This window comes from Corallococcus carmarthensis, from assembly GCF_003611695.1.
Lineage (GTDB): Bacteria > Myxococcota > Myxococcia > Myxococcales > Myxococcaceae > Corallococcus > Corallococcus carmarthensis.
The window spans coordinates 1-55,350 of record NZ_RAWE01000022.1; the positions used below are offsets into that span (position 1 = coordinate 1).

55 protein-coding genes and 2 pseudogenes (1 of these 57 only partly in view) are annotated in these 55,350 nt (G+C 66.6%); 24 read left to right on the forward strand and 33 right to left on the reverse strand.

Annotation, left to right across the window (positions count from 1 at the left end; genetic code table 11):
• Positions 1–121 (forward strand): transposase domain-containing protein (locus D7X32_RS08900; RefSeq protein ID WP_147450079.1); only part of this gene is annotated, 121 nt, incomplete at its 5' end.
• An 839-nt stretch (positions 122–960) separates the two neighbouring features.
• On the opposite strand, the gene D7X32_RS08905 is transcribed toward D7X32_RS08900, so the two are convergent.
• Positions 961–3,207, reverse strand: a complete 2,247-nt coding sequence (locus tag D7X32_RS08905; protein WP_120602086.1) for a helicase domain-containing protein — start codon at positions 3,205–3,207, stop codon at positions 961–963.
• Between the two features lie 692 nt (positions 3,208–3,899).
• Here D7X32_RS08905 and D7X32_RS08915 point away from each other — a divergent pair.
• Together D7X32_RS08915 and D7X32_RS08920 are read left to right on the forward strand one after the other, a co-directional pair.
• Positions 3,900–4,544, forward strand: coding sequence for a hypothetical protein (locus D7X32_RS08915; protein WP_120602149.1), 645 nt, complete (start codon positions 3,900–3,902; stop codon positions 4,542–4,544).
• 10 nt (positions 4,545–4,554) lie between these two features.
• Positions 4,555–5,031 (forward strand): SMI1/KNR4 family protein, encoded by a 477-nt coding sequence (locus tag D7X32_RS08920; protein ID WP_120602088.1) that lies wholly within the window; start codon positions 4,555–4,557, stop codon positions 5,029–5,031.
• 138 nt (positions 5,032–5,169) lie between these two features.
• On the opposite strand, the gene D7X32_RS08925 is transcribed toward D7X32_RS08920, so the two are convergent.
• The 5 genes from D7X32_RS08925 to D7X32_RS08945 form a co-directional block, all read right to left on the reverse strand.
• Complete coding sequence (locus D7X32_RS08925; protein WP_147450080.1) at positions 5,170–7,788, reverse strand: hypothetical protein; 2,619 nt, start codon at positions 7,786–7,788, stop codon at positions 5,170–5,172.
• Positions 7,789–7,846: 58 nt separating this feature from the next.
• Positions 7,847–9,139 carry a tyrosine-type recombinase/integrase gene (locus D7X32_RS08930; RefSeq protein WP_158625635.1) on the reverse strand — a complete coding sequence of 431 codons (1,293 nt, stop codon included), beginning with the start codon at positions 9,137–9,139 and terminating at the stop codon, positions 7,847–7,849.
• A 275-nt stretch (positions 9,140–9,414) separates the two neighbouring features.
• On the reverse strand, positions 9,415–9,618 hold the full coding sequence (locus D7X32_RS08935; protein WP_208752365.1) for a helix-turn-helix domain-containing protein: 204 nt from the start codon (positions 9,616–9,618) through the stop codon (positions 9,415–9,417).
• Positions 9,619–10,193: 575 nt separating this feature from the next.
• The gene (locus D7X32_RS08940; protein ID WP_120602091.1) at positions 10,194–11,054 is read right to left on the reverse strand and encodes a hypothetical protein; all 861 of its coding nucleotides are present in this window, start codon (positions 11,052–11,054) and stop codon (positions 10,194–10,196) included.
• 184 nt (positions 11,055–11,238) lie between these two features.
• Entirely contained in the window at positions 11,239–11,502 is a 264-nt protein-coding gene (locus D7X32_RS08945) for a hypothetical protein (RefSeq protein WP_120602092.1), read from the reverse strand.
• A 205-nt stretch (positions 11,503–11,707) separates the two neighbouring features.
• Between D7X32_RS08945 and D7X32_RS47495 the strand changes: the two genes are divergently transcribed.
• The 16 genes from D7X32_RS47495 to D7X32_RS09010 all read left to right on the forward strand — a co-directional run bounded on the left by D7X32_RS47495 (position 11,708) and on the right by D7X32_RS09010 (position 25,770).
• Positions 11,708–11,836: a hypothetical protein gene (locus D7X32_RS47495; protein WP_279635569.1), complete on the forward strand. Its 129-nt coding sequence runs from the start codon at positions 11,708–11,710 to the stop codon at positions 11,834–11,836.
• The gene (locus tag D7X32_RS45375) at positions 11,829–11,999 is read left to right on the forward strand and encodes a hypothetical protein (RefSeq protein ID WP_158625636.1); all 171 of its coding nucleotides are present in this window, start codon (positions 11,829–11,831) and stop codon (positions 11,997–11,999) included. Before D7X32_RS47495 ends, D7X32_RS45375 begins: the two co-directional genes overlap by 8 nt.
• Entirely contained in the window at positions 11,999–12,352 is a 354-nt protein-coding gene (locus tag D7X32_RS08950; RefSeq protein WP_120602093.1) for a hypothetical protein, read from the forward strand. The genes D7X32_RS45375 and D7X32_RS08950 overlap by 1 nt, the downstream gene beginning before the upstream one ends.
• Positions 12,353–12,624: 272 nt before the next feature.
• Entirely contained in the window at positions 12,625–13,422 is a 798-nt protein-coding gene (locus D7X32_RS08955; RefSeq protein WP_120602094.1) for an ERF family protein, read from the forward strand.
• Between the two features lie 2 nt (positions 13,423–13,424).
• Positions 13,425–13,670 (forward strand): hypothetical protein, encoded by a 246-nt coding sequence (locus D7X32_RS44895; protein WP_147450081.1) that lies wholly within the window; start codon positions 13,425–13,427, stop codon positions 13,668–13,670.
• A gap of 279 nt (positions 13,671–13,949) precedes the next feature.
• Entirely contained in the window at positions 13,950–14,330 is a 381-nt protein-coding gene (locus tag D7X32_RS08960; protein WP_120602095.1) for a hypothetical protein, read from the forward strand.
• Between the two features lie 156 nt (positions 14,331–14,486).
• The gene (locus tag D7X32_RS08965) at positions 14,487–15,620 is read left to right on the forward strand and encodes a hypothetical protein (RefSeq protein WP_120602096.1); all 1,134 of its coding nucleotides are present in this window, start codon (positions 14,487–14,489) and stop codon (positions 15,618–15,620) included.
• 6 nt (positions 15,621–15,626) lie between these two features.
• Positions 15,627–16,178 carry a cell wall protein gene (locus D7X32_RS46630; protein WP_244238922.1) on the forward strand — a complete coding sequence of 184 codons (552 nt, stop codon included), beginning with the start codon at positions 15,627–15,629 and terminating at the stop codon, positions 16,176–16,178.
• Positions 16,175–17,053: a hypothetical protein gene (locus tag D7X32_RS08975; protein ID WP_120602097.1), complete on the forward strand. Its 879-nt coding sequence runs from the start codon at positions 16,175–16,177 to the stop codon at positions 17,051–17,053. The genes D7X32_RS46630 and D7X32_RS08975 overlap by 4 nt, the downstream gene beginning before the upstream one ends.
• A gap of 780 nt (positions 17,054–17,833) precedes the next feature.
• Positions 17,834–21,295 (forward strand): HEAT repeat domain-containing protein, encoded by a 3,462-nt coding sequence (locus tag D7X32_RS08985; protein WP_158625637.1) that lies wholly within the window; start codon positions 17,834–17,836, stop codon positions 21,293–21,295.
• 458 nt (positions 21,296–21,753) lie between these two features.
• Positions 21,754–22,794: a hypothetical protein gene (locus D7X32_RS08990; protein WP_120602100.1), complete on the forward strand. Its 1,041-nt coding sequence runs from the start codon at positions 21,754–21,756 to the stop codon at positions 22,792–22,794.
• Positions 22,795–22,796: 2 nt separating this feature from the next.
• Positions 22,797–23,204, forward strand: coding sequence for a hypothetical protein (locus D7X32_RS08995; RefSeq protein WP_120602101.1), 408 nt, complete (start codon positions 22,797–22,799; stop codon positions 23,202–23,204).
• A 239-nt stretch (positions 23,205–23,443) separates the two neighbouring features.
• Positions 23,444–24,154: a hypothetical protein gene (locus tag D7X32_RS44900; protein WP_147450082.1), complete on the forward strand. Its 711-nt coding sequence runs from the start codon at positions 23,444–23,446 to the stop codon at positions 24,152–24,154.
• Positions 24,155–24,388: 234 nt separating this feature from the next.
• Complete coding sequence (locus D7X32_RS09000; RefSeq protein ID WP_120602102.1) at positions 24,389–24,568, forward strand: hypothetical protein; 180 nt, start codon at positions 24,389–24,391, stop codon at positions 24,566–24,568.
• A 92-nt stretch (positions 24,569–24,660) separates the two neighbouring features.
• Positions 24,661–25,302 (forward strand): hypothetical protein, encoded by a 642-nt coding sequence (locus D7X32_RS09005; RefSeq protein WP_120602103.1) that lies wholly within the window; start codon positions 24,661–24,663, stop codon positions 25,300–25,302.
• 9 nt (positions 25,303–25,311) lie between these two features.
• Entirely contained in the window at positions 25,312–25,770 is a 459-nt protein-coding gene (locus tag D7X32_RS09010; protein WP_120602104.1) for an SMI1/KNR4 family protein, read from the forward strand.
• 75 nt (positions 25,771–25,845) lie between these two features.
• On the opposite strand, the gene D7X32_RS09015 is transcribed toward D7X32_RS09010, so the two are convergent.
• From D7X32_RS09015 to D7X32_RS09025, 3 genes are read right to left on the reverse strand one after another with little or no spacing between them, the layout of a single operon-like run.
• Positions 25,846–26,424: a transposase gene (locus D7X32_RS09015; RefSeq protein ID WP_439328993.1), complete on the reverse strand. Its 579-nt coding sequence runs from the start codon at positions 26,422–26,424 to the stop codon at positions 25,846–25,848.
• Positions 26,421–26,957 (reverse strand): helix-turn-helix domain-containing protein, encoded by a 537-nt coding sequence (locus D7X32_RS09020; protein ID WP_120602106.1) that lies wholly within the window; start codon positions 26,955–26,957, stop codon positions 26,421–26,423. The genes D7X32_RS09015 and D7X32_RS09020 overlap by 4 nt, the downstream gene beginning before the upstream one ends.
• 45 nt (positions 26,958–27,002) lie before the next feature.
• Positions 27,003–27,710 carry a DNA-methyltransferase gene (locus D7X32_RS09025; protein WP_120602151.1) on the reverse strand — a complete coding sequence of 236 codons (708 nt, stop codon included), beginning with the start codon at positions 27,708–27,710 and terminating at the stop codon, positions 27,003–27,005.
• Between the two features lie 212 nt (positions 27,711–27,922).
• Between D7X32_RS09025 and D7X32_RS09030 the strand changes: the two genes are divergently transcribed.
• Positions 27,923–28,246, forward strand: a complete 324-nt coding sequence (locus D7X32_RS09030; protein WP_120602107.1) for a hypothetical protein — start codon at positions 27,923–27,925, stop codon at positions 28,244–28,246.
• A 256-nt stretch (positions 28,247–28,502) separates the two neighbouring features.
• Positions 28,503–28,769 (forward strand): annotated as a pseudogene (locus tag D7X32_RS47810) (HNH endonuclease signature motif containing protein); the annotation flags it as partial.
• 24 nt (positions 28,770–28,793) lie between these two features.
• Here D7X32_RS47810 and D7X32_RS46635 read toward each other — a convergent pair.
• The 5 genes from D7X32_RS46635 to D7X32_RS09060 form a co-directional block, all read right to left on the reverse strand.
• Positions 28,794–29,054 carry a hypothetical protein gene (locus D7X32_RS46635; RefSeq protein ID WP_244238923.1) on the reverse strand — a complete coding sequence of 87 codons (261 nt, stop codon included), beginning with the start codon at positions 29,052–29,054 and terminating at the stop codon, positions 28,794–28,796.
• Between the two features lie 254 nt (positions 29,055–29,308).
• Positions 29,309–29,839, reverse strand: coding sequence for a hypothetical protein (locus D7X32_RS09045; RefSeq protein ID WP_120602110.1), 531 nt, complete (start codon positions 29,837–29,839; stop codon positions 29,309–29,311).
• 76 nt (positions 29,840–29,915) lie between these two features.
• Positions 29,916–30,410: a hypothetical protein gene (locus D7X32_RS09050; protein ID WP_120602111.1), complete on the reverse strand. Its 495-nt coding sequence runs from the start codon at positions 30,408–30,410 to the stop codon at positions 29,916–29,918.
• Between the two features lie 99 nt (positions 30,411–30,509).
• Positions 30,510–30,962 (reverse strand): C40 family peptidase, encoded by a 453-nt coding sequence (locus D7X32_RS09055; RefSeq protein WP_120602112.1) that lies wholly within the window; start codon positions 30,960–30,962, stop codon positions 30,510–30,512.
• Between the two features lie 112 nt (positions 30,963–31,074).
• Complete coding sequence (locus D7X32_RS09060) at positions 31,075–31,632, reverse strand: hypothetical protein (RefSeq protein ID WP_147450083.1); 558 nt, start codon at positions 31,630–31,632, stop codon at positions 31,075–31,077.
• Between the two features lie 192 nt (positions 31,633–31,824).
• Here D7X32_RS09060 and D7X32_RS09065 point away from each other — a divergent pair, with 192 nt between their 5' ends.
• A complete protein-coding gene (locus D7X32_RS09065) occupies positions 31,825–33,108 on the forward strand; it encodes a serine/threonine protein kinase (RefSeq protein ID WP_120602114.1) in 1,284 nt (427 codons plus the stop codon).
• Between the two features lie 21 nt (positions 33,109–33,129).
• Here the strand turns inward: D7X32_RS09065 and D7X32_RS09070 are convergent, their stop codons facing one another.
• The 11 genes from D7X32_RS09070 to D7X32_RS09120 form a co-directional block, all read right to left on the reverse strand.
• The gene (locus tag D7X32_RS09070) at positions 33,130–33,669 is read right to left on the reverse strand and encodes a hypothetical protein (RefSeq protein ID WP_120602115.1); all 540 of its coding nucleotides are present in this window, start codon (positions 33,667–33,669) and stop codon (positions 33,130–33,132) included.
• A 9-nt stretch (positions 33,670–33,678) separates the two neighbouring features.
• Complete coding sequence (locus tag D7X32_RS09075; RefSeq protein WP_120602116.1) at positions 33,679–35,814, reverse strand: Hint domain-containing protein; 2,136 nt, start codon at positions 35,812–35,814, stop codon at positions 33,679–33,681.
• A 10-nt stretch (positions 35,815–35,824) separates the two neighbouring features.
• The gene (locus D7X32_RS09080) at positions 35,825–38,305 is read right to left on the reverse strand and encodes a TipJ family phage tail tip protein (RefSeq protein WP_120602117.1); all 2,481 of its coding nucleotides are present in this window, start codon (positions 38,303–38,305) and stop codon (positions 35,825–35,827) included.
• Between the two features lies 1 nt (position 38,306).
• Positions 38,307–39,365: a hypothetical protein gene (locus tag D7X32_RS46190; RefSeq protein WP_208752367.1), complete on the reverse strand. Its 1,059-nt coding sequence runs from the start codon at positions 39,363–39,365 to the stop codon at positions 38,307–38,309.
• Positions 39,359–40,090, reverse strand: coding sequence for a C40 family peptidase (locus tag D7X32_RS09090; RefSeq protein ID WP_120602118.1), 732 nt, complete (start codon positions 40,088–40,090; stop codon positions 39,359–39,361). The genes D7X32_RS46190 and D7X32_RS09090 overlap by 7 nt, the downstream gene beginning before the upstream one ends.
• Before the next feature lie 56 nt (positions 40,091–40,146).
• A complete protein-coding gene (locus D7X32_RS09095) occupies positions 40,147–40,974 on the reverse strand; it encodes an OB-fold protein (protein ID WP_120602119.1) in 828 nt (275 codons plus the stop codon).
• A 93-nt stretch (positions 40,975–41,067) separates the two neighbouring features.
• Positions 41,068–41,340 carry a hypothetical protein gene (locus D7X32_RS46195; RefSeq protein ID WP_208752369.1) on the reverse strand — a complete coding sequence of 91 codons (273 nt, stop codon included), beginning with the start codon at positions 41,338–41,340 and terminating at the stop codon, positions 41,068–41,070.
• 271 nt (positions 41,341–41,611) lie between these two features.
• Positions 41,612–42,517, reverse strand: a complete 906-nt coding sequence (locus D7X32_RS09105; RefSeq protein WP_158625638.1) for a GGDEF domain-containing protein — start codon at positions 42,515–42,517, stop codon at positions 41,612–41,614.
• Positions 42,518–42,664: 147 nt separating this feature from the next.
• Positions 42,665–43,360 (reverse strand): phage minor tail protein L, encoded by a 696-nt coding sequence (locus tag D7X32_RS09110; protein WP_120602121.1) that lies wholly within the window; start codon positions 43,358–43,360, stop codon positions 42,665–42,667.
• Positions 43,357–43,944, reverse strand: coding sequence for a phage tail protein (locus tag D7X32_RS09115; protein WP_120602122.1), 588 nt, complete (start codon positions 43,942–43,944; stop codon positions 43,357–43,359). Before D7X32_RS09115 ends, D7X32_RS09110 begins: the two co-directional genes overlap by 4 nt.
• Before the next feature lie 1,542 nt (positions 43,945–45,486).
• Positions 45,487–45,804, reverse strand: coding sequence for an HNH endonuclease signature motif containing protein (locus D7X32_RS09120; protein WP_120602123.1), 318 nt, complete (start codon positions 45,802–45,804; stop codon positions 45,487–45,489).
• A 159-nt stretch (positions 45,805–45,963) separates the two neighbouring features.
• On the opposite strand from D7X32_RS09120, the pseudogene D7X32_RS09125 reads away from it, so the two are divergent.
• Positions 45,964–47,029: pseudogene (locus tag D7X32_RS09125) on the forward strand (flagellar hook-length control protein FliK); the annotation flags it as partial.
• Positions 47,030–47,072: 43 nt separating this feature from the next.
• On the opposite strand, the gene D7X32_RS45380 reads toward D7X32_RS09125, so the two are convergent.
• Together D7X32_RS45380 and D7X32_RS09130 are read right to left on the reverse strand one after the other, a co-directional pair.
• Positions 47,073–47,219 carry a hypothetical protein gene (locus tag D7X32_RS45380; RefSeq protein WP_158625639.1) on the reverse strand — a complete coding sequence of 49 codons (147 nt, stop codon included), beginning with the start codon at positions 47,217–47,219 and terminating at the stop codon, positions 47,073–47,075.
• A gap of 98 nt (positions 47,220–47,317) precedes the next feature.
• On the reverse strand, positions 47,318–51,061 hold the full coding sequence (locus tag D7X32_RS09130) for a phage tail tape measure protein (protein ID WP_120602124.1): 3,744 nt from the start codon (positions 51,059–51,061) through the stop codon (positions 47,318–47,320).
• 98 nt (positions 51,062–51,159) lie between these two features.
• On the opposite strand from D7X32_RS09130, the gene D7X32_RS44905 reads away from it, so the two are divergent.
• A complete protein-coding gene (locus tag D7X32_RS44905; protein ID WP_147450084.1) occupies positions 51,160–52,146 on the forward strand; it encodes a hypothetical protein in 987 nt (328 codons plus the stop codon).
• A 28-nt stretch (positions 52,147–52,174) separates the two neighbouring features.
• Here the strand turns inward: D7X32_RS44905 and D7X32_RS09140 are convergent, their stop codons facing one another.
• The 6 genes in view from D7X32_RS09140 to D7X32_RS09165 are tightly spaced (at most 47 nt apart) and all read right to left on the reverse strand, a layout consistent with a single transcriptional unit that may run on beyond the window.
• Positions 52,175–52,429: a phage tail assembly chaperone gene (locus D7X32_RS09140; RefSeq protein WP_158625640.1), complete on the reverse strand. Its 255-nt coding sequence runs from the start codon at positions 52,427–52,429 to the stop codon at positions 52,175–52,177.
• 47 nt (positions 52,430–52,476) lie between these two features.
• Positions 52,477–52,932, reverse strand: coding sequence for a hypothetical protein (locus tag D7X32_RS09145; RefSeq protein WP_120602127.1), 456 nt, complete (start codon positions 52,930–52,932; stop codon positions 52,477–52,479).
• Positions 52,933–52,975: 43 nt separating this feature from the next.
• Positions 52,976–54,124 carry a phage tail tube protein gene (locus D7X32_RS09150; protein WP_120602128.1) on the reverse strand — a complete coding sequence of 383 codons (1,149 nt, stop codon included), beginning with the start codon at positions 54,122–54,124 and terminating at the stop codon, positions 52,976–52,978.
• A 30-nt stretch (positions 54,125–54,154) separates the two neighbouring features.
• Complete coding sequence (locus D7X32_RS09155) at positions 54,155–54,574, reverse strand: phage tail terminator-like protein (protein ID WP_120602129.1); 420 nt, start codon at positions 54,572–54,574, stop codon at positions 54,155–54,157.
• Complete coding sequence (locus D7X32_RS09160; RefSeq protein ID WP_120602130.1) at positions 54,571–54,990, reverse strand: HK97 gp10 family phage protein; 420 nt, start codon at positions 54,988–54,990, stop codon at positions 54,571–54,573. The genes D7X32_RS09155 and D7X32_RS09160 overlap by 4 nt, the downstream gene beginning before the upstream one ends.
• A protein-coding gene (locus D7X32_RS09165; RefSeq protein ID WP_147450085.1) for a hypothetical protein crosses the window boundary here: on the reverse strand, positions 54,987–55,350 show its 3' portion. It continues 23 nt past the right edge of the window; the window shows 364 of its 387 coding nt (coding positions 24–387); its start codon lies beyond the right edge, outside the window — the gene reads right to left on this strand; it ends in the stop codon at positions 54,987–54,989. The genes D7X32_RS09160 and D7X32_RS09165 overlap by 4 nt, the downstream gene beginning before the upstream one ends.

Consider the following 55,350-nt stretch of genomic DNA (forward strand, 5'->3'; position numbering starts at 1 on the left):
CGTCAATCCCGAGGAGTACCTGGCCGACGTGCTGCTGCGCGTCCAGACGCACCCGAACGCCCGCATCGGAGAGATGCTGCCGCACGAGTGGAAGCGCCTTCGCGCCGCCGATTCGTCCTGAGCCCCCTGCTCAGGTCCGCCCCGTCAGCCCGCTCTCACACAGGCTCGCGACCACCGCCGAGCACGGTCCCCGTCCCTCTGCAATAGGCTCGGTCACGTCGCTCGCCGGACGGATACGCTGAGCTGGCGCGGATAGACGCAAGCGAGCCGATATCGAGGGTGAGGGCGGCGCCGAGGAGGGGGCGAGGAGGGCCGCTCATGGGGCCACCCGATCCGTGCGCCAGTCGGATGGAGACGCCGCACAGCTCGTTGAGAGACGCGCTGGACATGGCCGCCCTCACATCAGGGGCGAACTAGGAGACCTGGATCTCTTGACGCTGGTGAATTGAGCCTCAACACCCGCAACCTGGGGAGACCTCCGGAGCCGGGGCCCGCCGCACACCCGCCATGTGCAGGCACTGGCGCTCCTGAATCGCTCCCCCCTCCAGCTTCCTCTACGCACGCCAAACCCGCTGCCTCCACACGTCATCCAGGCGAACACATCGCGGTCAAACGTCCTCCTCTCGACTCCGTCTCGTCCACTCGCGGCGTCTCCTCCTTCGGCGACTCCTGCCCGGCCTCTACATGGGGCTCCACGCACACCTCCTCCTTTGCTTGGGGAACAGCGCCGCGAGCACCGCCTCACGAGGATCCCGTGGAGCTGCAGCGACTGCCGCGCACTTCGCGGGAGTTGGATGCCGGATGGCTGAAGGCCGTGTCGCGCGTGGTGAAGGCGATGGTGTCGGTGCGGCTCGCGCTGCATCCAGCCGCTCCGGTGCCCCGGACGAGGGCATCCGGGGCAGGGAAGAAGCGCCGAGCCCCTGGCCAGGTCTGGTTCACCGGCGGGAGCGCGGGCGTGCCCTACTCGTTCGAATCCTGTCGGACAGGCCTGAGTTCAAAGTGGGACTGCAACTCCGCCAGAGGAGTGGTGAGCTTGCGCGGTGCAGTGACCACGAGATGGCGAGCCGCACGTGTCAGAGCTACGTATGTTGAGCGCAGCAACTGGTCCTCGGTCATGTTGCGCTTCGCACGTCCCGGCTCGATGAGGCCGACGCAGTCGAACTCCAGGCCCTTGGTGTGGAGTGTCGGCGTGATGTGCACTGTGTCGCGGTTGTGTAGGTCCACCGCCTTGGATCGACGGCACGAAATATGGTGCTCTTGCAGCAGAGGCTTGACGATGTCTGCCACCTGCTCACGCAGTTCATCGTCATCGCAGATGAGAACGATGGACCACTCTGGATGCTCCCGTTTCAGCTTGATGACTCGGGACGCGAGTTCCGCGAGCCGGGCTTCAACGTTGCCTCCCTGAATCAACTCTGGCTTCTGGCCGCTCAGGTCTTCACGTGCCTCAAAGGGAGCAGTTGTGCCGAAGTGCGCCCGGTAGTAGCTCGCAGCGAGTTCCCCCAATTCGCGCGTCTGCCGGTAATTCTTGCGGAAAAGTCCCACCTGGCCGTCCCCGCCCCCTAGCGAAAATCCACCGTCAGGCCAGGAAGGGAGTCCACCCGGGAACTTCAAGCGCTGCATCAGGTCACCCACGGCGGTGACACAGCGGTACTTCGTGTCCGCCAGCTCCAAAAGCAGTCGGGACTCCACAGGGCTGAAGTCCTGAGCTTCGTCCAATACAAGGTGGCTGACTCGCTCCCAGGGCTTCACGAAGCGCACCGTCGGCGCGGAGGGCACTCCATCTGACATCCAGCGCACCATCCAGCCAATCAGAGGGCGGTCATTCTTCCGAATGCGACCTTCGGTCGCGTGTGAGCGCGCCTCGCGGAGTGCGTTCTCGGCCGCCGTGCGCGACAGCACCTTGGCTTCAACCAAGGCATTCGCATGCCCTGCGAATGCTTCTGACTGAAGAAAGCCGAGGTAGACCTCTCCATGGTTCACCACTTGAGAGGCGAATGCATTGAGGCCTTCGCGAACCGCGATGGCCTGTGCCGAATCTCGCTCGCGCGAGAAGTGCTCGTTGGCGATGCGGAATGCCGAGACAAGCTTCCCAAGTCTCAAGCTTCCTGAGCGCAGGCCCCTCTCCGCTTCCCCAATCTCCCGCAGGTATTCGGCCCTGCGTGCATCCTTCGGACCCAAGCACTGATCGAAGTGGGCCTCGAGTACCGCAAGCGCCGAAGGCCAGCGGCCGCGCAAGGACTGAACGGTCCAACTCTTCAGCGGCTCGAGAATCGCCGCATGCGTCTTGATGGCCGCGAGCGCCTTGCTGTCCTTCAGCGGGTCAGCCTTCACATTGTCGAGTGCATGTGCCCCATCCAGCAGGTTTCGGGTCCACGCATCAATCGAGATGACGGGCACCTGCGGGATGCGCAGTTCCTTGAGCAACCGCTCAAGGTAGCGCACCAGGATGTCGCTGTACGTCACAACCAGAGTTGACTCCTCGGTGAAGTGGGGGGCATCCCGAGGAATATCGAGTTCGTCGTGTTGTGCCTCCAGGGCGTATGCCACCCGCTGAAGTGCGATGGTTGTCTTACCGCTGCCGGGGGCTCCCTCGACGACAAGGTGGCCTCGCAGCGGCATCCGCAGATACGTGTCCTGGGTCCGGTCCGTCTCGAAAATGATTTCGCGCAGGCCGAATGCTGCTGCCGCCACCGGGCCCTCCGGCCGCAGGTCGGATGTAGCTGCATCTATCGTCTGCCGGGCGCTGGCAAAGTCGAATGCTCCCGACAGGGCCTCGTAGCGGCCGTTCCGAAGGTCACCTTGCTGCACTTGGAACCTACCGCGCAGGTCAACGCGGTAGGTCTGTTCTCCCTTGGGAACAACGATCTCCTCTTCCTCTCCCAGATCAAACAGTCGCAGGCGCGCGAGTGGGGAGGTCCATGAGATGATGTGAGCCCCTCCTTGAAGAGCAAGCCCCTGGCGCGCCTTCGTCAGGTAGAGGCGCTTGGCCTCCTTCCCATTGCAGATCGCGTCGATACGCACCGAGAAGGGGTCACCTGCCAGTTCGCGAAACGCCGCATACTGGATCTGCCGCTGCTGGTCCAAGGCCTGTGGACCGAAGACACTCTGCCCTGCCTGCGATGCGCGCTGATTCGCCTCGCGGATGGCGTGGGCCAATGCTGCAAGATCCTCGGTCAAGAGGGCTTTCAGGTTCGACACAGTCATGCTGTCTCTCCAGGAGCTCACAGCATAGCCTACCGTGCTGGTCGTGACGCCAGCGGCGGTGGAGTCAGTCCCCGCCAACGCAAGATTTGCTGTCGGTTTGCGGCGGAAGCATTGGACCCTTGAAATCTTCGCAGCCGCTTGTGCAGCCCGGGAGAAGAAGGCGAAGTGGTATGGCCGCCCTTGGAATGAGGGGGTGGTCGTGACCCCTCCACGAGGCTCATTGTCCCCTCACTCCAAGATGCGCCTAGACTCGCGGCCATGAGACCTCTTCTGCTCTTGTCTCTCCTGTTCATTGGTGTCTCCGCTGAAGCTCGCGGTTCTGTCCGGACCAAGGGTTACACAACGAAGCGAGGGACGTATGTGGCGCCCAGCCACCGGACGAAGGGGAACCATACGAAGGTCGACAACTACTCCACCAAGGGCAACTCCAACCCCTACACGGGCAAGAAGGGCTCGAAATAGCCTGGCCCGCGCTCTGTCTTGTGGCAATGCCACTCCGAAGGCACCTGCAGCACGTCCATGATAAGGCCCTGCCGGCCGAGGCTGCTTTCGGGGAGGAGCGCGCCAATCCACCTTCGTCCAGCGCAGCAGTTGCTGCTGGGAGTGCGCCAGGTACGGAACGCAGGGCGAGTGCCCACGACTGGAAACGACCCTGTGGCCTGTCAGCCCTGGCCGTGCTGTCATGGATTGTCATGACAACCGCTGTGGCCTTCCGCCGCGCCGCGAGCGCTGCTGCGCTCCTCGCTCTTGTCGGGTGCGGGTCCGCAACCGTCGGCGGTGGAGGAAGTCCTGCTCGCGCGAAGTGGGTCAGCCCGGTCGTCACCACGCCGGATGGCGGCCAACTCCGGACGACCATCTACTACGGGCCCTGGCAGTGCAGCGCCGCGTTCCTGACTCGCTGCGAGTCGAAGTGCGCGGCGCAGGGCTACCCCCTCATGGGATGCATGTGGCTGGCCGACATCAAGGGGGACTGGCAGGGGCGCTACCTCTTCATGCCCGCGGAGGCAGGTGGTCGCCTCGCCATCACCCACTGCTGCTGCGACTACCCCAAGGTGGCGGACCTCCAGCGGCGCCGTGACAAGTGGGACAACGCGCGCGAGCGCTTCCGGGATGAGTGGGGCTCCGAGTTCGGCGCGTGGCCGGCGACGAGCGCCGGGAAGAACTGGCCGGGACACCACATCTTTGACCTGGCCCATGGCGGGCCGCCGGTGGCGCCCGACAACGTCCTGCCTGTCCCTGGTGACGTGCACAAGCTCTTCAACGACGAGTACCCCGCCTGCTACGCGCCCGGCAGGAAGTGGCTGACGCCCGGCCCTGAGCGCCCCTACGCGGACTGAGGACGCCACCATGCCCATGGACAGCCTGCTGGCGGAGTTCTCCCGGCTCCACTTTCCCAACGCACCAGCGACACCCGCGCAGATCTCCGCTTTCGAGGCGCGCGTCGGCTGGAAGCTGGACGAGGAACTGCGCGCCTTCTACCTGCACGCGAACGGCGGCACCCTCTTCACGCCGCCGCCGAACACGAAGTACTGCTTCCTGTCGCTGGACGAAATTGTTCGGGCACGGGTCGCCATACGTGGAAGAGACCAGGACAGCGCGGGCCCCGCATCGCACTTCACCCTGGTGGACATGCAGGACACCAACTTCGTCGTCGTGGACGTAGCGAAGCGGGAGGCCGGACACTACCCTCTGCTCGACGCCTTCCACGAAACGTACCCGGACGAGGTGCCGCGCATCGCCTCGTCCTTCGAGGAGTTCTTGGAGAAGGCCCTGCGCAGTGGCAACCGCTCCTTCTGGCTGAGCAGCGAGCCGCCAGAGGAGTGAGCACGCCGGGTCCATGGTGGCCCGTCCACTCGCGTGAGCTGTCCGCGCCGTGCCCACCCACGGCAAGACGAAGACCCTCCCCGGAGCGGCGACGGAGCGTGTTCCCTCCGTCGCCTTCGCGCTTCACGGAGGGAGGCGTTACGGAGTGCGGACCAGGCGGATGCCGTACCAGCTGCCGCCCAAACGTGCGCGTCCGTAGAAGCTGCCAGCCTTCATGGAATACTTGTAGTTGACCTTGGCGGGGGGCGTTCCCGGCGGTCCGGCGACGCCTCCGTTCTTCGCGTACCGGAAGCCGGCGTTCGCGTCGAACCGCCAGGTGTTCTGGTGGCTGTAGCACTGGGGCTTTTCACCCGCCCCCATGACCCACCGGAGCCTGTTCGCGTCATCCAGGTTGGTCACCATCTTCGAGTACGCCTCGTACCGGGTCTTGAACGTGGGGTCGATGGCATCCATCACGTGCGTTTCGATCCCCTTCCAGATGTTGGTGTAGGCATTGCCAATCAGGGAGTTGATGCCACCGTTGGTCCAGCTGGCGATGTCCTGCGTGGTGATCGGATAGTAGGGGACCTTGATGTTGACGGAGATGTTCGCCGTCTTCACCAGCCAGTTTCCGATCTTGTAATCCGCCAGGGTGTTGAACTTGGGCCGGGCCAGCGTGTTGTAGTTCTGGGGATACGGGACGATGTAGTCCGTATCCAGCTTCATGTTGTCCATGCCCACGACGATTTCGTCCGCGTAGGACGGTCCCCAGTAGCCAATCCCCAGGAAGCGCTTGCGACGCTGGAGCTTGCCCTTGATGCCGATCGTGTGGAACCCCACCTCGTAGTCGCCAATGTTGAGCTGGAAGCCCGGAGACTTGGCCTTGAAGACGAAGCGGCGGTTGCCGAAGGGGATGTTCTCGGAGCGCTTGAAGTTCGAGCCCACCGGATAGGGCTGGTAGGCGATCGCGGGCGGAGTGAGGTTGCAGCTCGGTGCCGGAACGATGGTGCTGTCGCAGATGAAGTCCCGCTCGCCGTTGCCGGAATACGCCGCGGCACAGTTCTGGCTGTTCCACAGGTTGGGCGGCTTGGCGCTCGCCGCCAGCTCCACGACCGAGTTGGTCCCCGGGAAGAACTTCCGGCAGTACGCGACCGGATCCAGGTTGGCGCCCGAGACACAGTCGTTGTCCTTCAGCCACGCGCCGCCCGGCGCCTTGTGCGCGTTGACCTTGCCGTACCAGTACGAGATGCGGCCAAGCTCAGCCCCCTTGTTCCGCAGGGGAGCGCTGACGCTCGCCAGGCCCTGCTCCGTGCCGTGGGTGCCCGATCCGGCGGGGCTGCCCACATCCGGGAGCGCCTGGAGCGTGGCGGCGCCGCTGGCGTCGTCATCAAAGCCAAGCAGCTTCACGGAAGGCGTACCGAACCCTCCCACCGTGCGGATGACGCCCGGCATGACCTGGTAGGACCCATTGCCCAGCGACGACTCTCCCGCGATGGACTGGAAGTTGGGGTCGGTGTTGATGGCATAGGCGTTGGCGTTGAACCAGGCGCGGTAGGCCGCGAGCGAGGACAGGTTGACCTGGAACACGCCCATGTTGGTGAGGTGGTACAGCTTGCCCTCGACGACGACCTGGAGGTCGCGGTCGACGAGGCGACGCAGGGTGTCGTCCTCGGTCAGGGCCGCGGCGAGGTCGTCCACGAATTCGCTGTAGGTCACGTCGACAATGGCATCCCCGGCCTGCTCCGAGGGGCGGGCCGTCGCCAGGTACGTCTTCGCGCTCACGAAGTTGGACGGCACCATGTCGTTGGGGTGGATCTCCGCGCTCAGCGTGTAGGCCAGCGTGCCGGAGCAGCTCAGCGCCGAATAGCAACCGAGCCGCAGTTCATACAGGCCCGTGCGGGGCGCGGTGTATGTGATGCGGCTGCCGGTGCCACTGCACGCGTCGTCGCTGGCCACGAGTTCGACGTTGCCCTCGGCATCGATGAGGCGCAGGTAGGAATCACCGGCCACCGAAGAACCCGTGACACCACACGTGCCCGCGTCGATCACCTGCCCCTGGGACAGGTGGAGGACCAGGGTGGAGTAGCCCGCGGTGGCGCTGGTCGTGGTCGCGCCGCTGTAGCTCCGCGCGCCGCTGAGCACCGCCGTACGGCCCGGCGTCAGGACCGAGTACCCCACGGTGCCGCTACAGGTTCCCGTGGAGAAGCAGCCCATGCGGACTTCGTAGACGCCGGCGGTGGCGGCCGTGAAGGACAGGCGGCTGCCCGTGGTGCCACACGCGTCATCGTTGGCCGTGACCTCGGTGCCATTGAGCATCAGGCGCAGGTAGCTGTCGCCCGTGACCGAGGCTCCTTCGAGATCACAGGTGCCCGCCTCGAAGACCTGGCCCGCATTCAGCTTCACGGTGAACGACGGAGAGTTGGTCGTCGCGCTCGCGGTGGCGGTGGCGCTGAAGGGAGTGACGCCGCTGCTCCCGGTGCTGGCCGAAGTCGCGTCGGCGACCGTGTCCAGTGCGGAATAGAAGTCGGCGAAGCCGCTGGCCGTAGCGAAGTTCAGGACGCCGTTCGGGAAGTTGCTGTCCACGAGCAGCGTCGGCGCGACCCAGGGGCCCGGCGGATAGGAGGCCTCGAACTCCTCATCCACGAGCGCCTGGGTCTGCTCCGGCGGGTGCTCGGGCTCCACGGGACCTGGAACGTCTTCGCCGCCACATCCCCCGAGACCGAGCGTCAGGGTGACCAGCAGCAATGCCTTGAGGGGTGTCTTCACCGCGCGTTTCATCCGAACTCCGCTTGACCGGGGGGCCTTGTGAAATTCCGCATTGCTGGAATATCAAGGTTCACTGCTTAACCATGAATATACAATTTTCCACCCATGGTAAAGTCCACCGGCACGGGGCGATCCGCCTTGGGCCCCTGCCAGCGTCACGCGCCCGGTGGGGGATGACGTAGAGGAAGGACGGGAGCCCTCCGGGTACCCGATCCAGCGAACGCGCCTGAACGTCACCGGACAGCAAAACGCCCTGCTTCCCGTGGGGTTGGGAAGCAGGGCGAGTGACCCCGACAGGAATCGAACCTGTGGCCTGCGGTTTAGGAAACTGGCCAGTGGGGATTGAGCGGCCTTCCCCAGCCTTCCTCTGCCTTGCCAAACCTTCGTTTTTATTCACGTTTCGGCCTCCATGTAGGTCCTCAACCTTCCTTGGTAATACCTGCGCTTCCTCAGTCTTCACGCCACGTGGACGCCACGGGTCGAGCGTCGCCGCCACGGCGTCGGAGCCCGCGCGAACGTGCTCAGGCAGCGCCACCGCGTAGTGCGCGCGCGTCGTCTCCACGTCCGCGTGGCCCAGCACTTCGGCCACCAGGCGGATGTCCTTCGTTGTCTGGTAGGCCACCGTCCCCCACGTGGAGCGCAGGTGCTTGAAGCGCAGTGTGAGGGGAGTGCCCTTGGGCCACAGCTGGAAGTTGCACCGCGGGCACCGTGAGGGGGCATCGTTCTGGCGCTCCTCCCGGAAGCCGCAGCCTTTGCGCCGACACACGTGCGTCCAGGCCTGCACCAGGCGGGCCCGCACGAGGGCGCGGCGGATGATGTCGTGGATTCGCCAGCTCGGCCCGAAGGGCTTAGTCGTTCCGGGCCGCGGGAAGAGGTGGGGGCCCGGCGTCGCTAGCTGTTCCTCAAGCGTCGGTACCAGCACCTCGGGAATGGGCACCCGACGCTCGCGCCCACCCTTCGTGGTGTCGCGGTGTCCGCTCCGGCGCACGAGGAGGTAGCGCTCCACGAGGTGGACCTCGTCCTTGCGCAGCACGCGCACCTCGCCCTTGCGGAGTCCCGTCAGCACGCTGGTGGCAACAGCCGGGCGATGCTCCGGGCTCAGGGCGGCGAAGAGCTGGGCGACCTGCTCCGGCGTGTAGAAGCCCACTTCGCGCTTGGGCACTCGCACCTTCCCAGCCTTCTTGAAGGGATTGGGCCCGGAGAAGAGGCCGGCCTTCTCGTCCAGGAACGAGTAGAGGCCCTGCCCTGCCATCCGCACGTGCTCACGCGACTGGGGGGAGAGCTTCGTCAGCTTCGCGAGCACCTGAAGCACGTCCGCCGGCGTGACGGAGTCCACGAGTCTGGTGCCCAGCGCCGTCGCCACGTAGCGCAGCTTCTGCTCCAGGTTGCGCTTGCTGGCGAACTCCGGCGGAAGTGCATCGAGCCGCATGCGGATGGCCGCAGCCACGGTCGGTACCTCTCGTCGCTCCGCCTCCAGTCCGGCTTCCTCTCGCCACGCGCGATGCTCCACTTCGTGCGCTTCGCGGCGCGCCTCAGTGAGCGTTCTCGCGGGAATGACCCGACGGTGCGGCTTACCGTCCTTCCCCACCCAGCCAATCCGGAACTTCCCTGACGGCAGCTTCTGCGCCCAGGCCACGGTTACTTCCCTCCCCGCTGCTGCATCTCACGCCAGGCCAGGAGCCGCGCCGGGTCGAACCGCAGTGAACCGCCCACCTTGAAGCTGGGAACGCTGCCCTCTGCCGCGAGGCGGTAGAGCGTCTTCTCGCTGATGGCGAGGAACTGGGCGGCACGCCGCACGTCCCACGCGTCCTGCATCTGGCCGTTGCTGACTTCGCTGTTCATCGACTTCTCCCACCGCCTGCGGCACTGAACGAAGGATTAGGTTTGAAGTGTGACAACAACCTGAAAGGTTGTCACCCGGGCCGCACGGTGCCTGGACTGGAGAACCAGCCAGGGTACGCGCGCGTAGAGCAACTGCCGCGCCAGTTCAGGGTTTAAGCGCGGAGGGGGCGCTTCTCGTCAGCGCCAGTTCGAGTCCTCGACGACAGCGCACCGCCCCCGGCACGCGAGGGCTGAGCCTCGACGTGGGGAGCGCGAGCGACGGAGGTGCCATGCATGGACGCACCGTCCGAGCCTGTGGATCCTGTGCGTGGGGAGCGAAGCGGCGCTGCGTGCGATGACGTCCCATGGCGACCCCAAAACAGGCCCCGCTGGTGCCTAGAGAACACCAGCGGGAACCCGCGGACACACCTGCAGCACCATCACGTGGTTACAGGGCCCTATCACCGGCCAGACCATCACGACCAACCGGTGAATTCTGTGGTGAAGCTTTGGGATGCCCGCCGTCTCTAGGTCAGCGGGTGCTGCGGTACTGCTTCAGTAATCGTTACTGCTGGTGCGACTGAAAAGCAAGTCGACTACTTCGAGATCGAGCGCGAAGCGCCGTCTTCCGGCTCCGCCTTCACCGGCGCGTAACACCCGCCCTTGTACTCGTAGAGGTCATCAGGACACGGCGGAGCGTCCTCAACATCCGCCTTCACCCAGCAACCGCCGTTGATCTCCTTCTGACTTCCGCGGCAGGGCGGCCTGCGCTGCACCTTGAAGGGCCGGGACGGCATGTCGCGAGCGATGAAGGGAGACACCTCGCTGACGAGGAGCACAGGCGCCTCGATCTCTTCGACCGCAGTCTGCCCAACGCCATTGGCCAGGACGGTGGACTCAGGCGTCTGGAGCTCCGCGACAACCGTGCTGGGAGGCTCATTGGATGGCGCGTGCTGGCGCTGCGGCCAAATGAGGTTGCCAAGAAACGCCGCAACGAGCAGTCCGAGCGCAGCGTCCTTCCAGTGCTGGACGACGAACGCCCTGCCCCTGTTCGCATGACGTCGCGCCAAGCCACGCCAGCGCTGTGCCCGGGTGAGCGGCGGTGACAACAGGTGCTCACGCAGCTCCGGCGCCCCCATGGCGCGGTCCAGAAGCTTCGGAAGATCCTCGCTCACAGCTACCAACTCCTCGTGCACCTTGGCGGTAGCCGCCGCGTGCGGCAGTCGCACCTGGAGCGCGCGGAACGCGGGGGAGTCGGAGGACGTCCAGGTGACCTCGAGGGACGCGCTGGGAAACTGCTCCAGCACTTCCTCCGGCGTTGTCTGGAGGAGCTGCGACTCCTCAACCTCCGGCCTGACGACGATGGCTGGCAGTCCCGTTTGGACGTGGCGCGCCAGGAAGACGTCACCCTGCTCCGTCCGGCGCTCAATGCACCGGCTCAGGTGGTACTGCCCCACACGGCCGGTCTGCCGGCCCTCGTTGGCGCGCGGCTCTCCCGGACTCGCACCACCACCTCCGCGCGCCCGCTGAGACGCACCACCGCCCCGGCTATTCACACCGCTGCCCATCGCGCACTCTCGCTCGCCTGCCTGGAGGGGACTCCAGCGACCTGACTCTACGGCGTTTCCCTGACTCTCCGGGCTACTTCTTCGGCGACCGTCCGCGGCGCGGGGCTTCATGAGGCTCCGGCGTCGTCGAAGCCAGCGCGTCACTCTGCTCCGCCTTCTTCTCGCGGTAGTCGGCGATGGCCCAGCGGAGGAAGTGCTCGCACACGTCGCTGATCGTCCGCTTCTTCTCGGTTCCGCTCTCGACCTCAGCGATCTCCCTCAGCTCCTCCCACATCGACTCAGGGAGATAGACCGTGGAGCCCTTCTTCTTCTCTTCAGGCGGGGGAAACAGCGGCATGGGGCGCTCACTTTCGACGGCTCTCTGCACTGCTGGCCTCCTTTCGTATGCGTCGGTCGCAGTTCGGTCAACGACGCAAAGATGTAGTCGCCAAGAACTCCAACGTCAAACTTGCACTAAACTAAATTTAGTTTAGATTGACGTTCATTGAGGCGGACGGACGGGGCTCCACACGGGAGAGGGCGGATGGGCGGGCGCGAGTCGGGTGGCCGACGAGGACGCCAGCAGGAGCAGCACGGACACCAGCGAGTCAGGGCAGGCGAAGCGCGCGAAGGCGAAGCAGCTGTGCAACTCGGGGCACGCGGTGCCCCAGAAGGAGGAGTGCCGTGGCTGAGAAGAAGACGAAGGCGCCGCGCGAGGTGCTGCGCGCCTACTTCGATGAGCACGAGGTGGAGCCGGAGGTTCTGCGCGCGTGGCAGGAGCTGGACACCACCATTGGAGGCGTGGCGCTCCGCATGGAGGATGACGTCGCTCGGCTGAAGGGCGGCGCGAAGTAATGCCCCTGCACGAGCTGGCCGAGGCGCTCACCGTCCTCGCTCGTGAGGGCTGGACGCCGCCGGACCGCGACGCGGCGAGCCTCGCGCAACAGGTGCGCGAGCTGGAGGCGCAGCAGGCCCAGACGCAGGAGGCGCTGCAGGCCGTCGAGTACCTCCAGGAGGCGTGCGAGCCCGACGGCACCGACGCCACGCGCGAGCGGTGGCTGCGCCTCCAGCGCCGCGTCACCAGTTCGCGACTCCAGTTGGCCCGCCTCAACGAGGCGGAGGTGTATCTGCGCGCGGAGTTGGAGCGCCAGGTGTGGCTCGCGCAGCACCTTCGCGCGCGGGCCGAGTCGCAGCGGGCCGCCGCGTAGCACGTCAGACCTCATTGGCAAGACGAAGGCATTCAACCTGAGAGGTTGCATTGCCGAATGGACGCCGCTCCCCCTGCCCCGCCTACGCCGAGCACCCGGACAGAAGCTGGGTGCTGTGCGAGCGCGAGTATGGACACGAGGGACGGCACCGGTGTCGGGACATGGAGTGGGACTGCCTCACCCCGGAGGACGAGGTGCAGGCCGAGTTGCGAGAACTGCTGCGCCAGGCCGAGCAGGCCGCAGGCGAGCACTACGAGTAGGAGCGGACGGCAATGACGGGCACCAACACAACCACGGGCACCGCGGAGAAACCGCCGGAGCGCAGCTTGGTGCGCAAGCTGGCCGAGGTCATGGGCGAGGTGGAGCGCGTCCCGAAGTCAGGGCGCAACGACTTCCACCGCTACGACTACGCGACCGAGGCAGACATCGTCTCGGCCGTTCGGAAGGCCATGGCGGACCGCGCCCTCATGCTGATTCCCTCCGTGGTGAAGACGGAGTGGCGCGAGGTGGAGCGCAACAAGGGCGGCAAGGACCGAATCGCAACGCTGACCGTGCGCTTCACACTGACCGACGGCGACAGCGGCGAAGAGCGGTCGTTCGAGGTGCTCGGCGAGGGGCAGGACCAGGGCGACAAGGCCACGTACAAGGCGCTCACCGGAGCGGTGAAGTACGCCTTGCTCAAGCTCTTCCTGATTCCCACTGGCGATGACCCGGAGGATGACGGGCAAGGCCAAAGCCAGCAGTCCCAGCGCGGAAGCCAGCAGCGCCCTCGTCAAGCAATGGACGACGGACCGCCCCCTCAGCGCACGGGTGCCCCGGCTCCTCGCACTACTCCTCGGAGTGGAGGTGCCGACGACGTCGCCGCCGCCATCGTCTCTGAAGCCGAGCAGGTGACCAAGGAGGAGTTCCCCGCGCTCTACGGGCGTGCACAAGGCCTCCCCAAGGGGAGCAAGGCTCGGGAGGTGGCGGGCGAAGCCGTGAAGGCCTCCGCAAAGCGCCTGGGCTTCTCTGCCAAGCAGGTTGCCGCCATGCAGAAGCCGGTGGGACGCGAGCCCGGCGCGGAGGGCTGACCGTGCGCCGCTGCCGCCCGCGCAAGCCGTCCTCCGAAGTCGTTCGGCACCGGTCCAACCGGGCCGAGTACTTCGCGGGCCTGCGCGCACTGCGCGGCGAACAGCAGGAACTGCCAGCGCCGCGCCAACTCGACGTACGCGTGGACTGCTGCGCGAAAGCAACCATCCAGGACTGCGCGTGTGGTGGCTCGCGCGTCTGCCCGGACCATGGCGGCCCGGTGTGCTTCGGGAAGTTCAGCCACGACTGATTGCGCAGCACCGCGCGTTCCGACAGCCGCATCACGCGGCCCGGGCCGATCTCCTAGCGCGCGGGGTTGCAACCCGGTGGCATTGGGCCACCGGGCCTTGTCGGTGGAGCGGCCAGCACAACACCTGGCTGGACGGAGCGTTCCACCTCACCCCGCGCGGCATAGGGCCTCGCGGGGCCTCTCACGGCGCTGGCGTTGAGCGCTGCCCGGCGAGGGCGGTCCCCACTCCCGTCCTCGCCGGGTCCTTCTCTCGCAGTGCCACCACAAGAGGCCGTCCTCATGAACGAAGTCGTCGCAGCGATCATCCTTGGCGTGTTCCCCACAGCCCCGCAGAAGCGAAAGCTTGAGAAGTTGCGCGGTCCGGACGGTGAGTTCGTGGGCTTCCCACTCAAGGACGTCCCCTCCTTCATTGATGGCTCCACGACCGGAAGCGGTGTGCCCGCCGCCCTCGGCATCCCCGTGGCCATCGCGAACAGGTTCAAGGAGGCCCCCGGCGCCGTGGACCTTCCCGTCTGTCGCGTCGAGGACTTGTCCAAGGTGCTGAAGAAGCCGCTGGCCTTGGCGACGAAGCGGTGGAAGCAACTCGCGAAGTGGGCTTCCGCGAATGGCGTGGAACTCGGAGAGCCATCGCTGATCCTCGGACACATCAACAGAGGCTGAGCCCCACGAGCAACACCGCGCCACCACCTAGCGCGCGCAACACCAGCAGCACCTGCCGATGACGGGGCGAGGGCCCCCGCTGGACGTCCCAGCGCTCCCGGTTCGAGTCCGGCGTCGGCAACTCCGTCCAGCCGCAACACCAATCCCCGGAGTCGTATGTCTTTCTCCCCGCGTCTTATCGCGCTGGCACTCGTGTGCCTCGTCGCGTGCAGTTCCAGCGAGTACAGCACCCGTGGTGAGTCCGAAGCGAAGCCCCGCGCGGACACGGCTGGCGTCATCCTCTTCGGCCTCCCGTCCTTTCCCAAAAACATGCAGAGCTACTGCCGCAACAGTTCGGACACGGCGATGACCAACTACGAGGCCAAGCGGGGGGCCATCCCCGACGACCTCGTCAAGTGCACCTCCGTCCATCTCCAGGCGGATTGCCTACGCGCAGCCCTCGCAAAGCACAGCTCCAACTGGAGCGGCGCCGACGAGGCCTGGGAGGCACGCTTCCCGGCTGCTGACTGGGACAACCTTCCCAACACCGCCTACGCGGATGCCGAGGATGCATTGGACAATGCGGAGGACACGCATCCGGCGTGCAAGGGCAAAGGGGTGGCGTTGAGGGCCGGAGCCATCGTCGGACACATCCTCGCCGGAGCCGGCACCGCAGACGGCAAGCCCTTGGACTGGACCGCACACAAGAGCCCCGCCCGGGCGGCCACGTTCGACTTCGAGTCGTTCATCCCCGCCCGGGCTGCTGACTTCGGCGCCCCTCGCGAGGCGCAGGAGGTCTGGACAGCTTGGCGCAACGAAGCCATCACCGAGGCCCGCTCGGCGGCCGCCAACGCATACCTCGCACAGAAGGAGGGGCGGCTCGACGTGGACGGCGCGAAGTGCTTCGTGTGGACCCGCTTCTCCCGTGCCTCCGGTGGGAGCATGAGCCTGATTGATGCCCGAGCCATCGCGCTGGGGGAGAAGATCCGGAAGGTCCCCATCAACGCGCCGGCCTGGGTGAAGGCCACGTCGAACAAGATCCAGGATGAGGCCGAGGAGAAGTGCGACGACTCGGACAACATCGGCGTCAAATACATGAACCGCATCGAGAGTGACGCGCGGCTGGCGGCACTTCGCTCCGAGGCGGACGCAGCCATGATGGGAATGCTGAGGTTCGTCAACAACGCGAAGATATTCGTGGAGGCTGCCGCGACTGGTGGACTGAGCCCCGCGAACCTCCCTCTACCGTTCCTCGGCGGGGACCTCGTCGAGAAGTACCGCCCCCACAAGGGCTACGACGGCCCGCTGTAGGCACTGATGTGGCTGGCCAGCGAGAGCGAGGCCGCCGCGACTCCGAAGCACTTCAAGTACCGAGCGGGCGGCACAGCGCGGGCCGCCCGCCCGCTTCCCGCGCGCCGTCACGACGGCGGCGCGATCACCCCCAACAACGAGACGAAAGTGGCGACGAAGACGGAGACGAAGAGCAGTGGTGGCCTGCTGGAGCTGGCAGAGAGGCTGGAGGAGGTCGCGCAGCTGCTGCGTGACACTGTGGCGAAGCTGGGTGGCGTGGTGACGTCCGCGCCCGCGGCGAAGGCGCCCCTGGCGAGCGCGGCCAAGCCGTCGAAGCCCGGCACGGCGAAGGCGGCGCAGGAGGACGGCACGCGCGTGTGCGCCATCAAGGGCTGCGGCAAGCCCAGCCGGACGAAGGGCTACTGCGCGGCGCACTACCAGAAGCTGCGCAACCTGGAGAAGACGAAGCGGCGTCCGGCGGACTGGGTGGACGACGCGAAGCCGAACACGGTGGAGGACGTCCTCCTGCCGCGCGGCCGCGCCGCCTCGAAGGCGCTGGCGGAGGCGAGCGCCCAATGAAGCCAGCGGACGTCAGCGGCCTGCCGAAGGAGCTGGAGGAAGTCCGTCGCATCGCACTGGGCGAAGTGCCCGCCGATGAGGCGCAGGTCCGGGCCGCGCTGGCTCAGGCATGGGCCTGGCTCGCGCCGCTGACGTCCGCACTATTGCCGGCTGAACCGTCGCCCGGCGCGGCGAAGCACACGACCGAGGATGTGGAACGGTGGTTCCGGGCAGTGGTCGCGCGGACAAAGGGTTCCACCGAAACGGTGATGGCCCGGATGCTCCGGGACGCCGCGCTGGAGGGCGCTAAGGTGCCGGGGCTGGTGGCGGACAACGCCGTCCTCCTGAAGCTCGCCCTGGATGACGTCCCCGCGTGCGATTGGCAAAGCGGGCGGGGCACGTGTGACGAGACGGGGCGCCAGCCGCGGTGCCAATTCTGCCTGCGCCGGGATGAGCTGATGAACAGCCCCGGCGCATCCATGCTCGCAGAGCACGAGACGAAGGTGTCCGCCCTCCAGGCCCAGGTGGCGCATCTCACGGCCGAACTGGACAACCTGAAGGACTGCGAGCAAGGGGCGAATGCCGTTGCAGTTGAGGCGATGGCTGCGCAGCGCAAGGCCGAGTCCGAGCAGGACGAAGAACGCAAGGCGGTGGAGGCGATGACGAAGGCCATCGACAAGCACCTCCCCGGCATCTGCCCGGCGCAGTCCCCGGACGAGGGCATCCACCTGCTGGCCGAGCAGCGCGACGCCGCCCAGGCCCGCGTGGCGGAGCTGGAGCGCGAGTTGCGCATTCGCAACGATGACCACGCTTTCGAGCAGGACATGCGCATCAAGACCGAGTCCGAGCGCGACGCCCTCCGCGCAGGTGGAGGCGGTGCGCGACAGGGCGACTGAGGTGGCGGCGGCGCGGCAGGATCTGGCGGAGTGGGATCAGCAGACCGTGCTCTCATTCGAAGGGCTCCAGAAGGAAGGGCTCTCTGCATTCACCGAACTCTCGGCGGCGTTGGGGGAGGTTGTTCCTCGCCATCCCCGCCCCGCCCGCCGAGACGCGAGCCGACGAGGCGTCATGCGCGGGTGACGTCCCACCGTGCGAGGACTCCATGTGCGGCGACCCGGTGTGCACGAAGCACCGCGGCGCAACGCCCGCCCCGAACTCTCCGGCTCTTCCGGAGGGTTCGACTCCGCCCGCCGAACCTGAAAGCGGGGCTTACACGTTGGCGGCGCGACGCTGGCTGGCGGCCGTTGAGCGCGCGGCCTCGAATGAGGCCGTCGCGAGTCGCTACCTAGTCAACGCCAATGGCGCATCCGTCCACCCCGGGGCGCTGCGCGAGGCCGTCCGCTGGGTGCTCCGCGGAGACGAGCCGGTTTGCGGCGAGCCCTCCACCGTGCAGGGCAGCGGCAAACCCGCCTCAAACCCCATGCTGTCCGCGCTCGACGTGCGCACCGCGGCGCCGCCGGGTCTGCGAGTGCGCGCCTTCGTTAACACCGTCATCGCAACAAGGGCCGGGCTCTCCTCTTCCTGTCCCGGCTCCTCACTCGCTTGAGAGAGCGTTGCGGCACTTCAGTGAACCTCTGACCTCTCTGCATCCCGAGCCGCTTGAGGTGCGCCTCTCGTCTCGGGTCCTGGGTTCTGCCAAAATGCCCACGGGGGGCAGCATTCGCATGAGAGAGCACATGCCCAGGCAAATTCTGACGTTGTGGCTCTGCGCCACCATGACACTCGGTGACCTCGCACAGGCCGCGCAGACACAACAGGCACAAGACGTTTCACCGAGGCTCCGCGGGCTGCTCGCAGCTCTCGATGATCCGAGCGGCCAAGTGGCGGCTGGAGCGCTGCGGTTGTTGATCAAGGAGAAGCGGGTTCCGGATGAACAGATCCCGCGTCTCGGCCGCATGCTCAAGGACCCCAATCCGCAAACCCGCCTTGACACAGCGCAGGCTTTGGGAGTCCTCGGCAAGGCCGCCAAGCAGCACGCCCCCCTCCTCACCGGCCTTCTCAGGGATCCAGACGTGTCCGTCCGCCAAGCTGCTGCGGAGGCCCTGGGAGCCATGGGTGAGGCCGCCAAGGATCAGGCTCCCCTCCTCGTCGACATGCTCAAGGACCCGGATGTGAACGTCCGAATTGCAGCAACGTTTGCGCTGAGAGAAATGGGCAAGGCCGCACAGGATCAAACCCTACGACTTACCGGCTTGCTGAAAGACCAGCACGGTGGTGTCCGCGCAGCAGCAGTGCAGGTGCTGGTAGCCATAGGCAAAGTTCCCAAGGAGGAGGCTCCGCACCTCGGCGACCTGCTCAAGGCCCCCAAGGAGAGCGTCCGCTATGCAGCAACGCAAGCGCTGGGCGCCCTGGGCGAGGCAGCCAAGGAGCAAGCTCCACTCCTCGTTGGCATGCTCAAGGATCCGGATAGTGGCGTCCGTGAGGCCGCAGTTCTAGCACTGGGTAACATGGGCGAGGCAGCCAAGGAGCAGGCTCCACTCCTCGTTGGCATGCTCAAGGACCCTAATGAGAATGTCAGTAGAGGAGCAGCAAAGGCTCTGGGCGCCATGGGCGAGGCAGCCAAGGAACAAGCCCCCCTCCTCGTTGACATGCTCAAGGATCCAGACTGGTCCATCCTCATCCCTGCTTTGCAGGCGCTGCAAGCCATGGGCAAGGCCGCCAGGGAACAGGTCCCGCGCATTAGCAACCTGCTCAAGGATCCGTCACCGTTCCGTCGAATTGTAGCAGCGGAATTGCTGGGACACATGGGCGAGGCAGCCAAGGAGCAGGCTCCACTCCTCGTTGGCATGCTCAAGGACCCTAATGAGAATGTCAGTAAAGGAGCAGCAAAGGCTCTGGGCGCCCTGGGCGAGACAGCCAAGGAGCAGGCTCCATACCTCGCCGACATGCTCAAGGACCCTAATGAGAAAGTCCGCGATGCGGCAGTGCAAGCGCTGCAATACATGGGCAAGGCCGCTAAGGATCAAGCTCCGCACCTTGTCGGCCTGCTCAAGGACCCCGAGAAGGACGTCCGCAAGGAAGCAGCGGCGGCACTGGGAGCCATGGGCGAGGCAGCCAAGGAGCAGGCTCCATACCTCGCCGACATGCTCAAGGACCCCGATGAGAAAGTCCGCCTTGCAGCAGCGAAGGCGCTGAGCGACATGGGCGAGTTTGACAGGAAGTACGCGCCTCTAGCTCTGGAGCTTCTGGAGAACGAAACAGTTCAGTATGACTATGAAGCCAAGGGTCTCCTCATGACCATGGCCCCGCTCGAACTCCAGCACGTTGTCCTGCTCCTGGCGAAGGCAAGCGCGAATCCATGGGATCGCAACGACTGGCTGTTATGCGCTCACGTTACGGGCGGTGGTGAGCCACCGGTGGAGCGCGTCCTACGTTGGCTCCCAAGGCGGGCCTTCGCGGGACTCCCAACGGAGCTGACGCTCGAGGAGGCCCGGGAGACGATGCATGCGTTCGCCGTGGTCTGGCAACATTCCGGGAAGTACCCTGACCTGCGGGATGATCTAGCGGAGCAGATTGTACGAGTGGCCAGCCTTACCAAAGGCCAGTGGACGCTCACTGACGACAAGCTACTCGTGCAGCATCAGACAAACCTGAAGGCCTCCTACCCGGCGCATGCCGAGAGACTTCAGGCCATCAGGTCCTCTCTAGAGAGCTGGGGGAGAGTGAAGACCTTCGCGTGGACCTGGGTGGGGCACCTCTGCTTCTGGTTGCTCCTCCTGTTCGTCTACCCACGCTCGCCGCAAGTCCAGGCGGTTTTCTTCTGGAATCCGTGGGTGCGCACCATCACGGGCTTCGGGTATGTGGGCCTTCTGTTGACATGGGTGCCGATCCTGCGGCGCCGCCTCCTCGCGCCCTTTGCGAACCAGCTCCTGGCGGATGCAGATCTCGAGCGTTTCCCCAAGGAGAGTTACTTCCACGGCTCCCAGGTCTTCATCCCGTCCGCGGGCCGGAGCGTCCCCCTGCTCTCCGCCGTCCCCCAGCTGCGAGGCCAAGTGGTCTTGGAGGGAGCCTCGGGCCTGGGCAAGTCGCTGTTCATCCGGTACCTGCTCCGCCACTCGAAGCAGCTCACGGTGTTTCTGCCCGCAGAGCGATGCCGGGAGGGTGTACTTGAGGCCATCCAGGCCAAGCTGGAGGGGCATGCGAAGGACACCGCCTTCCTGCAGAGCATCATTTACAGCGGCGCACTGGACATCTACATCGACGGACTCAACGAGGTGACGGCAGACACGCGTGCTCGCATCGTCCAGTTCGTCGAGCGCAACTTCCACGGCAACATCCTGCTTGCCACCCAGCGCATGGAGTGGACACCGCCCATCACGGCGCGCCTGTACGTGCTGCAGCCCCTCTCCGACGCCCAGGTGTCCGAGTTTCTGGCCAGCCGTGAGGTGCTGCTGGGTGAGAAGGCGCGGCTGCGTGGTCCAGAGTACCTCCAGTCATGTGAGCGATTCGTGCAGCGAGTCCTCGCCCCCGAGCAGCCCGAGGAGCTGCGCCTGTCGATGCGCGAGGTGCTCTCCAACCCGATGGACCTCACCGTCATCGCGCAGATGCTGGGCGAGGGGCACTCGCCGGATCTGTTCCGCCTGCGGCAGCAGCAATACGAGCTGATGGCCAGGGACTACCTGGAGGTCAACCTCGCAGAGTTCCCGCTGAATGGGTTCGCCGAGGAGTGCCACAGGATGCGGCTCGAGGATCGGCCGTCTCTGCCGGAGGAGCGCTTCGGTAAGGAGTTGCTGCGCCTGGAGTCCTTCAAGATCGTGGTGCGCCGGCAGTGGAAGGGGCCTGACGGGCGGGAGCACCGCGAGTGGCGTTTCCGCCATGACAAGCTTCAAGAATTCTTCATCGCCCAGGCACTCCTGGGGCAGGGCAACCCCCGCATTGCCCAGCACATGGACGATCCGCGCTTCCGGGGCGTCTACTTCCTGTTGGCGCTGCTGATGGATCCGGAGAGCGCGCATCAACTGCGAGATCGGCTGGTCGTTCACGCCGCCAGGACCCGCGACCACAGCGTGAGCGATGAGTTCGTCACCCTGCTGGAGGCGCGGCGCAAGTCCGAGCAGCTCCTGCATGCGCCGCCCCCGCGACCGCAGGATGACTCAGATCCCTCAAACAAGCACGGAGGAGGCGAGCGCGTGGCATGAGGCAGCGGCCAGGAAGGTGCGGATGAAGTAGAGGACACCGCGAGTGGACTGGGCAGAGTTTAACAGGAGGACATTTGCGGACACGCCCTGGTCCTCGTCCCGGATGAAGTCTGCCGCGCTTGCATATTGGCCCAAGTTGGAGGGTCGACATGCAGGGGCCTGGAGTGAAGCTGAAGCAGGCGGAGAAGGAGGCGCTGGACGCGCTGATGTCTCGTACGGTGGCGTCTGCGACACCTGCTCCATCCCCGGGCGCAACAACCAGTGCGGCTCGCTGTGCAGCAACCCCGCGCAGTGCCAGTACTCCGCGTCCGGCAACTTCCACACCTGCGGATTCTGACGCCCGCTCGTCTGTGGACGGCCGTCCCTGCCGCGAGATGGGACTGTAGGGCAAGCCCAGAGGGGAGACGCAGGGCACGCGCGCTGCACACCTCCGGAGGGACACGCCTCACGGAGCCAGCATGGACGCCATCTCACGCAGCCGCACCGCTCTCCTCCCCACCACCTACCGCGAGCCCGCAGAGCAGCCCCAGCGCTCCACGCCGAAGCCCCGGGTCCTGGAGAGGTCAATCAACACCGTCGACGCATTCACGCCGCACACGCCCACCCACAAGGCGCTCGTAGACCAGGTCCGCCGCACGACGACGCCCACGGCCATCTCCATCCGCCCGCCTACCGAGGGTCTGACGAAGTCGGCGGAGAGCGAGCCGCGCGTCTCCGCCCAGGGCTTCTTCAGCTCCGTCGGCGACGCGCTGAAGGACTTCGGCGGGCGCGTGGTGGACGGAGTGGCTGGCATCGGCAAAGGCATCTACGACAGCGTCAAGGGCACCCTGAAGAACACCTGGGAGATGGCGGAGACGTTCGGAAAGGGCATCGCCAACATCTTCACTGGCCGCTTCGCGGAGGGCTTCACCCAGCTCGGACTGAGCGTCCTCAAGGCCATCCAGACGCCGACGGACGGGCTCCTGCGCCTGGGAGGAAGCATCCTCAGCGCCATCCAGACGATGCTCTTCATCGAGCCCACGAGCCGCAAGCTGACGGGCGACGAGCTGGCGGCGCTGCACGAGGTGTACGGGGACTCCATCGACTACACGCGCATCGAGATCAAGGAAGGCAACGCGGGGCTTCTCACGGTGGGGGGACGACCCTTCACCCATGGGGACACCATCTACATTCCCAAGGACTCACTGCCCCTGCAGCCGGAACTGCTCGTGCACGAGGCGGCCCACGTGTGGCAGCACCAGCACGGGGGCAACGACTACATGTCCGAGGCCCTGGTGGCGCAGCTCTTCGGCGACGGCTACAACGTCGGCAAGGCCCTCCGGCAAGGCAAGTCCTGGGAGCAGATGAACCCGGAGCAGCAGGCGGAGTTCATTGAGTTGGCCTTCGGTCAGGGCTGCTTCGAGACGCCGCCGGCGCCGTTCGAGCTCGGCGGCAAGGACTACACTCAACAGCTTGAGGCCGCGAAGAAGTCCCTCCGCGCCGGCCAGGGAGCACCGTGACCATGCGCCTCCACCGCGTCTTGCCGCGCGCGCTCGTCGTCCTCCAGGTGTTGCTCCTCACCGCCTGCCAACCGCCGCTGGAGGTGACGCTCGCCTCCGGCAACGAGCGCCTGCCCGGCCCCGTCTTCCTCGTCGACGAGCCGTCCCAGGACGGGGGGCCGCCGCGGTACGACGTCATCCGCGTGCTGTCCGCAGACGGGACGCAGGTGTGGCACGTCCGCGCCCTCTCCTTCGGTGGGACGCGCGGACGCCGCGTCGTCTACGGCGAGGTGCCGGAGGGCTTCGAGACGGTGCAGCCCCCACAGCCCTTGGAGAGCGGGCGTCTCTACAGCATCGGCGTCTCAGGGGAAGCGTCGGGCGCGCTGCGCTTCATCGTCGGACAGGACGGCGACGTCCGGCCGGAGAAGTAGCCGCCCGCCGGACTGGAGCGCGGCACCGCGAATGCGGCGTTCGAGTAGGCAGATGATGAGAATGACCGCCGCCAAGGCCACTATAGGCGGGCCGGAGGTGCTTTTGCCATATCTGCGCAAGCATACCGTCACATTGCCAAGCTTGACAGAGGGCAAGATATTGGGCTTTGCCGGCTTGTCCTTACTTTTCCGCCTGTGCTATAGTTGAACTACAACCCATTGCCCTTCCTAATCTTCCTATGAAATCATCAAGCGCACTTCTTGTTCCTTTAGCCGCCTTCTTGATCCTCGCCGGCTGCGGCGGCACTCAAGATGAGGCGTTCAATACACTGGAAGACCAACTAAATGCTCTGATTGCACATGAAGAAGGAAGCTCCAGCGGGGAAGCTTGGTCGCAGCGTATCACTCAAGATGCTTTGACAATCTCGCTTTCATCAGACAGCGATCCACAATCGGTCGAAAGGAAGTTCGAATTAACGATTAAGGACAACAAGAGCATCCCAATCGAGGAGGAACTTGGGCATACCGAGATTTTGCCCTCATCGGATCTTAGCCTTCTGGTTCTTCATTCCAGTGCCAGCAATGGCATTTACATCTTCAGCCTTGGAACCGACCAGAATCGCAAGGCAATTGAGCTTTTGAAGAACGATCCGATCCTCAAGACCGCCATCAAGGCTGACGTGCTTTGCGATGGGATAGCACTATCTTCCGGTTCCTGGAGGCGAGATGCTCTTCATCCAAAAGATGAAGTTTCGGCCTTTTATGCCCAGCCTGATAGTGGCGGTGGCGGTGGCGGTGGCACGGCACCTTCCTGCACCTCAGGAGGCGCAGGCTCTTCAAGCTGCTCCATCTCGGAGGCTTATAACATGGGCTGCAGCGTTACCTGTAACGCCGGCTATTACGCCTGCTGCATGTCGAGCAACACTACATGCAAGTGCTTCAAGGGGTAAGTCCTTCCTCTACATCGTTGCCTCCAAGTCCTTTCTCGTGGACAAGATCAACGACCCCTCAATTCTGAGAACTGCAAGGTTCGCCACCACGAGAACCCTGTGTCGGGGGATTCCCTAGATTGTTGGACTGCGCGCGCGGCGTTACTCGTCGTCCAAACTCGGGCGGGAGGAGGCGCAATGATCCGCTTGGGGTTGTAGCGCCCCTTCGGTGAGGCATGGCCTCCCTCTTCCGCCGTGCCCTCACGGCCTTGGGCTTCCTGCCCAGCCGCCAAGGGCCCCCTCGTCCACGGCCTGCCCATCTTCTCGTTCTCGCCCCGGCGCGGCAGCCGAGAGGTGCTCGTTGCGTACCGGGAGAACGAGGGGCTGCACGTCGTGGTGGACCAGGACGGCAGCGTGCGACCGGAGAAGGAGTAGCGCGCCTGGGTCGGTCCGCGCGTCCTACCCAACAGGATGCACTCGCGGCCGTGACTTAACTTTCTCGTTTTGCCGTGCTGGCATGTTGAGCCATGTCAGCCGCTTTCGTCCTCCGCAGCGCCGTGAGCGCCGCCGCGATCCTCGCCCTCGCCGGGTGCGGGTCGGCTACCGTCGGTGGGGGTGGTAGTTCTGCGCGTGCGAAGTGGGTCGGCTCGGTCGTCAGGACGCCGGACGGCGGGCAGCTGCGCACGACCATCTACTACGGGCCCTGGCAGTGCAGCGCCGCGTTCCTGTCCCGCTGCGAGTCGAAGTGCGCGGCGCAGGGCTACCCTCTCATGGGCTGCATGTGGCTGGCCGACATCAAGGGGGACTGGCAGGGGCGCTACCTCTTCATGCCCGCGGAGGCCGGTGGCCGCCTCGCCATCACCCACTGCTGTTGCGATTACCCGACCGTGTCGAACGGCCGCCAGTTGCGGGAGAAGTGGAAAAACGCCCGTGAAGGCTTTCGTCGCCAGTGGGGCTCTGAGTTCGGAGAGTGGCCGTCAACGAACGGGGCCAACTGGCAGGGCCACCACATCTTCGATTTGGCGCACGGCGGTCCGCCGGTGGCGCCCGACAACGTGCTTCCGGTGCCGCAGGACGTCCACCAAGTCTTCAACGACGAATACCCCGCCTGCTACGCCCCTGGCGGCAAATGGCTCACGCCAGGTCCCGCGCGGCCGTACGTGGACTGAGGAGCCACCATGTCCATGGAAAGCCTGCTGGCCGAAGTCTCCCGACTCCACTTCCCTCGCCCTCCTGCCACGCTCGCGCAGGTCGCCGCCTTCGAGGCACGCGTGGGGTGGAGGCTTGATGAGGACCTGCGCGCCTTCTACCTGCACTGCGATGGATGTGATCTCTTCGTTTCCTCGCCGGACACCCGCTTCCGCGTGCTGCCGCTGGAGCAAATCATGCGGGCGCGCATCGCCGTCCGCGGCAACGACAGGGACGAAGCCGGAGCGGCATCCCTCTACACGCTCGTGGACATGCAGGACTCCGACTACGTCGTCCTGGACGTGGCACGGAGTGAGTCCGGCCGCTACTCCCTCTTCGACGCGTGGCACGAGACGTTCCCCGAACTGGTGCCTGTTGCATCGTCCTTCAGCGAGTTCCTGGAGAAGGCGCTTCGCAGCAGCAACAGCGCCTTCTGGCTGGACGGATGAGCCCGCCGGAGGGCTGAGCGGTTCCGGTTTCTCGCCCTAATTTGAGAGGGAAAACCGGAACCGGGTGCGACTCATTCACGCCTCGGGTAATCCGGTCGTCGTCCAAAGCGAGCCGAAGAGCTTGAGGACGACGTGAGGCCGTGTCCGGAAGTAGCCCAGGCCCGAGCGCAGCGCCTGTTGCAACTCGGTCATCTCGTCGAAGAGAAGGTTGTGCGTGGCCCGCTGGCGCAGGGGCCGCCACAGCCGTTCAATGGGTTGAAGCTGAGGGCTGTAGGGCGGCAGCCGGTACAGGGAGAGGTGCGGGAAGCGGCGCAAGGCCCAATCCACGGGGCGCCCGCGGTGCCAGGGCGCGTTGTCGATGATGAGGACGACTTGCCGCCACGCCGTGGCGGGATAGGCGCGGGCGACGTCGAGCAGGTGGTGGGCGAAAGCCACCTGCATGCGCTTTGTCTTGGAGAGTCCATCCTTGCGACGCGCTCGGGTGCGGCTGCCGTACAGCCTGCTCGTCACCGCGCCCGTCGTGAGGTTGGCGGAAGCGAAGGTGTGCACCACGTCCTTACAGTCGCGGGTGCCAATGACGGGGCGGCATCCCTTCACGCCCAGCGTCGCCGTCAGCGTCGGCACCATGGGAAATCTCGCTTCGTCCTGGCTCAAGAGGGCGATGTCACCTGCTTGCGCCTGGCGTTTTTTTCACTCAATTCCTGCCGCGCCTGCTGCTGGCGTGAAGCGTCCGCGCGAAGGAAGCGATAGGTGGGCCGGTACAGACGCACGCCATGGCGACGGCAGAAGTCCCCCATGGCCGTCTCCCGCGCCCGAATCCCCGTCTGGCGGTAGAGGAAGTCCGCCAGCGCCTCATGCGTCCAATTCGCCCGCTTGACGCCGCAGGCCCTTGGCCCCCGCTGGACCCAGCCCAGAATCACTGGCGCCAGCCCCTCGGGAATCAACGGCGTGCGGCCCGGTGCCCACTGAATCCTCAACCCGCTCAAGCCTCCCGCTCGATAGCGGGCGAGGAAGCGCTGGACGTTGCGTGGCGTCGTCCCCAGGTCCTCGGCAATCTGCTGCTGGGAGCGCCCTCGGGACGTCATCAGCACCGCCTGGCACCTCTCACGCAGACGTCGGTCCTCCGTCGTGCGGAAGCAGGATTCCAGCTCGCTCCGCTGCTCCTCGCTCAGCGCCAGTCCGCTCATGCTCCTTCAACCCGGCTGACACGACGGATTCTTCCGGGCCGTGAATCAGGCGGCGCGGGCAACCGTGGCCGCGCCTGCCTCAAGGCGCCGCGCGGCGGCCTCGCAGTAGCGCTCTTCCAGTTCCACGCCGACTGCGCGGAGCCCAAGTGACTGCGCGGCGACGAGCGTGGCCCCGGAGCCGACGAACGGATCCAGGACGAGGCCGCCCGTCGGGCAGGAGCGCTCCAGCAGGTAGCTCAGCAGGTTGACCGGCTTCTCGGTGGGGTGCGTGCGCGCCCGCGCGGGCACCGGCGGGTAGCCATCGAGGACCGCGCCGTGCCGCTTCCCAGCGAGCGCGCGACGTGTCGGCCCGGCGCCGTGCAGCACCACCTCGTAGTCCGGCGCGAAGCTGGCGGCGCAGTCACCCATGCCGCCGCGCGCCTTCCACCACATCAGCGCGCCCTTGATCTTCAGGTGGGCGCTAGCCGCGTCGAAGAAGTCCGGCCAGCTCTCCCAGTGGCAGAAGACGAAGGCGTGCAGGTCCGGCTTCAGCGCGGGCCCCGCAGCCGTGAGCGCCTGGCGGAAGACGCGCATGCCCTGGCGGGAGCCGTCCGCACGAATGGCGGCGCCGCTCTTCCCCTTTGCCTCGTAGGCCATCCCGTAGGGCGGGTCGGTGAGGAGCACGTCCACGGATCCGGACGGGAGTCCGGGCAGCGCGTCGCGGCAGTCGGCATGGAGCAGGGTGATGGTGTCGGTCTGGAAGTAGGGCTTCACTCTGGGGGCCTCGTCGGGCACGTGGGGCGAGGTGCACCACACGCGCGCGTGGTGCACACGGGATGCCGCTCGGCTGCCATCCTCACTATCCAGACGTACAGTTCTCAGGAAGGACTGCCACATGGACTGGTAGTCCAAGTCCTTCCGGTGCTTCAGTTCGTCATCAAGCGTGGGACGGGGTGTCTCACGTCATCGAAGAAAGGAAGTCTGGAATGCCGCACAGCCGTGAAGTCGTAGACCTCATTGCAGAGCTGAAGGCGCAGCGCCCTGTGGGTGAATTCGAAGTCACCGGACACCACACAGCCGACGAATACATTTGGGTGGCGGTCCGGCACACGGACGGCTCGCCAGCGTGCACCGTGCCGACGAGCATTGTGCCAGCGGATGGCCTGCAGGGCCTGATTCAGCAGTATGGCCGGCAGGAGTTAACCCGGGGAGCTGGCTGCTTGCCGGAGTGCACACGCTGCTCGAAGGAGATGATCTGGCGGCCATTGGACGTGGATGACACCAAGGTCGCGCTCGTCGCCGCTGCGTAGCCCCCTCAAGCAGCAACGGCCCGCCCCGAGTCATCCGGGGCGGGCCGCAGCGCTTCATCAGCCGAACGTCCATCGCACGCCCGCGCCAGCCATCCGCTCGCGCTGATTGGCCTCCACGAAACCGAAGACGCCCAGGTTCTGCCGGAGCCGCGCCCCACCCTCCAGGCGCGCGTAGGCGCCCGTAAGGGAGGTGACGCCCGCCTGGGCCTCCAGGTAGCCCGAACCGGCATGTCAGACCAACGTCGTAGGTTGGGCCATGTCAAACTGCCCGCCAAAACCTCGGAAGCGTCGCAATGTTGCCGAGCGATTCTGGGAAAAGGTCCGCAAGGGAGAGGGGTGTTGGGAGTGGGCCCTTGCCCACCTGCGGGGATATGGGGTCTTCACAGCGAACGGAAAGCACCTGCGGGCGCACCGGGTCGCATGGGAACTGACCAACGGTCCCATCCCAGATGGCATGTTGGTCTGCCACCACTGCGACAATCCTGGGTGCGTCAGGCCCGACCATCTCTTCCTGGGCTCAAATGCCGACAACAGCTCAGACAGGGACTCAAAGGGACGCCAAGCCCGTGGCGCAAAAGTTGTGCCGCTCACCCTCCCACGCGGTGACGAGCACTGGACTCGTCGTCAACCCGATCGCCTGCAGCGTGGTGACGCGAATCCGTCTCGAAGGCTTCGGGAGAAGCTCAAGCGCGGCGAGTCGCATCCAAAGGCGAAGATCACCCGCGAAGTTGTTCTTGAAATCAGGGCGGCTCACGCCGAGGGCGTCTTGGCCAAAGCTCTGGCGGAACGCTTCGGCGTAAGCCGTCATCTGATCTACCGAGTCGTCAAGAAGACGTTATGGGCGCACGTCGTTTCAGAAAAGCCACCTGAGCCCGGCCCCTGCCATCCGGGTTCCTGACGAGGCTTCGGCGAATGCGAAGGCGCCGAGATGGTTGGTCGGTCGATAGCCAACCTCTCCGCGAACTCGCCATCCGCTACCCGATGCCACGGTGGCGGTGATCTCGGCATACCCGTGGCGCACCGGCACGTCGCTCAGCACCCGCGACAGCCCCGCGGCGACTTCTACCCGCGGGGCATCGAAGGGACCGCCGCCACCGCCGCCGTGGCGACCGGGCCCAGCGCGGCGGTGCTGCCGATGGCGCCGAGCGCGAGCTCCAGCGCCTCCGCGCGCACCTTCACGTCGGCCTTCTGCGCGCCGTGGATGGAGGCGAACTCCAGCTTCACGGCCTCCTGCTCCCAGGGCTTCAGCGGGCGCCAGCCGTTGGCCTTCAGCCAGGAGTCCGCCACCTCCAGGCCCTTGGCCACCTTGTCGAGGGCGTTCTCCTCCTCGTCCATCGCGGCGAAGTCCTCCACCACGTGGAAGGCATGGAAGGCCACGGTGGCGACGATGCGCTTGCGCCGGGTGGTAAGCCAGGTGCCGCCGGCGAAGAGGCCGACGGCACCGGCGACGATGCCCAGGCCGATGCCGATGTTCCCCGGTGTGAACAGCGCGTCCAGGATGCTGGAGCTGGCGCCGGTGGACGCCTGGGCCAGGGCCGCCGGAGCGGCGAGGACGACCGGGAGACACGCGGCCAGGGTGAGACGCTTCTTCATGGGGTGCTTCTCCTTCTGGGGTGTGGGGCTCCCGGGAGCGCCCCGGGCGAGCGCCGGCAGCTGCCGGAGGAAGACGTCAGACGCGCGGCATCCAGTTCCAGCAGCCGGGCACGGGCGCCTCGGTGGGGGCCTGGGACACGTCGGACGCCGTGAAGGGCAGGAAGCGGGGCGGCTTCACCAGGAGCTCCACGGTGCCGTCGTCGTTGACGGCGGTGATGTCCGCCGCGCACACCACCTCGTCGCGCTGGTAGTGGACGGCCCGGCCGACGCTGGGCTTCTGCCCGGGCGGCACCATGGGAGCGCCGACCGGGCCCGGCGGCACCGCCACGGACGCGACCGGGGTGTTGATGGCCTCGGCCACCGCGAGCCAGCCGGCGCGAACCAGCGCGGAGCACTTCTCGAACGGGGGCAGCTCGGCGCCCGTCACCGCGGAGCGCCCGCCGGTGACGCTGCCGTAGCAGGTGTAGAGCGTGAGGGCCGTGGCGAGCTTGCCGGGGCTGGCCTGGGCCAGAGCCCTTTCGGCGGCGGTGATGAGATCGGCGGGCGGCGTGTACGGCGCGGGTGAGGACATGCTGGTGCTCCTGGTGGTGCTGCGGGTTGGACGTCGGGAAAGAGATTCGGCGGCACAGCGGCACCCGAAGAGAGCGCGCCATGGGCAGGCAGGTGCAACTCAGGAGACGAAGGGCAGGCGCCGGAAGCCGAGAACGTCGGGGCGGTACTCCACGCGGGTGAAGGACTTCACCTTCGCGTCCGCGCGCACCGCATCGTCCAGCGTGAGCGTCTTGCTGCCGCCCCCGGAGGCGCCCACCACGACTCCCGCGCCCACGTGCACCATGACGTGGTCCGGATCGCCGGCCTTGCCGTACAGCACCAGGTCTCCAGGCTGCAGGTCCGCCGCGCTCGCCACCGGAGCGCACTCCGCCCACAGCCGGTCCGTGTTGTGCGTCGCGCGCCAGTCCTTCCCGCCCACCTGATTGAAGCACCACGTCACGAGGCCGGAGCAGTCGAAGAGGCGCGGGCCATCCGCCGCGGCTCGCTGGCCCTTCGCGCCCCAGCGGTAGGGCGAGTGCATCTGCGCGAGGACGAGCTGAAGGAAGGCGGCGCGCTGCGAGGTGATAGGCATGGTGAGGCTCCGGCTGCTGGGAGTAGGCGGCGTCATGGAGAAGCGCTGACCCAGACCGCCAGGACGAGGGCGGCGCACACGGCGAGCATGTGCGCGGCGAAGAGGGAGAGGCTCACCGGCGCCTCATGGGGGAACCGGGCTCGGACGCGTCCTGCGTGAGCTGGTGCTGGGCGGGCGCCTGGGCCTGGACGAACCAGCGGCCGCAGTCGCGCAGCCCAGCGAGCCCCAGCAGGCCGACGACGACGCCCACCACCCACAGCGCCCCAGCCTGACGGGAGTTCCGGTGCTCCTGCGCGTCCTGGCGCTCCCGGATGGCGGGGATGGCCTCCACCGCAACCCCGTGGGCGGCCGAGGACTTCTCCAGCGCCTCCACCTTCGCTGCCAGCCCGGGCACCGCACCGACGGCCGGCGCGTGCTCCGTCACGCGCCGGTCCACCTCCATGATGCGATCTTCCAGGCGGCGCACCTGCTCGGCGGTGGCCATGCGCTCGCCGACGCCGCGCACCTCCGTCTGGACGCCCTCCATGAGCCGGTGGAGGTCCACCGCCATCCGCTCGGCGGCTTTCAGCGCCGTGCCTGCGCGCTCGTTCGTCGCCTCCTGCTGGGCGGCAAGCCGGGCGAGGTCCTCACGGACAGTGTTGTCGGGGGTACGGCGGGGAGCGGGGGGCATACCGCCGCATGGTCAACGCTCGCGTGGACGGTGTCCGGCGGCACTTGTGCGAGCCCGCCCACCGAATCAGCAGCAAACAGGAGTCGTAGACGCCCCAGGAACACAGGTTCAGATGACAAGCAATAAGTCCGTTCTATAGCGTCTGCCGGAACGCAGGCTCTCTACTTAGCAATCGGACTCTAAAAACCATCCATGCGAATCATTGAAGAAATCGACAGTGGCGGCTTCGGCAAAATCGAGAAAGTAGAACTCTCAGACGGCACAATCGCCGCAAGAAAGACTTTCTCACCCAGCGTCAAGGTGGCAACCAATGAGGAGCGCGAGAAGCTAAGAAAACGATTCTGCCGAGAGGTGCGAATTCAGCGCGGACTATCGTCCGACCTGTTCCTGCCGGTGCTTGACGCCGATCTTAACGGGCCCGCACCTTGGTTCACAATGCCGCTCGCCGACAAGTCATACATTGAGCAGATCGAAGAAGACAAGCAGTCCGGGATCATTACCAGCGAAGCTCTTGCAGACATTCTTAACGGATTAGAGGAACTACACAGGCTTGACTATGTACATCGTGACTTAAAACCCGCGAACATCCTTCTTCACGAAGGAACATGGAAACTGGCCGATTTCGGGTTGGCCTTGCCTCCGAACGGAGGGACATCCAGACTGAGTTCGCAGTATTCAGCGTGGGGCTCAGAACACTATGCAGCCCCCGAACAATACACCGACTTCTCAAACGTTCGACCTTCTGCCGACATCTACTCGTTCGGCTGTATTCTTCACGATCTCGTAGCAAACGCGAGCAGAATCCCTTATCAGCGGCAAACCTGTAGCGGGCCGTTCGCCCCAATCATAGAAAAATGCACCGAAACAATCCCAACAAAGCGCTTCAAGACAATTAGCGGGCTTCGATCCGCACTTCTAGGTCTCCTCGCTCAGCCGAACAGCATCAAGATCTCTCTCGAATCAGGGGAGTGGATCAAAGAACTCGACTCAGTCAACACCTGGACAATCGAAACTGTCGCAAACTTCGAGCGCTACTTAAAAACAACCGACACGGAGCAAAAATGGGCCATCCTGGATAAGTTCAATGAAGAAACTATCACCATCCTGTCGAAACTCGACCCAGACCTTTGGCTGTCGCTAGGGCTGGTTTATTCCGACTGGGCACGCGGATCATTCGACTTCTCATACTGCGACGTGGTTGCAGTGCGCCTGCTCGCCATCTTCAAGTCGACAAGCTCACTGGAGCTCAAGGCATCCATTGCGCTTTCCCTTGCCGAACTTGCATATTCCCACAATCGCTGGTTCGTCATGGAACGACTATTCACGATTTGCGGTCACAGTTGCGACGCAGCCGCAGCCGCTCGAATCGCTCTTGAGATCCAGGCAGAGGAGTTTCAGAGGCCATTCAAGAGATGTGCAGAGGGAATTCGGCGCACGCCAACCATGTTCCATCCAATTATCGCAGGTGTCCTCTGAAGCTCAGAGCCGAGCAAGTCGCTAGTTCGTTGCCCCAACGGCTCTGTCCTTTCCGACGCCAAGCAACCAGTCGCGAAAGGCGGGCCAGGAGTCCTCAGTGATGAGTCCGCGTGCGGCAGCGTTCGCCTGCCACTCGCGGATGAGCCCGTCACCGCGCTGGAGCAGCCAGGGCCGCCCGAAGGCGGTCCGCTGCTCCAGCATGTACTTCTCGAACTCGGCCACCGTCTGCTCGAACGTGGCCAGCGGGTTGAAGACGAGCCAGTCGTAACCCTTGTCCTTCGCGTAGAAGCGCTCGTCCTGGCCGACCATCTCTACGGTGGAGTACTTCCCCCAGTCGTCGCTGCTGCCGGGGGCCGCGCCCGCGGACTCCAGCTGCACCAGCTCCTGCTCGAGCGCCGACTTCTTCACCAGCGTGGCGGAGTTCACCTCAGCGGCCGCGCGCGACAGTGCGGCTGAGGCATCGAGCTGCCCCTTGATGCGGGCGATCTCCAGCCGCAGGTCCCGCTTTCGGGCCTCGTTGGCGTTGATGGTGTAGACGTCGCTCTGCGTGAGGGTGGGCATGGCCGACTCCTAGATGGGCTGCTTGATGTTGTGGCTGAGGAGGCCCGCGGACTCGTACGTCCGGGCCCCGTGCACGGTGAGCTTCACGACGGCGCCCTCCCCTTCCGGCGCGACGCGCCGCACGAGCCCCGGGCGCAGGCCCTCCAGCAGCTCGCCGGGCCGAAGCGCGCGGACCTGCGTCCAACCTGCGAAGCGCCGGTAGACGAGGTGGTTGGGCGTCGCAACCAGGACGCGGCCATCCGTCAGCTCCACCCGCCAGCGCGCGGCCCGGTGGCTGGAGGCGGCCGTCACCTCAAAGGTGCCCACCCGGCGCGTGTCCTCGTGCTGGGTGAGGACGCGCATGCCGGGGCGGATGGACGCCGCAGGCACCTCCTGCCCGTCCTCCAGCGTGATGAGCGTCTCGGGCGCTACGCATGTGCCGCCCGTCCCGCCGGAGCCGCCGCCGCCGCCACCCGCGGGCGCGCCACTGAAGGGCGAGGTCGTGGACTTCGCGAAGTTGATGCCCAGCCCGGCGCCGAACGTGGGGGTGAACCACATGGAGGCGCTCACGCCGTAGACGCCGTGCACCTCGCACAGGAGCGCGACGTACTCTCCCAGGTTCTGGCCGTAGAGCCCCGAGAGGGCCGCCGGGTACTGGAAGGTGTGGGTGATGGCGATGCGGTTGACCGCGTTGCCGTCCACTGCGGCGGCGTACTTCCGGTCCGCGAGGGTGATGTAGCGCGTGCCCCGGTACGTGGCGCTGACGCTGCTGTAGTAGTCCACCTTGAGGTAGCGGAGCGCGTCGAGGTTGTCGTCGATGCTGGAGGGCTGGATGAAGAAGTGGTGCACCAGCCAGGAGTGGACGATGGGCGTCGTGTACCGGAAGTAGTCCGTGCACTGGACGTCCAGCCGGTCAATGAGCGGCGCCCCGCCGCGCACGCCCGTGTTGTTGCTCCCCCGGTAGTGGACGCGCCCCGCGGCCGATGTCCCATCCAGCGCCTGGTTGGCCCGGAAGAAAGGCGTGTCCAACAGGTAGCTACCAATCTGCACGTTGCCGCCGGCCGCCTTGAAGGCGGTGCCCACGTTGTCTAGCTTCGCCCCGGCGACGGGCACGCCGTTGCCGTCCTCCGCGTAGTTGGACGTCTGGAGGGTGTTGGCCACAAGCAGGTCGAACGTCACCATCTTCCGCATGGAGATGGCGTCCAGGTACACGGCCTTGCCGGCGTCCGCTCCCACGGCATTGAGCTCGAAGTACAGCTGCACGCCGGTGCACCCGGCCGGGCACGTGCCCTTCAGCTTCACGCGCTGGTAGCCCGTCGTGAGCGTGACGGCGACGGAGGTGATCTGACCGTCGTAGCTGCCGCTCGCCCCCTCCCAGAGAAGGAAGAGCGTCGCGCCAGACTGGGCGAGCGCGGCCGAGGACTTCACCCAGGCCTCGGCGTAGAACTGATCCCCAGCGGTGCACTTGATGCGGCCACCGGGTGCGGTGCTCCGGTAGCCGCCGATGAAGTTGAGGCCCACGAAGCCGCCCCCCACGGGCACGGGCAGCTTGCGGCACCAGCGCCCCTCCTTCGCGCTGGAGGGCTCCTCCACCAGCCTGTCACCCTCGGGGGACTGGCCCAGTGCGGCCGCGCCGGCTTCCGAGTACCCGTTGGGCACCAGGTTGTCCGTGGGCGGCAGCAGCAGGTGCGTGAAGCTGATGGCCGCCGCCGCCACCGCGGCGCTGGTGACGGAGCTCGCCGACATGTGCCGGGCGTAGACGCTCCCCGTCGGCACATTGGAGAGGTCCGCCACTGCCATGGTGAGGGTGTCCGGGTCCGCCACCACGCTACCGCCGAGGACGCGCCAGTTGCTCTGGCTGCCGTTGGTGTAGAGGGCCTGGACAGCGCACTGCACCTCCGTCGGCAGCTTCAGCTTCAGCGGCGCCACCCACCGTCTCTCGGAGGGGCCGAACTTCCGGGGCTCCAGCAGGTAGCTGTCCGTGTTGTTGGGGTCGCTGCCCTCGTAGACGACGACCTGGAAGCCCGCGAGGAGGTGCGCGGGGAGCACCTCCTCGTGCGTCCAGCGGATGTCCAGGTAGCGCGACTTGACGAGCTGTGGGGAGCGGACGCCGTCCACCTCCCGGTCGTAGACGCCGGCCGCTTCTTCCTGCTCGCGCGAGCGCATGCCCTCCCATTTACGGAGGAGGCGTGGACGAAATCCCCAGGGTAAGGGTGGCAGGCACCGTGGGCACGGACACCACGAGGACGCTCGCCGCGCTGGTGCTGTAGTTGCCCGAGGTGTCGATGGCCTTCACGTGCACCAGCTGGTTGGTGCCCGGCGCCGGCAGGGCCCATTCGTAGGTGGTGGCTCGCACCTTGCCGATGAGGCTGCCCACCTCCCAGCTGCTGCCGTAGCGCAGCTCGTAGGTGTCCCGGTCCAGGTCCGGCACCTCCGCCCAGCGCAACGTCGCGGTGCTTCCGTTGAGGACGCAGGTGAGGCCCGTCACGTTGGAGGGAGGGGCCGCCTTGCCCACCACGGTGTGGCTGGCCGAGGCGTAGGTGGTGACGAGGCCGTTGAGGACGGCGGCCACCTGGACGGTGTACTCGCCCGGCAGGCAGTCCTGGAGCTCCCAGAAGTGCGTCTGCACCGGTGGCTCCGACGTCCAGTTGCCGCCCTCGCGCCGCCAGCGCACGCGGTACTCCGTGGCCGTGGCCACCTGCGTCCAGCGGGCCGTCACCATGACCTTCACGCCACCATTCGTCGTCTTGTACAGCGACTCGCCCACCGCGAGGCCCGCAGGTGGCGCGGACGAGGGCAGCACGGACGTGGGCAAGGGCTGCAGCTTCACGCCGTGCTCCACCTCCGCGTACTTCCCCGGCTCGTGGCGCAGGGCGGTGATTTCGTAGAGGTGCGGCTCCACCTCCGCGACGTTGAGGATGCGCCAGAGGGTGGGCGTCAAGTCGGACGCGGCCAGCACCCAGACGGCCTGGGGCTGGGGCGCGGCCGAGAAGGGCGTGGCCACCGTGAGGGCCCGGTACGGCGCCGGCGCGAGCGCGGCCAGCGGGCGCTCCTCCACGGTGCCGTCCGGCAGCACCGCGGAGAGGGCGTACGTCTTCCCTGCTTCCAGGGTGACGTCCGCGTCGAGCTCCACCTGGCTGGCGGTGGCGGCCACCACGCGCCCGCCCCACCTGCGCCCGGCGCGGTATGGGTCCTGGAGCTTCACCACGGCGCCGGGGTTGCGCATGGCGCCCTCGAAGCCGGTGCGGAACGTCACCGTCTCCGTCTCCAGCCTCTCGGTGAGGAGCAGCCACCGGCCCACGCGCTGCGCCTGGCCCCGGGAGGTGCAGCCGAGCGCCACCACCTCGGTGGGGTTGTAGCCGTAGGTGGCGAGGCCCTCTTCGTCGGTGACGTACTCCTGGGCCACCTTGAAGTGGTTGTCCGGGTCGTTCCAGCTGACGAGGGCCACCGTGTGGCGTGCGCGCTTGCCGCTGGAGGCATACGTGAAGAGGCCCTCCACCACGTTGGCCGGCGTGAAGAGGTACTCGGCGTCGCGCGGCGCGTCCTGGGCGACGAAGACGGCGCCGGAGGCCCAGTACGTCATGCCGCGGAAGACGGACGCGAGGTTGTTGATGACCTTGTACGCGTCCTCCTGCGTCTGGAGGTAGAGGTTGCAGCGGAAGCGCGGCTCCATGCCGCCCTTCCCGTCCGGCACCAACTCGTCGCAGTACTTCCCCACCGTGTAGAGGCCCCATTTGTCCACGGCGGCCTCGTTGAGGTAGCGGCCCAGGCCGTAGCGCTTCGTCGTCAGCAAGTCGTAGAAGCACCAGGCCGGGTTGTCCGTCCAGGCCACCTTCCACGTGCCGTCCCAGGTGCCCTCGTACGTCCGGGCCACGGGGTTGTAGTTGCTGGGCACGCGCACCCGCAGCCCGCGAATCCGGTAGCTGCGCGTGGGGATGCTGCTGAACTGGCTCGCCGGCACCTGCAGCGCGCAGAGGGCGGTGTTGGGGAAGGAGAGCTTCTCGTCCAGCAGCGTTGCGTAGGACTTCCAGAGGACCTTGTTCTGCTTCGTGACGCTGTCGGCCTCCTCGCTGACGCGCGTGACGCGGATGTCCCACGGGGGCGAGCCCGTCAGCTCCACGCGGAAGGTGCGCTCGTAGGGGCTGGTGCACTTCCCGCGGAAGAGCTCCGCGCCCTGGAAGGACTGCTCCACGTAGCCGCCGCCGTTGCTCTGCACGGCGATGGAGACGAGGACGCGGGTGGGCAGCAGGTCGCCCGTCGTCGGATCCTGGTAGGTGAGCTGGGGCGCCTGGAGGGTGACGCGCACGGCGTCCACCCCCGGGTCCGTCACGGTGCGCACCACCGGGGTTGCGTGCTTCACCTCCACGCCCACGGAGTACTCCGCCTCGCCGGACGGGAAGCCGGGGATGTACTCCTGGGACTGCGTGCCGCGCACGTCGTAGACGGTGACGCCGGTGAAGTTGAAGGTGCCGTCGGGATTCTGGATGGCGACGCCGTCCAGGTAGACGGACTTCAGCCCGTCGACGAGGCCCTGAATCTCCCCCTCGCACAGCAGGTCCAACACGCGCGCCTTGGAGCTGGACTTCAACGTGTTCGGAGACTCGACGGGCGTCCGCTGGGCGCCGCCCTCCCCCTTGCCGCCGCTGCTGCCACCCATGTCAGTCCTCCACCGTTGGGTCCGCCTTCTTCACGTTGTGGCTGAGGAGGCCGTCGGAGACGTAGGTGTGCGCGCCCGCCACGGTGAGGCGTACCACCGGCCCGCGCTCACCGCGCGTCACCTGGCGCACCACGCCCGGCCGGGCGCCCACCAGTCGCGTGCCGGCCGCGAGGTGCCGCAGTTCCACCCAGGCGTCCTCCGTCCGCACGCGGTGGGTGCCGGTGGCCTCCAGGCGTCGGCCGTCCTCCAACTCCAGCAGCCAGCGGACGCCCTCGGCGGGCTCCGCTGCGATGACGGGGAAGACGTCCCACTCCAGCGTCTCCTCGTCCTGGGTGCGCACCGCCATGCCCACCTGGACTTCGCCTGCCGGCACTTCCCGGCCGTCCGCCAGGAGGATGGGCACCCACGGCGCGGGGCAGGTGCCGCCGCCAGGGGTGGTTCCGCCGACGCCCGTCTGTCCGCTGCCGCTGTTGCCCCCGAAGCCGCCGTCGGACCACTCGGTGACGATGCCGGCGGAGACGACGCAGCTGCCCACCTCCATCTCCCCGTAGCAGATGGGCACCGGGTGGCCCTGGGCGAGCGTGTTGACGGGGCCGTTGAAGACGTAGCTGGGCTTGTTGGCGTCCTTCTCGTCAGGCCCATTCGCGGTGGGCGGGGCGAAGAGGAGCTGGGAGACGCCGCCGGCCATCAGGGAGATGCCCGCGGTGATGAGGGGCACGCCCGCGCCGTACCCGTAGACGGAGAGGACGACGCCGGCGGCGATGAGCACCGCACCCGCCACCACCTGGAACCAGCCGGACTTCGCCCCGGCCAGCGCGGGCATGAGGGTGAGGACGCGCGCGCCGGTGGGCATGCCCAGGTCGTCCTCCCCCACGTCCCGCTTGCCCGCGAAGACGTGGTAGCCGGGCTCGCTGTTCTCCGCGAGGTAGCGCCGGAAGCCGTCGCAGACGGCCGAGAGGGCGCGCACCGCCTCCGCAGGCGAGGGCACCGAGAGGTCCATCTTCCACACGCGCCCGAAGCGCTTCCCCAGCGGACCACCCAGGACGATGGTCGTCAGCATCGGGAGACGTGCCTCACGACGCGCTGGGTGATGCGCTCCCAGAAGCCGGAGTACGTCTCCCGGCCGGACAGGCGCCCCATGACGTGGTGCAGGAGGACATCCCCGCCCAGGTAGACGCCCGCGTGGTTGGGCACCGGGGCGCGCAGCTGCATAAGGAGGACGTCATGCTCGCGCAGGGCCTGGCCCGTCACATCCACGAAGCCCGCCCGGCCGAAGCCCTCCTGGTAGAGGTTGCCACCCTTCGCCCACCAGTCGTCCGGGCGCTCGAAGTCGGGCAGTGCCAGGCCCAGGCGCTCCCGGTAGTAGTCCTGGATGAGGGAGTAGCAGTCCAGGACGCCGTGGCTGAAGGTGCGGCCCACCAGCGGCGGCCGGTAGCCGTCCGGGTACCAGAGGCACCAGTGCCCCACCGGCACGTTGAGGATAAGCCAGGGCAGGCCCCAGCGCTCCATCATCACCCGGTCCGCCTCGCTCGGCTCCGGCGCGGCGTTGGGGTGGGAGTGCACCACTGCCACCACCTCGCCATCCCCTTCCGCCCGCGCATAGTCCTCGGGCGACAGGACGAAGTGCGCCTGGCCGTCGGCGAGGTTCCGGCAGGGCCGGTACCGCTGGGCGCCTCCAACCAGCACCACGAGGCCGCAGGACTCGCGGGGATAGTCCGCCTGGGCGTGTGCGAACGCGGCGCCCAGGACGTCATCAGCCAGCGTCAGCCGGCAGGGGTCGACCATGCCGGCATCGTCGGCGGTAGCGTGGACGACGTCCCTTCAGACTCTGCACGCCAACATCAATGCTGCATCTCGTTGATGACCGCATCCACGAACTGCAGGCGACACTCCGGAGCGGGATGTTTCGACTGCGCTTCGCCCTCATCACATCGGATTGGCAGAACCAGAGCCGGCTGCTCGCACGAAACGGAATTGATCCCGGCATCGGCAAGATCGGCACGGGCGCGCGCAATCATCTTGGCGACAGGCGTATTGGGCGACTCGGCGAGAGCCCGGAGTTCCTCGTTCGTGACAACACCACCGTCGGCGCGCTTCATGTTTGGCCCTCTCAACCGGAGCATCAGCTGGAAAGAGCATGACTCAACGGAACGCGCGAACAGGCGCGCGCTCTCTTTATCTATTTTATCCTTCGCCTTTGGCCCGGCCCAGGCCACCCGACAGTCCTTGATGACGGGCCGCTTGAGGAGGAGGCCTCGCACTGTACCGTGGAAGGCAACAAGCTGCCCCTTCGCCAGCTCCGCGACGGCTTGCATCTGCTCGTCCGGAACAAGGCACATGACAGAGCTCATCATCTCGCCCACGTCCAGCGAGATGACGATGTTATCTGTCGCGTCCTTGGCAATGTCTTGGATGAGTCCCGTCACCTCCACCTGCTTGCTGCGGTACTTCATGTCCGCTGCCACCTCGTTCTCGGCGTAAGCCTCCCAAAGCTGGCGCGGGCCCACGAGGATGAGCCCTGGTGCGGCAGGAGCTGGAGGTGGACTGGGAGCCCTGGCGGCTGGGCCCGAGGTATCGCTGGGTGCTGCTGCCACCTGCTCCGGGGCCCGTCCCGCCTCCTGCTTGCACCCGACTACCGTCAGCACTGCAACAAGCCACCACGCGCGCATCGTCCCCTCCAGTGAGACGTGGGAGGACAGCACGGGGCACCAGAACGACGCAAGGAGTCGGGCTTGGCGGCGGGCGTCTCTGGAAAGGATGGATCACACCTCCACCAGCAGAACCGCCAGGGCCAGCAGCCGCTCCCGGACGCGGGCGCGCAGGGTGGCGGCGGCGGCCACGGCACGGCGCCAGGCATTCAGCGCGGCGGACGCCTCGCGCGCCAGCTCCGCCAGCAGCAGCGGCACGGGACGACGCGACAGATTCGTGGCCTGGGCGCAGTAATCACGTGCGGGACCCGTGCGGCCCGCGCTTCGGTACAGCGTGGCCCGGCGTGCGAGTAGCTCCGCGCGGGCCTCCCCTGACGCGGCGGACACCAGCCTGCCCAGTGGCTCCAGCCGCTCTGCCTCTTCTTCCGGCGTGCCCGTGCCGGGCGGAGGCAGCAGGTCCAGCAGCGCCTGTGCCGCCCACGCGTCCAGCGGCCCCTCCGCCAGTAGGCTGCGCAGCGAATCTGCGGCGGCGCTCGCGCGGCCCAGTGCGAGGCACAGCTAGGCTAGTTCGCGGCGGGCCTGACAGCGGGCGTCGCCCGCCAGCCGGGGTCGCAGTTCCACCACGTCTCCCACGCCTCGCGCAAGTTGGCAAGCCGCGTCAGATGACCTCGATGGTCGGCTCAGCGTCTTCACCAGTGCCAACTGCGAGAACGCTCCGCCGCCGAGCCGGGTCAGCCTTCGAGCGCTCCTTCGCAACTTTCTGAACGAGGTCAGCTCGGTGGATGGTCGCGGCCGCTTCCGCCTTCACATCGTTCACGACCACGAGGCCGCAGGACGATGAGAGGTGACGGGGCACTCCTTTCACCTTGACCGTCTCCCCGGAGAGCGATGCCAAGGCCGCATGCAGGCGACGCCGTGCCTGTTCCAGCGGAGTCGCTGGCATCACGACAACAACCTCATCACCGCCCTTTCTGTAGGCATCGCCCACGTCGGAGACTGCCTTTTCGAGGACATGGAAGAACGCCTTGATGGCCTCATCGCCAGTGGCGTGATCACCGTCCTCGTTGAATGCCTTGAGCCCGTTCATGTCGAGATAGGCCACAGAAACTGGCGAATCTGCCTGGATATTCATAATGGCGATCGCCAAGTCACGCTCAGCATAGCGTCCATCGTAAAGGATATCAAAAGGCTCTCGAAGCCGGGTCGCCCGAAGCTCGTCTTGCAGTCGCGCCAATTCCAGTCGACCCAGGTGGCCCATCTCCAGGCCTACAGTCTGCCCCGACAATAGCCGCCCGACAAGCAATGCCTGTTCTCGGCGGTCTTCGCTCTCCATCTGCTGGGCGAGCGTACTCGTGTATCGCATGTCGATAGAGTCATAGCCCCTTCGAGTATCGGGGCCATTGAGGATGCCGCGATGAATGAGCGACATCACCATTTGCATTTTTTTCGCGGACATGAACTCACTCCCGCCCAGAGGGAATGAAACGCTAATCCAGCGCTCCTGCTCAAATCGAGCAAGGAACTGCAACTCGCGGAAACGAGCATCATTCACGTAGTCAGCCATGCCGGATGGGTCCTCGTGCGCCATACACAGGCAGCAACGCCTGCTTTGTCAGCGAACCATAAGAGAAGAAGACAACGGGGCAGAAGCACTATCCCTTGGCCAGCGGAATGCCTCAGGGGTCTTCATGACCCGCCCGAGAAAAGAAGCCTACCGGATCAGCCCTACCGCCGGAAATCCCCCGTACGGAAGCACTGCGGTAGTCCCAAAGCGCAGCTTGCAGCTTGTGAGGCGCTTCCCGCAGCGGTCCTCGGTGGCACTGGACGTCAGCGTATCGTCCAGCTTCGCTACCGGGGGCCCCGCGTAGCCGCAGCCCTCCCCCCGGTACTCCCAGGGGCACATCTGCGTGATGATGCGCAGGGGGATGCGGACGCCGTCCAGGTCGCACTTCGCGGCCAGGCTGAACTCGATGACGTGCTTGTTCTCCACCGTCTTCTGATCCACCACGAATTCGTCGTCCGGGAAGGCATCCAGCGGCGAGGCGGTGGGGTTGACGCCCCCGGGGTAGTTCACCGCGTCCAGGTAGCGGACGAAGGTGCGCTTCCGGAGGACGCGCGCGCCCAGCAGATCGTTCAAGTCCCGCGCCATGGCGCCGATGGTGCCGGCGACGTTGGCGAGCGTCAGGGTGGGCCGGGGCAGCCGGCCCATGCCCGACTTGTCGAAGCCCTTCACCTGGATGGCCCAGGGCTCGTACGCCATGCCCTGCCAGACGACGGGCCCGCGGAGGCCATTGGTACCCGCGTGGAAGTGGCTGACGCCCCCGCCAGGCAGGTTGGTGGCGTCCAGGACGAAGAGCTCCACGAGGGCCCCCGCGTCCAGCCTCTGGATGTCGTTGGCGATGCTCACCCTGCCTCCTCCTGGAACGTCGCAGTGAAGTCGTAGGCATTGAAGCCCTTCGCGGTGCGGTGCCACTCCTCGCACACGACGTGCGCCACCAGTTCGCCCGCGCCGGTGAAGGTGAGCGCCGCCCCAGCGGCTGGCGCCGCAGTGAAGGTGACGAGACCCGAGGCAGAGAGCACGTAGGCGGTCCCCGCCACCTGGGCGACGCCCGCCACGTAGACGGTGGGCGGCGCCGACCAGTCTGCGGCGGGCACCAGCAGATGCGGCATCTCCGGGGACAGCGGACGCTGGAGGAGCCACTGTGTCCGCGCCTCGTCTCCCACCCCGAAGGGCTGCGCGGCGACCGACCAAGCTGTGTCCGGGGTGACGAACTCGAAGGGCTCGACGCCCGCGCGGGCGCGCAGGAAGGACTCCAGGGCGTCCGCGTCCACCTTCGTGAGGCTGGAGAACTGGAGGGCCCAGCGCCGCAGGACGGGGTTGAGTCCGTCCCCGGATCGCTGGGTGTAGCCCTCACCGAACTGCGCCTTGCGCACCCGGAGCACCGAGTCCGCCTGGGCCCCGTAGTCCGGAGTGAAGGGGAAGCGCTCCATGGCCTACCGCCCCCTTTTGGGCATCCACCTGGTCATGCGGCAGATCATTGGCGACAGCGTGGACGGTGGCCGTCGTGACTTCGAGGCAGTCCTGAAGCGCAGTCGTCCATCCTGACGCTAGGGCGGACCGCCCCTTCGCTGCATGTAAAGTCTCGCTCCTCAGGTCCTGCTCCCTAACAAGAGCGTCTCCGCCGCATTTTCCGAGTTACAGTTGCAAGGCTAGTATGGAATGTCCTCGTCCGAGGAAATGCCATCCTTGACTGAGACGCGGACGCAACTGTCGCAGAGTCTCTTTCCAGAGAATTCTCCCGCGCCCGGCGAAGTAACCAAGGGCCACGGGGCGGTATACGGAACAGACTTGCGGCACTTTGCGCAAGTAACGAATTTCGCCTTTAGGCGTGATTGCTCACTCGATTTGGGGACCAATAGAAGTTCTTGAGCGGTGCCGTTGCTAAAGTGAGCGCATAGCTCATCTGCAGTGAGCCTTTTTGCGCGAACAAGATCAGCCGCACTTCGGCAGAACTCCACAACCGCCTTTAGGCAGGCGCTGCAATAGATGACCGGGTCCTTGCCTAGTTGAATGCGCGCCCAGTCGTCCACGCGCTGGGAGCAGAATCGACAAGGAAGCTGACCGGATTTCTTCACTCGTGCCACGTCCCTCACCTCCTTGGCGACCCTACCAGACCGACGGGCCAAATACGTGGATCCAGCACGGATCGCACAGCCGAACTCCGAGAGCCTTCGCGCGCACCGATGTTCACCTGCTTGCCCCGTGCACCCCGCGCGATTCAAGCAGGAAGGGCGCGCGTCAAGGCTACGTCGTCCTGCGGGTCCACAAAGTCCGAAGGCGCGCAGACTGCCGGGGTACAATCCTGCGTTCGTTATGCAACCTCGGTGTAGATGACCGAGCGAGACAGGACCATTTCATGAGCGGCTTTGAAAAAGGTGGCATGTACGATCTCACATGGAAGAAGGCCGTGACGTGGCACTCTCCGGTCTGCCAAGCCAATGCGTGCTGGCACGAGAATTCTTACAACGGAGGAGACGACTTCCTCGATCAGCTCTTCGAAACCCAACTTCGACCGCGCGGATTCGCCCGCCATCCAATCAAGACTACTTCAGCATTGCGTCTCTCGGGACCGGGCATCAGCGCCGGGAGCACAGACGAACTGTTCTCTGCGATCCGAAAGCCTCTTCCAGCGCCGATACATCCTAGAAACGTGTCTTCGCCATGACGGCCTTCTGCTAGCGGCCCGGAGGCATCATTACCGCTGACCGCCTGTCACAAGGAGCAGAGCGAACAGATCCGTTTCCTGGCTTGGTCGCGCAGCGCTGCCAGCGTGAAGGCCTTCCCCAGCGCCGCCTACCTACTCAACAAAGGTGTGCGTCATTCCACCTGGGGCCCTCTCCTCGCGCCTCACCTTGCGGACTGCGTCAAGGCGGCGGCCCAGGCGCTTCGCCTCAGCGCGCCCTCGTCGGCGCTCGCCTTGACGCTGGGGGCGCTGCGCCAGGTTCGGACCGGCGGCCGCAGTTCAGCAGCAGCTACCTCAACTCGCGTCGTCGTAACAGCCTGCCCGCGTAGTCCCGCTTGGCGTAGCAGTTCGTTGCCCGGTGTCCTTTGTGGCCGCAGCGGAAGCACACGAAGCCTTTCGCACCGTGGATGCGGCCGTGGACGCCTCGCGACACCGCAGTGAGGTTCTCCGGCCGGTTGTCCCCCTTGTCGCCGTTGATGTGGTGGACGACTTGCCCCTCTTGGAGAGGCCCCCCGAGCTTCTCCTCCATCGTGTAGACGTGGACGAACCGCATCCGTCCGTCACGGGCCCGGAACGTCTTGTAGCCGTTCTTCCATCCGAAGCTCATGCGGCCTCCTGGGTGCCCACGTGGCGGCAGTGCTACGTGGGGAACCCCAATAGCATACCACAAAAGACCACATTGGACCACCTGCACGAATGAATGAGCCCCGCATATGCGGAGTAGCCGCTGGGCGGCTGAGTTACTGACGACGCCAAGCTCAAGGCGAACGTGGAAGCGCGGCTGGTGCGCGTGGGCGACGCGCTGGTGGCGCTGGAGAAGGCCGCGCGGCTCGCGCCGGACGCGGCCGTGCTGCTGGACCTGGAGGACCTGAGCCTGCGCTGCGAGCGGCCCGAGCATGCCCGCAGTGCGCTGGAGTCGCTGCTGTCCACGCTGCCGCGCACCGCGGCGCCGGAGAAGCTGGCGGACGTGCGCGCGCGGCTGGGCCGGGCGTGTGAGCTCCTGGGCGACCGTGAGGGCGCCATTGCCGCGTACGCGCAGGCGTTCCCGCTGCGGCGGCTGGACGACGTGCGCGCCACTCGGCTGGAAGCCCTCTACACGGAGGCCGGCGAGATGCAGGCACTGGCCGAGCTATGGGCCACGCGCGCGCAGGCGCTGGCGGGCGCGGACCGGTCGGAAGAAGCGGCGCCGCTGTTCTTCCAGAGCGCGCGCGCCCTGCTGGAGCGCGGGGAGAAGGCCGCCGCGCTGATGCGCCTGGCTTCCGCGCTGGAGGCGAGCCCCGAGGGACCGCTCGCCGCGGAAGTGCTGGAGGCCCTGGCCGAGCTGGAGCTGGAGCGCGGCGAGAAGCTGGAGGCGGCGCGGCTGTACGCGCGGCGGGCCACGCTGGTGCCAGAGGCCCGGGCGGGCGCGAAGCTGCTCTTCCGCGTCGCTGCTGGCCGCGGGCACCAGCCGCGAGGAGGCCTTCCTCGCCGAGGCGCTGGAGCGCGACGCGACGTTCGCGCCCGCGCGGATCCGCCGGGGCGAGCTGCGGCTGACCACGGATGCCCGCGCCGCGCTGGAGGACTTCGAGGCGGTGCTGGCCCTGCCGCCCGCGGACGTGGATGCCCCGCGTGAGGCGGAGCGCGTGGCCCTCACGCGCAAGGCCGCCACCGCCGCCGTGCGCGCGAACCGCACGGACGCGGCCCGGCGCCTGCTCGCGGAGTTCTGCGCGCGCACGCCGAAGGACTTGGACGCGCGGCTTGAGTTGGCCGCGCTGCACCGCAAGGCCGGCGCCAGCCGGGCCCGGGCGGACCTGCTGGCGGAGCTGTGGCCGCGCCTCGCCGGAGCCGCCCGCTGCCCGCCCTGCGAATCCTGAGCGGGCGGCCGCGGCTCTACCTCTAGAAGAACGCCGCGAGCAGGCTGAGCACCGCAGGCAAGAGCAACAACAGGTTGATGACCGCGTAGAGGAGAGAGAGCCACGCTGCGGTACGGCGGATGGACGACGTCTTGATTCGCTTGGTGATGTTCTTGTTCATACCCACCACGTAACGAATTGATCTAAAAATTTGACGGATGGTCCGTTCTCCCCATACCCCTGGTCGGCGCCTCGACCATGGACGGGGTACGCCCCTCCCCTCTTCTCCTACCGCCCCCGGACGAACGTGTACGTCATGCCTCCGGGGGCCATCTCCTCGCGCATCACCTTCCGGACTGCGTCCGCGAGGCGGCGGCCCAGACGCTCCGCCTCCGCGCGCCCGCCCTCCCCTGACGCGCTCACCTGGGAGGAGCCGTCCGAGTTGATGGTGATGGAGATGGTCTGGTTAACGTCCCCTCCCCCCAGCGCCTCGTTGGGGACGATGCGGCCGGAGCTGGAAGGGATGAAGAGCTCCGGCCCCAACTCGCCCACCAGGTGCGCCTGCTGCGCGCGGACGGACCCGCCGGCCGCGTGCGCGCCGCCCAGCATGAAGTTGTAGGTGCCGCTCATGTCCGCGCCGCCGACCATGGTGGAGCCGCTGCCGCCGGACGAGCCCATCCCGCTGATGGCGTCCATGCCCAGGTTGACGAGCGCCATGAAGGCCTTCTGCGCCGCGAGCCGCGCCAGGTCCTTCAGGATGCCATCCACGAGGGCGGAGAACTCCAGCCGGCCCGTGGTGACGAAATTCGCGAAGGCGTCCGCCATGTGCTGCGTGGCCGTGCCGACGATCTCCTTCGTGTAGGAGAAGCCACCGTGGAGCTGGTCCTGGAGGCGCTCCACTTCCTGCCGGTACTGCTCCGCGGTGATGCGCCCCTCGGCGAAGAGCTGCTTCACCATCTCCAGGCGCTTCTGCAGCTCCGCCGTCGGGTTGAGCTGCTTGGCGAGTTGGTCCATCTCCGTCTTCAGCGCCGCCTCGGCCTTGCCCTCCGGCGTCCACATCTCCCGGGCCTTCTTCATGGCCTTCGCGTACTCCTCCGCCTTGATGCGCTGAGCCGCGAGCTCCTCGCCCAGCAGCTTCTGGGCCTGGGCGTACTTCACGGTGTCCTGATTGCCCAGCTCGCGATTGAGGCTCTGGAGCACCTGCTTGCGCTCCTCCTCCGCCTTCTTCACCCGCTCCGTCTCCTCCTTCTGCTTCCGGAGGGCCTCCAACTGGGCGATGGCCGCGTCCGCCCGCGCGATCATCTTCGGGTCTTTCAGCGAGCGGTATTCGTCGGAGAGCTCCTTCGCTTCGTCCTTCGTCTTGCCGAGGGTGCGCGCCTCCTCTTCCAGGTTCATCAGCCACTGCTCCTGGCGCTTGAGCAGCTTCTCCCGGGCCTTCTCCTCCTGCTCTGCCTCCTTGAGTGAGGCCTTCGTGTTGGCGGTGCTCTCCTTCGCGGCGGCCGCGCTCACCTTCGCGTCTTCCGCTCGTGCAGCCCGCACCCGCTGGAGGCTCTTCTCGATGTCGGCCGCGCGCTGCATTTGGATGCTGAGATCCTTCTCCAGGGGCGCTAGCTTCTTCTCAATGTCCTCGGCGTAGGCGGGGTCCGCACGAACCTTCGAGAATGGCACGTCACGACCTATGTTCTTCGACAGCCTTTCATCGTTGTAGTGATTCAGCACGATCCAACGCTTCACGCCGTTGTTGGGATCGTTGATTTCCTTTTCGAGCCGGTCAATCTCAGCCAAGGCCGCCACCAGATCCTCCTGGGAGAGGCTTTCGTAAACCCTGACGACATCCTCCGCTGAGTCGCCAACGTTTTTCAGGGCATCCTGGTATCTCCCCCCCAGCGACGCCATTTCCGTGCGCGCGATAGCGGCGGCCTTCTGCGCCTTCTCGTAGTCCTTGAGGGCCTTCGTTTCGCGGATGAGGTTCTCCGCGATTTGACTGCCACGGGTGGCGTTGGCGCCGCTCTCTTGAGCGAACTGCCGCGTCTTCTCCTTCGCGTCCTCTGCGGCTTTGCCGTACTCGTGCCAGAGGGCGACCGCCGTGGTGAGGGCGCCGGTGATGATGCCGATGGGCCCACCCATGAACTCCAGCGCCGTCTTCCCCGCGCGCGCCGCCAGGGACGCGCCCTCGATGGCTGACGCCTCCCTCACCTTCGCCAGCGCCAGCTCCGTGGAAGCCAGCGTGGCACGCTTCGTCGCCGACATGAGGCTGCCCTCCACGGCCGCCGAAGCCTGGAGCGCCGCGAGCTTCTTCTCCAACATGGCCTGCGCCGAGCGGAGCGCGGCGATGCGGCTCTCGTCGGCGGCCCGGGCGTACTTCGCCTCGGCGAGCGCGGCGCTCGCAGCGGACTCGCGCGCCTGGGTGAGCGCGGTGGACTTCGCAACCAGCCCCTTCACCCACTCCTGGGCCCACGTGGCCCCGCGCATGGCCGCCACCACCACCAGCGCCTCACCGAAGAGCTTCACGGCGTAGGTGGCCGTCTCGAAGTTCTCCGTCAGCGCCCGGACTCCCGGCTCCGTCGCGGAGAGGATGTCGCCGCCCACCTCGCCCTGGAGCTCCGAGAAGCGCGCGCGGAGCTGGTCCAAGGCGAATTGGGGCGTGCTCGCCATCTTGTTGAAGGCGGCCTCCGTGCGTCCGGCGGAGTCCTGCATGTGCTTCAGGGAGGCGGCGAAGTCCGCGGAGGCGGTGCCGGTGAGCGTCATCACCGGAAGCAGGGCTTCCACGCCCCCGAAGAGCATGGCCATCTCCTCGGTACTGCCACGCGTCTTCTCTTTCACGTCCTGGAGGAAGCCGGCGAGCCCTTTGGCCTTCAGCGCGGTGACGGAGAACTCCAGGCCGAGCGCGTCCGCGAGCTTCGCTGCTTCGTGGGACGGCTTCGCGGTGGCGGCGATGATGGCGCGCAGGCCTTCCATGGCCGTGGACGTCTGGATGTTGTTCTTCGTGAGGGCACCCGTGGCCGCGAGCAGTTCCGCGAGGCTGACGCCCGTCTGGGAGGCGATGGGGGCCACCCGGCCGATGAAGCGTGAGAGGTCCTCGATGCTCGTCTTCCCATCCGCGGCGCTCACGAACATCATGTCCGCCGCCTGGGTGACGTTGCGCAGCTGGCTGCCGTAGCTGGCCATGACGCCCGTCAGGCCGTCCGCAGCCGTCCTCACGTCCGTCACGCCGCCAATGGCCAGCTTGTTGGAGACGGTGAGCAACTCCGTGGCCTTCGCCGCGTCGCTCGCGCCCGCGCTGAGGATTTCGTAGAGGGCCCCGGCCTGGTCCGTGGGTGTCCGGCCGAACTGGTTGCCCAGCTCCTTCACCTTCGCGGTGAGGGAGTCCATCATCCCCAGCTGGTCCTGCTCCAGCACCGTGGAAACCTGGGCCATCGCCGTCGAGAACCGCAGCGCCTCTTCCGTGGCGCTCTTGATGGCGGCTCCCGCCGCCGCGACGCCGAGGAACTGGCCCGCCAGGCTCTTCATCCCGTCCGCGAACTTGCTCACCGGAGGCTCGGCCTTTGCGGCCTCCTCCTTCACCTTGCGGAGAGCGTCCGCCGCCCCCTCTTTCTGCTTCCCCATCTCGTCGAAGCGCTTGTTGAGGGACTCCACATGCCCCAGGAAGCGCGACAGCGCGGACGTGTCCGCGAGCGTCGCCTGGAGCTTTCCGGCCGCGCCACCGAGGGACATGAGCTGGGCCTCCAGCGCCCCCGTCGCCGTCGCCGTCGCCGTGAAGGCTGTCTGGATCTTCGCCGCGGACTGCTCCAGCACCGAAAGGTGCGAGGTGGCGGCCCGGATGTCGGCCAGCGCCTTCGACGTGCCGTCCAGGCTCCGCGTCGCGCGGGCGAAGGCCTTCGTGAGGGCCTCGGTGGCGTTCTCCAGGCCCGATGTCCTCCGCTCCGTCTTCTCGGCAGCCTCCTCCAGCCCACCCAGCGACGTGACGGCCTCTTTCGCGTCGGAGGTGTCGATGCGGATGCTCAGCTCAGCCAGGTCAAAGCCACCGGACATGCTCCAGCCCTTTCACGCAAACCCACGATCCTCAACGCCCGCCACAACTGAACACACGTCAAGTGGAACTACTCACACAAACATGGTGGCATCGGGGCATGAGATCGCTAGTCATTTTCATTTTTATTGCTACATCGTCAGCAGCAACAGCAGCAGACAACCCCACATCTTCGGGCGAGGCGACTCAAAAACAGCTTTCAGAATCAATCAGCGGGCTTGAATCAATCTCAATGCTCTCCGCCTACGCATTCGCCACAATCCCGCATTCTATAGAGCAAGCCGGACTGAGCGAGCCAAGTCTACAAGCGCTTACCAGAGCGCAGCTTCAGGCCGCTGGACTCACAATCGGAACTACCGCCGAGGACAATGGCCCTAACCTAATAGTATCCCTCAAGATCCTTGCTACGGGGACTGGGAAGTCCAGCCAGCACGTAGTTGAAATCCAAATGCGACTACACCAAGAGGCACTTCTAGCGTCAGACCAGCGAAGAACGCGACCCATTACTTGGTTCTACAGCAAGCTCAGCCTACACCCCAGCAACGCAAAGCAGACAGCAAGCGCGGCTCTTGACGAGCTTACGAACGGAATAGATAAGTTCATCGCCGACACTGCGGCAGCAAAAGCCAGGCTTGTGCGACTCAAGGCAATTAGCCTAGCCAACTCATCTACAGCGCTCATCAAGGAGACTGACGACAAAGAGTCCGCCACAACAAGACACTACGGCGCCGCCCCAGAAACGACCGAGACGAAGAGGCAACGTCGTATTGCTTTCTACAACTCACCCAGTACCCCGAGAAGCGACCCGGACTTCTACACGACAACCTCGGGAGCAGACGCCACGACGTTCGTTCGAATGTTCCGCCTCAAGGAACTGAATCCTTCAAAACGGAAAGAGTTCCTCGAATCCGACGCTGAGTTGTTCGGATGTGTCGCGCAGACGTTCTTGGAAATGGGTTTCAGTCGCCTTTCCGTCCAGGAGATGGACACCCACGAAGAAGTCGTAAAGGAAATGGCATCGCTAAAATCCTCGGTCAAATGCGAGAGCGCCCAAGCGGGCGACAAGCGGACCTCCGCCCAGGACTGATCGCCTGCCATTACCAATCCATCTCTCCTCACTTCTTCGAGACTTCGACCAGGAACGCTTCGTCTAACCGGCGGAGGAGCTGCACCTCGAAGGGCGTGGGGCGGCTGCCGGAGAGGCGGCCCCAGGACTCCATGTCCTGGAAGGAGATGGGGTTGAGGGTGAAGGCGCCGGCACCGCGGGCGTTGGACAGCTCGGCGAACCACCCCCAGACGTGGGCGAGGGCCTCGGGCAGAGGGGGCGCCTCCAATAACTCCGGCGGCGGCTTCCCGGTGGCGCGCTCCACCTGCTCCAGGTGGGCACGGACGGAGACGCCCTCCGCGTCGGTGCGGCTCAGGCGGAATTCGTGACGGGCGAAGTCGAGGAGTCGCTCGGCTTCTCCTCGAAAAAACTCGCGCGGTCCCCCACCGCCTCGTCCACCTGGCGGCGCAGCCACGGGTGCGCGGTGAAGAGGCGCCGGGCATTGTCGGGCGTGAGGGGCACCGCCGCGCCGTGCTCCATGACACCCGTCCAGGAGACGGTGCAGGACACCAGCAGCTCCAGCGCGTCGGCCTCCATGTCCCGCGGCACCTCCTGCCGGGCGCGGCGGCCGGCACGCGGCGCGCTGGCGGTGGCCCTGTCGATGAGGGAGCGCGTGGCGTCGCGGTAGCGCGGCGAGTCCATGCCAGCCACCTCCACCTGCATGCCCGTGGGCTGGCCGGTGACGGGGTGGAGGATGTCCACGGTGAGGGTGTCGTGGTGGATGAGGCTGGAAAGGTCGAAGCCGGAGGCGGCGGGGGCGGTGCTCATGGGGTGCTCCTGGTGAGGGGGGACGGGCTGCGCAGGCCGCGGGCTACGCGTTGCTGCGCTGGTAGAGGATGGAGGCGCCGGACGTGGAGTCCAGCAGCGCCGTGAAGGGCATGGACACCTGGACGGGCCCCTCCTTCGGGTTGTCGAGTTCGCCGCCCGTGTACTTGAGGCGGGGAATCCGGAGGGTGTGGAAGTCCGTCCCGTTGACGTCCTGCAGCACCACCTCCAGCGAGGACTCGGACTCGTCGAGGAACTTCGCCAGCAGCTCCTGCCCCATGAAGTAGGCCGAGAGGGTGCCGGACACGCCGAAGCCGCCCTCGTGGATCTCCGTGGCGGAGCGCTGGCCGATGACGCCCTTCGTGGAGCGCCCGTTGGTGATGTCCAGGTCCAGGGACGTGACGTTGGCCACCAGCTGCCCGCCCTCGCGCAGGCTGCCGGTGAAGGCGTCGAAGGGGCTGTTGGTGCCCGGGGGCGTGACGGTGGCCGCGTGCGACGCCGTGGCCATCTGCATGTCCTTGCCCAGCAGGGCGAAGGTGCCGGTGATGATCTCCTCCGGCTTGATGGAGAGCTTCAGGCTGTCCACCGCGCAGCCGCGGTAGAGGGCGTACTGGTTGATGTCCGTGAAGGCGCGCTCGAAGGAGAACGTCTTCAGGACGGTGCCGGACTTCAGCCGGCGGCCCACCAGCGCCACGGTGCGCCCGGCGGCGGCCACGTCGTCCTCCAGCTCCCGGTCCACCGTGAGGGCCAGGGCGGTGACGGCCTCGACGCGCGCGCGGCCGTTGTTGCCCGCTTCCGCGAAGCCGGACACCAGCACCTGGTCCCCGGGCAGGAAGCCTTCGGCGAGGAAGCTGCCGGCGGTGCGCACCAGGGTGCCCGTGGCCGCGTCCGCGGCGAGGGAGACGCTGCCGGTGGTGGCCGTGGCCCAGGTGCCGCTGAGGGCGGCCTCCAGCAGGTCGTCGAAGGTGCCGAGGGAGAGCTCGACGCCGATGTCCCCGCCGACGCTCACCATGCCGTGGCGCAAGTCGGAGAGGTGCCGGTCGGCCCGAATCTCGTTGGACTGGTAGTTGGCCTTCGAGAGGTTGAGGCCCGTGCTGGTGAAGCGCAGGGCCTTGTAGGTGGTGCTGGCCGCGACGCCGAAGGAGGCCTCGGAGGTGAAGCGCAGCGCAGTGCGCTGGCCGGAAGCGGAAGGCATGGGTTTCTCCTGTCGCGCGAGGCGACGGTGCTACGCGTGGACGAGCCAGAAGACGGAAACGGGACGCATCCACCAGGGCTCCTCGCGGAGGCCCGGCCCGGCGGAGGCGGACTGGATGCGGACGACGGTGGCGCCTACCTGCAGTGAGGTGCCGCGCGCGAAGCCGTCGCACACGGCCTGCGCGGCGGCGTTGGCGGGCCCTGCGCCCTCACCCAGGGGATAGAAGAGGGACACCTGGAAGACGCCAGGGTGGCGCGTCTGCGCATCCTGGCCCAGGCCAGCGGCGCCGGTGCGTGCGGGCAGGTGGTCCACCCGCGCCCAGGGCATGCCCTCCTTCGGTGAGAAGAGGACGTTGGGGAAGGCGATGTTGTCCACCCCCACCACGGACGCCAGCACGTCCGCGGCCCGCGCCTCCAGCGCCCGGGGGATGTCCAGGAGGACGGTGCTCACTTCGCCGCCTCCTCGAGGATTTCATCCAGCTGGGCGAGGGTGGTGCGCACGACGCCCTTCGGGGCCTGCTGACTCCAGCCGAACTCAATCCGGCGGGCGTAGGGCAGGTTGTTGGTGATGAAGACGGTGTCGCCCAGCTCCACCCCCTCCAGCTTCGCGCCCTCGCGGGAGATGGTGCCGCTGCCGTCCTTGTCCTCCGCCTCCACGGTGCCAGCGGGCCGCTCAGCAATGCCCACCTGCCAGTTGCCGCGGAAGCGTCCGGTGTCCACCGGGGAGGCGGTGACGACGTTGGCCAGGACGCCCAGCGCCGTCTTGCGCACCACCTCGTTGGCCTTCGCCTGGGTGGCTTTCACGGAGGCCTGCACCTGCTTGGAGAAGCGGGCCCCCTTGCGGATGCGCGAGTCCACCTTCGTCATGCGGACACCCGGAGGTTGAAGAGGATGGGGGTGCCGCCCAGCTGCGTCGGCGGGTCCGTGCGCAGCACGCGCCAGGTGCGGCCCTCCAGTGGGCCCACGGTGTCGCCCGGCGCCGGCACCACAGGCAGGCCGCCAGCCGCGACGAGCACCTTCCGCCGGTCCGCGCGGGTGGTGCCGCCGTCGGTGAGGCTGTCGCCCTCCTTGTCCTGGCCGCTGTCCGCCTGCACCAGCACCTGGACGGGGTACGTCGCCGTGGACGCCACCACCTTCGCGGTGGCCACGTCGTAGGTGCCCGGCCCGGCCCGCGTGAGGGTGGCCTCCTGGCCGTAGCGCTTCACCAGCGCCAGGGCCTTCGTCGCC

Excerpts from the sequence above, each read along its gene's own strand:
- D7X32_RS08960 (WP_120602095.1), top strand. The coding sequence starts at position 13,950 with ATGAACGAAGTCGTCGCAGCGATCATCCTTGGCGTGTTCCCCACAGCC.
- D7X32_RS09090 (WP_120602118.1), bottom strand. The coding sequence starts at position 40,090 with ATGGTCGACCCCTGCCGGCTGACGCTGGCTGATGACGTCCTGGGCGCC.
- D7X32_RS08965 (WP_120602096.1), top strand. The coding sequence starts at position 14,487 with ATGTCTTTCTCCCCGCGTCTTATCGCGCTGGCACTCGTGTGCCTCGTC.
- D7X32_RS44905 (WP_147450084.1), top strand. The coding sequence starts at position 51,160 with ATGAGATCGCTAGTCATTTTCATTTTTATTGCTACATCGTCAGCAGCA.
- D7X32_RS08985 (WP_158625637.1), top strand. The coding sequence starts at position 17,834 with ATGCCCAGGCAAATTCTGACGTTGTGGCTCTGCGCCACCATGACACTC.
- D7X32_RS44900 (WP_147450082.1), top strand. The coding sequence starts at position 23,444 with ATGAAATCATCAAGCGCACTTCTTGTTCCTTTAGCCGCCTTCTTGATC.
- D7X32_RS08920 (WP_120602088.1), top strand. The coding sequence starts at position 4,555 with ATGCCCATGGACAGCCTGCTGGCGGAGTTCTCCCGGCTCCACTTTCCC.
- D7X32_RS08945 (WP_120602092.1), bottom strand. The coding sequence starts at position 11,502 with ATGCCGCTGTTTCCCCCGCCTGAAGAGAAGAAGAAGGGCTCCACGGTC.
- D7X32_RS09030 (WP_120602107.1), top strand. The coding sequence starts at position 27,923 with ATGCCGCACAGCCGTGAAGTCGTAGACCTCATTGCAGAGCTGAAGGCG.
- D7X32_RS08935 (WP_208752365.1), bottom strand. The coding sequence starts at position 9,618 with ATGAACAGCGAAGTCAGCAACGGCCAGATGCAGGACGCGTGGGACGTG.
- D7X32_RS09130 (WP_120602124.1), bottom strand. The coding sequence starts at position 51,061 with ATGTCCGGTGGCTTTGACCTGGCTGAGCTGAGCATCCGCATCGACACC.
- D7X32_RS46190 (WP_208752367.1), bottom strand. The coding sequence starts at position 39,365 with ATGCTGACGACCATCGTCCTGGGTGGTCCGCTGGGGAAGCGCTTCGGG.
- D7X32_RS09105 (WP_158625638.1), bottom strand. The coding sequence starts at position 42,517 with ATGGCTGACTACGTGAATGATGCTCGTTTCCGCGAGTTGCAGTTCCTT.
- D7X32_RS08925 (WP_147450080.1), bottom strand. The coding sequence starts at position 7,788 with ATGAAACGCGCGGTGAAGACACCCCTCAAGGCATTGCTGCTGGTCACC.
- D7X32_RS08995 (WP_120602101.1), top strand. The coding sequence starts at position 22,797 with ATGCGCCTCCACCGCGTCTTGCCGCGCGCGCTCGTCGTCCTCCAGGTG.
- D7X32_RS09080 (WP_120602117.1), bottom strand. The coding sequence starts at position 38,305 with ATGGGTGGCAGCAGCGGCGGCAAGGGGGAGGGCGGCGCCCAGCGGACG.
- D7X32_RS09065 (WP_120602114.1), top strand. The coding sequence starts at position 31,825 with ATGCGAATCATTGAAGAAATCGACAGTGGCGGCTTCGGCAAAATCGAG.
- D7X32_RS09160 (WP_120602130.1), bottom strand. The coding sequence starts at position 54,990 with ATGACGAAGGTGGACTCGCGCATCCGCAAGGGGGCCCGCTTCTCCAAG.
- D7X32_RS09020 (WP_120602106.1), bottom strand. The coding sequence starts at position 26,957 with ATGAGCGGACTGGCGCTGAGCGAGGAGCAGCGGAGCGAGCTGGAATCC.
- D7X32_RS09115 (WP_120602122.1), bottom strand. The coding sequence starts at position 43,944 with ATGGAGCGCTTCCCCTTCACTCCGGACTACGGGGCCCAGGCGGACTCG.
- D7X32_RS46635 (WP_244238923.1), bottom strand. The coding sequence starts at position 29,054 with ATGACGGCTTACGCCGAAGCGTTCCGCCAGAGCTTTGGCCAAGACGCC.
- D7X32_RS08955 (WP_120602094.1), top strand. The coding sequence starts at position 12,625 with ATGACGGGCACCAACACAACCACGGGCACCGCGGAGAAACCGCCGGAG.
- D7X32_RS08950 (WP_120602093.1), top strand. The coding sequence starts at position 11,999 with ATGCCCCTGCACGAGCTGGCCGAGGCGCTCACCGTCCTCGCTCGTGAG.
- D7X32_RS09095 (WP_120602119.1), bottom strand. The coding sequence starts at position 40,974 with ATGCGCGCGTGGTGGCTTGTTGCAGTGCTGACGGTAGTCGGGTGCAAG.
- D7X32_RS09075 (WP_120602116.1), bottom strand. The coding sequence starts at position 35,814 with ATGCGCTCGCGCGAGCAGGAAGAAGCGGCCGGCGTCTACGACCGGGAG.
- D7X32_RS09005 (WP_120602103.1), top strand. The coding sequence starts at position 24,661 with ATGTCAGCCGCTTTCGTCCTCCGCAGCGCCGTGAGCGCCGCCGCGATC.
- D7X32_RS09045 (WP_120602110.1), bottom strand. The coding sequence starts at position 29,839 with ATGAAGAAGCGTCTCACCCTGGCCGCGTGTCTCCCGGTCGTCCTCGCC.
- D7X32_RS09050 (WP_120602111.1), bottom strand. The coding sequence starts at position 30,410 with ATGTCCTCACCCGCGCCGTACACGCCGCCCGCCGATCTCATCACCGCC.
- D7X32_RS08990 (WP_120602100.1), top strand. The coding sequence starts at position 21,754 with ATGGACGCCATCTCACGCAGCCGCACCGCTCTCCTCCCCACCACCTAC.
- D7X32_RS09055 (WP_120602112.1), bottom strand. The coding sequence starts at position 30,962 with ATGCCTATCACCTCGCAGCGCGCCGCCTTCCTTCAGCTCGTCCTCGCG.
- D7X32_RS46630 (WP_244238922.1), top strand. The coding sequence starts at position 15,627 with ATGTGGCTGGCCAGCGAGAGCGAGGCCGCCGCGACTCCGAAGCACTTC.
- D7X32_RS09145 (WP_120602127.1), bottom strand. The coding sequence starts at position 52,932 with ATGAGCACCGCCCCCGCCGCCTCCGGCTTCGACCTTTCCAGCCTCATC.
- D7X32_RS08975 (WP_120602097.1), top strand. The coding sequence starts at position 16,175 with ATGAAGCCAGCGGACGTCAGCGGCCTGCCGAAGGAGCTGGAGGAAGTC.
- D7X32_RS09070 (WP_120602115.1), bottom strand. The coding sequence starts at position 33,669 with ATGCCCACCCTCACGCAGAGCGACGTCTACACCATCAACGCCAACGAG.
- D7X32_RS09150 (WP_120602128.1), bottom strand. The coding sequence starts at position 54,124 with ATGCCTTCCGCTTCCGGCCAGCGCACTGCGCTGCGCTTCACCTCCGAG.
- D7X32_RS08915 (WP_120602149.1), top strand. The coding sequence starts at position 3,900 with ATGACAACCGCTGTGGCCTTCCGCCGCGCCGCGAGCGCTGCTGCGCTC.
- D7X32_RS09060 (WP_147450083.1), bottom strand. The coding sequence starts at position 31,632 with ATGCCCCCCGCTCCCCGCCGTACCCCCGACAACACTGTCCGTGAGGAC.
- D7X32_RS09010 (WP_120602104.1), top strand. The coding sequence starts at position 25,312 with ATGTCCATGGAAAGCCTGCTGGCCGAAGTCTCCCGACTCCACTTCCCT.
- D7X32_RS09120 (WP_120602123.1), bottom strand. The coding sequence starts at position 45,804 with ATGAGCTTCGGATGGAAGAACGGCTACAAGACGTTCCGGGCCCGTGAC.
- D7X32_RS08905 (WP_120602086.1), bottom strand. The coding sequence starts at position 3,207 with ATGACTGTGTCGAACCTGAAAGCCCTCTTGACCGAGGATCTTGCAGCA.